General features: G+C 54.4%; 47 protein-coding genes, 3 tRNA genes and 1 pseudogene (1 of these 51 running past the window's edge). 26 read left to right on the top strand and 25 right to left on the bottom strand.

Annotated features, from left to right (window positions below):
• Positions 1-176 carry the 5' end (the start) of an ankyrin repeat domain-containing protein gene (locus HY913_16010; protein MBI4964781.1) on the bottom strand. 2,026 nt of this gene lie to the left of the window's left edge, so only the first 176 of its 2,202 coding nucleotides appear in the window; its start codon is at positions 174-176; its stop codon lies beyond the left edge, outside the window.
• Between the two features lie 752 nt (positions 177-928).
• Here HY913_16010 and HY913_16005 point away from each other — a divergent pair.
• A tRNA-Pro gene (locus tag HY913_16005) sits at positions 929-1,006 on the top strand.
• Between the two features lie 127 nt (positions 1,007-1,133).
• On the top strand, positions 1,134-2,663 hold the full coding sequence (locus HY913_16000) for a 5'-nucleotidase C-terminal domain-containing protein (protein ID MBI4964780.1): 1,530 nt from the start codon (positions 1,134-1,136) through the stop codon (positions 2,661-2,663).
• 270 nt (positions 2,664-2,933) lie between these two features.
• Here the strand turns inward: HY913_16000 and HY913_15995 are convergent, their stop codons facing one another.
• Entirely contained in the window at positions 2,934-3,281 is a 348-nt protein-coding gene (locus HY913_15995) for a hypothetical protein (GenBank protein ID MBI4964779.1), read from the bottom strand.
• A gap of 723 nt (positions 3,282-4,004) precedes the next feature.
• Here HY913_15995 and HY913_15990 point away from each other — a divergent pair.
• Entirely contained in the window at positions 4,005-5,225 is a 1,221-nt protein-coding gene (locus HY913_15990) for an amidase (GenBank protein MBI4964778.1), read from the top strand.
• 74 nt (positions 5,226-5,299) lie between these two features.
• Here the strand turns inward: HY913_15990 and HY913_15985 are convergent, their stop codons facing one another.
• From HY913_15985 to HY913_15975, 3 genes are all read right to left on the bottom strand, one after another.
• Positions 5,300-5,719 (bottom strand): CoA-binding protein, encoded by a 420-nt coding sequence (locus HY913_15985; protein ID MBI4964777.1) that lies wholly within the window; start codon positions 5,717-5,719, stop codon positions 5,300-5,302.
• Between the two features lie 117 nt (positions 5,720-5,836).
• Positions 5,837-6,304 (bottom strand): thermonuclease family protein, encoded by a 468-nt coding sequence (locus HY913_15980; GenBank protein ID MBI4964776.1) that lies wholly within the window; start codon positions 6,302-6,304, stop codon positions 5,837-5,839.
• Between the two features lie 77 nt (positions 6,305-6,381).
• A complete protein-coding gene (locus HY913_15975; GenBank protein ID MBI4964775.1) occupies positions 6,382-7,278 on the bottom strand; it encodes a LysR family transcriptional regulator in 897 nt (298 codons plus the stop codon).
• Positions 7,279-7,401: 123 nt separating this feature from the next.
• Between HY913_15975 and HY913_15970 the strand changes: the two genes are divergently transcribed.
• Both HY913_15970 and HY913_15965 read left to right on the top strand, forming a co-directional pair.
• Entirely contained in the window at positions 7,402-7,836 is a 435-nt protein-coding gene (locus HY913_15970) for a C_GCAxxG_C_C family protein (protein MBI4964774.1), read from the top strand.
• 28 nt (positions 7,837-7,864) lie between these two features.
• Positions 7,865-8,827, top strand: a complete 963-nt coding sequence (locus tag HY913_15965; protein MBI4964773.1) for an arsenic resistance protein — start codon at positions 7,865-7,867, stop codon at positions 8,825-8,827.
• 128 nt (positions 8,828-8,955) lie between these two features.
• On the opposite strand, the gene HY913_15960 is transcribed toward HY913_15965, so the two are convergent.
• Complete coding sequence (locus tag HY913_15960) at positions 8,956-9,093, bottom strand: hypothetical protein (protein MBI4964772.1); 138 nt, start codon at positions 9,091-9,093, stop codon at positions 8,956-8,958.
• A 210-nt stretch (positions 9,094-9,303) separates the two neighbouring features.
• The gene (locus HY913_15955) at positions 9,304-10,986 is read right to left on the bottom strand and encodes a radical SAM protein (GenBank protein ID MBI4964771.1); all 1,683 of its coding nucleotides are present in this window, start codon (positions 10,984-10,986) and stop codon (positions 9,304-9,306) included.
• Between the two features lie 314 nt (positions 10,987-11,300).
• Here HY913_15955 and HY913_15950 point away from each other — a divergent pair, with 314 nt between their 5' ends.
• The 4 genes from HY913_15950 to HY913_15935 are packed head-to-tail and all read left to right on the top strand — an operon-like array spanning position 11,301 to position 15,536.
• The gene (locus tag HY913_15950; GenBank protein MBI4964770.1) at positions 11,301-12,380 is read left to right on the top strand and encodes an efflux RND transporter periplasmic adaptor subunit; all 1,080 of its coding nucleotides are present in this window, start codon (positions 11,301-11,303) and stop codon (positions 12,378-12,380) included.
• Positions 12,381-12,398: 18 nt separating this feature from the next.
• Positions 12,399-13,097 carry an ABC transporter ATP-binding protein gene (locus tag HY913_15945; GenBank protein MBI4964769.1) on the top strand — a complete coding sequence of 233 codons (699 nt, stop codon included), beginning with the start codon at positions 12,399-12,401 and terminating at the stop codon, positions 13,095-13,097.
• Positions 13,094-14,302 carry an ABC transporter permease gene (locus HY913_15940; GenBank protein ID MBI4964768.1) on the top strand — a complete coding sequence of 403 codons (1,209 nt, stop codon included), beginning with the start codon at positions 13,094-13,096 and terminating at the stop codon, positions 14,300-14,302. Before HY913_15945 ends, HY913_15940 begins: the two co-directional genes overlap by 4 nt.
• 7 nt (positions 14,303-14,309) lie before the next feature.
• Positions 14,310-15,536: an ABC transporter permease gene (locus HY913_15935; protein ID MBI4964767.1), complete on the top strand. Its 1,227-nt coding sequence runs from the start codon at positions 14,310-14,312 to the stop codon at positions 15,534-15,536.
• Here the strand turns inward: HY913_15935 and HY913_15930 are convergent.
• From HY913_15930 to rsmH, 15 genes and pseudogenes are all read right to left on the bottom strand, one after another.
• Positions 15,519-16,265 (bottom strand): phage Gp37/Gp68 family protein, encoded by a 747-nt coding sequence (locus tag HY913_15930; protein MBI4964766.1) that lies wholly within the window; start codon positions 16,263-16,265, stop codon positions 15,519-15,521. The genes HY913_15935 and HY913_15930 overlap by 18 nt on opposite strands.
• 3 nt (positions 16,266-16,268) lie before the next feature.
• Positions 16,269-17,144, bottom strand: a pseudogene (tcmP, locus tag HY913_15925) (three-Cys-motif partner protein TcmP).
• A 322-nt stretch (positions 17,145-17,466) separates the two neighbouring features.
• A complete protein-coding gene (ftsZ, locus tag HY913_15920) occupies positions 17,467-18,684 on the bottom strand; it encodes a cell division protein FtsZ (protein ID MBI4964765.1) in 1,218 nt (405 codons plus the stop codon).
• 298 nt (positions 18,685-18,982) lie between these two features.
• Positions 18,983-20,215, bottom strand: coding sequence for a cell division protein FtsA (gene ftsA / locus HY913_15915; protein MBI4964764.1), 1,233 nt, complete (start codon positions 20,213-20,215; stop codon positions 18,983-18,985).
• Between the two features lie 4 nt (positions 20,216-20,219).
• Positions 20,220-21,059, bottom strand: a complete 840-nt coding sequence (locus HY913_15910) for an FtsQ-type POTRA domain-containing protein (protein ID MBI4964763.1) — start codon at positions 21,057-21,059, stop codon at positions 20,220-20,222.
• Positions 21,052-21,987, bottom strand: a complete 936-nt coding sequence (murB, locus tag HY913_15905; GenBank protein ID MBI4964762.1) for a UDP-N-acetylmuramate dehydrogenase — start codon at positions 21,985-21,987, stop codon at positions 21,052-21,054. Before murB ends, HY913_15910 begins: the two co-directional genes overlap by 8 nt.
• A complete protein-coding gene (locus HY913_15900; GenBank protein MBI4964761.1) occupies positions 21,984-23,384 on the bottom strand; it encodes a UDP-N-acetylmuramate--L-alanine ligase in 1,401 nt (466 codons plus the stop codon). Before HY913_15900 ends, murB begins: the two co-directional genes overlap by 4 nt.
• Positions 23,381-24,463, bottom strand: a complete 1,083-nt coding sequence (gene murG / locus HY913_15895; protein ID MBI4964760.1) for an undecaprenyldiphospho-muramoylpentapeptide beta-N-acetylglucosaminyltransferase — start codon at positions 24,461-24,463, stop codon at positions 23,381-23,383. The genes HY913_15900 and murG overlap by 4 nt, the downstream gene beginning before the upstream one ends.
• Entirely contained in the window at positions 24,460-25,626 is a 1,167-nt protein-coding gene (gene ftsW, locus HY913_15890; protein MBI4964759.1) for a putative lipid II flippase FtsW, read from the bottom strand. The genes murG and ftsW overlap by 4 nt, the downstream gene beginning before the upstream one ends.
• A 351-nt stretch (positions 25,627-25,977) precedes the next feature.
• Positions 25,978-27,054, bottom strand: coding sequence for a phospho-N-acetylmuramoyl-pentapeptide-transferase (locus tag HY913_15885; GenBank protein ID MBI4964758.1), 1,077 nt, complete (start codon positions 27,052-27,054; stop codon positions 25,978-25,980).
• A 3-nt stretch (positions 27,055-27,057) separates the two neighbouring features.
• Entirely contained in the window at positions 27,058-28,458 is a 1,401-nt protein-coding gene (gene murF / locus HY913_15880; GenBank protein ID MBI4964757.1) for a UDP-N-acetylmuramoyl-tripeptide--D-alanyl-D-alanine ligase, read from the bottom strand.
• Positions 28,455-30,065: a UDP-N-acetylmuramoyl-L-alanyl-D-glutamate--2,6-diaminopimelate ligase gene (locus HY913_15875; GenBank protein MBI4964756.1), complete on the bottom strand. Its 1,611-nt coding sequence runs from the start codon at positions 30,063-30,065 to the stop codon at positions 28,455-28,457. Before HY913_15875 ends, murF begins: the two co-directional genes overlap by 4 nt.
• Positions 30,062-32,032 (bottom strand): penicillin-binding protein, encoded by a 1,971-nt coding sequence (locus HY913_15870; protein ID MBI4964755.1) that lies wholly within the window; start codon positions 32,030-32,032, stop codon positions 30,062-30,064. Before HY913_15870 ends, HY913_15875 begins: the two co-directional genes overlap by 4 nt.
• Positions 32,022-32,267: a septum formation initiator family protein gene (locus HY913_15865; protein MBI4964754.1), complete on the bottom strand. Its 246-nt coding sequence runs from the start codon at positions 32,265-32,267 to the stop codon at positions 32,022-32,024. Before HY913_15865 ends, HY913_15870 begins: the two co-directional genes overlap by 11 nt.
• 95 nt (positions 32,268-32,362) lie before the next feature.
• Complete coding sequence (rsmH, locus tag HY913_15860; protein MBI4964753.1) at positions 32,363-33,307, bottom strand: 16S rRNA (cytosine(1402)-N(4))-methyltransferase RsmH; 945 nt, start codon at positions 33,305-33,307, stop codon at positions 32,363-32,365.
• A gap of 502 nt (positions 33,308-33,809) precedes the next feature.
• On the opposite strand from rsmH, the gene HY913_15855 reads away from it, so the two are divergent.
• The 7 genes from HY913_15855 to HY913_15825 all read left to right on the top strand — a co-directional run bounded on the left by HY913_15855 (position 33,810) and on the right by HY913_15825 (position 39,900).
• Positions 33,810-33,897: transfer RNA gene (locus tag HY913_15855), tRNA-Leu, on the top strand.
• A gap of 114 nt (positions 33,898-34,011) precedes the next feature.
• A complete protein-coding gene (gene xth, locus HY913_15850; protein ID MBI4964752.1) occupies positions 34,012-34,791 on the top strand; it encodes an exodeoxyribonuclease III in 780 nt (259 codons plus the stop codon).
• 377 nt (positions 34,792-35,168) lie between these two features.
• Positions 35,169-36,089: a helix-turn-helix transcriptional regulator gene (locus HY913_15845; GenBank protein ID MBI4964751.1), complete on the top strand. Its 921-nt coding sequence runs from the start codon at positions 35,169-35,171 to the stop codon at positions 36,087-36,089.
• Positions 36,090-36,195: 106 nt separating this feature from the next.
• A complete protein-coding gene (locus tag HY913_15840) occupies positions 36,196-37,038 on the top strand; it encodes a substrate-binding domain-containing protein (protein ID MBI4964750.1) in 843 nt (280 codons plus the stop codon).
• Positions 37,039-37,188: 150 nt separating this feature from the next.
• On the top strand, positions 37,189-38,004 hold the full coding sequence (locus HY913_15835; GenBank protein ID MBI4964749.1) for an extracellular solute-binding protein: 816 nt from the start codon (positions 37,189-37,191) through the stop codon (positions 38,002-38,004).
• A gap of 217 nt (positions 38,005-38,221) precedes the next feature.
• On the top strand, positions 38,222-38,914 hold the full coding sequence (locus HY913_15830) for an ABC transporter permease (protein ID MBI4964748.1): 693 nt from the start codon (positions 38,222-38,224) through the stop codon (positions 38,912-38,914).
• Complete coding sequence (locus HY913_15825; protein ID MBI4964747.1) at positions 38,911-39,900, top strand: ABC transporter ATP-binding protein; 990 nt, start codon at positions 38,911-38,913, stop codon at positions 39,898-39,900. The genes HY913_15830 and HY913_15825 overlap by 4 nt, the downstream gene beginning before the upstream one ends.
• 46 nt (positions 39,901-39,946) lie before the next feature.
• Here the strand turns inward: HY913_15825 and trmFO are convergent, their stop codons facing one another.
• Both trmFO and HY913_15815 read right to left on the bottom strand, forming a co-directional pair.
• Entirely contained in the window at positions 39,947-41,290 is a 1,344-nt protein-coding gene (gene trmFO, locus HY913_15820) for a methylenetetrahydrofolate--tRNA-(uracil(54)-C(5))-methyltransferase (FADH(2)-oxidizing) TrmFO (GenBank protein MBI4964746.1), read from the bottom strand.
• A gap of 312 nt (positions 41,291-41,602) precedes the next feature.
• Complete coding sequence (locus tag HY913_15815; protein ID MBI4964745.1) at positions 41,603-42,178, bottom strand: septal ring lytic transglycosylase RlpA family protein; 576 nt, start codon at positions 42,176-42,178, stop codon at positions 41,603-41,605.
• Between the two features lie 296 nt (positions 42,179-42,474).
• On the opposite strand from HY913_15815, the gene HY913_15810 reads away from it, so the two are divergent.
• The 10 genes from HY913_15810 (at position 42,475) to HY913_15765 (ending at position 57,319) form a co-directional block, all read left to right on the top strand.
• Complete coding sequence (locus tag HY913_15810; GenBank protein MBI4964744.1) at positions 42,475-44,178, top strand: hypothetical protein; 1,704 nt, start codon at positions 42,475-42,477, stop codon at positions 44,176-44,178.
• A 207-nt stretch (positions 44,179-44,385) separates the two neighbouring features.
• Complete coding sequence (locus HY913_15805) at positions 44,386-44,994, top strand: hypothetical protein (protein MBI4964743.1); 609 nt, start codon at positions 44,386-44,388, stop codon at positions 44,992-44,994.
• A gap of 26 nt (positions 44,995-45,020) precedes the next feature.
• Positions 45,021-45,893: a radical SAM protein gene (locus tag HY913_15800; protein ID MBI4964742.1), complete on the top strand. Its 873-nt coding sequence runs from the start codon at positions 45,021-45,023 to the stop codon at positions 45,891-45,893.
• A gap of 70 nt (positions 45,894-45,963) precedes the next feature.
• Entirely contained in the window at positions 45,964-50,283 is a 4,320-nt protein-coding gene (locus tag HY913_15795) for a hypothetical protein (GenBank protein ID MBI4964741.1), read from the top strand.
• A gap of 587 nt (positions 50,284-50,870) precedes the next feature.
• Positions 50,871-51,119, top strand: coding sequence for a (2Fe-2S) ferredoxin domain-containing protein (locus tag HY913_15790; protein ID MBI4964740.1), 249 nt, complete (start codon positions 50,871-50,873; stop codon positions 51,117-51,119).
• A 13-nt stretch (positions 51,120-51,132) separates the two neighbouring features.
• A complete protein-coding gene (locus HY913_15785) occupies positions 51,133-53,445 on the top strand; it encodes a response regulator (protein ID MBI4964739.1) in 2,313 nt (770 codons plus the stop codon).
• Positions 53,442-54,599: a SpoIIE family protein phosphatase gene (locus tag HY913_15780; protein ID MBI4964738.1), complete on the top strand. Its 1,158-nt coding sequence runs from the start codon at positions 53,442-53,444 to the stop codon at positions 54,597-54,599. Before HY913_15785 ends, HY913_15780 begins: the two co-directional genes overlap by 4 nt.
• Positions 54,600-54,894: 295 nt before the next feature.
• Positions 54,895-55,761, top strand: coding sequence for a hypothetical protein (locus tag HY913_15775; GenBank protein MBI4964737.1), 867 nt, complete (start codon positions 54,895-54,897; stop codon positions 55,759-55,761).
• A gap of 221 nt (positions 55,762-55,982) precedes the next feature.
• Positions 55,983-56,058 (top strand) — tRNA-Glu (locus tag HY913_15770).
• Between the two features lie 400 nt (positions 56,059-56,458).
• Positions 56,459-57,319, top strand: coding sequence for a hypothetical protein (locus tag HY913_15765; GenBank protein ID MBI4964736.1), 861 nt, complete (start codon positions 56,459-56,461; stop codon positions 57,317-57,319).
• A gap of 215 nt (positions 57,320-57,534) precedes the next feature.
• Here HY913_15765 and HY913_15760 read toward each other — a convergent pair.
• Positions 57,535-57,671 (bottom strand): transposase (locus HY913_15760; GenBank protein MBI4964735.1); only part of this gene is annotated, 137 nt, incomplete at its 5' end.

Here is a 57,671-nt window from a genome sequence, read left to right as displayed (position 1 = left end):
GCGGGGAACAGAGACTTCGCATCCATGGGAGACCGCGTGAATTGCTCCTCTTCGACCGTCCGATGGTTGACGACCGGCCCCGTCGGCAAGGGGTGACTGCCGTCAAACTGGGATGGCTGATCAGCCGCGAGGGACAAAGCCCCAGCCAAGAACAAGGCAAGCGCAAAGGAAAACATGAATGTCCTCAAGGCAGCATTCGACCGGGTCGGCTCAGAGATAAATCCTCTGTTACACAACGGAATCCTCCTCTCTTTGCGCCGGCGTATTGACAACAAATTCAGATTTTCTACATATAAACCATAAAGCTCCGGCTTGTTGCCTTGGATTTTCATGATCTTGACCCACCGTGCCATGGAGGGTCTGGAAAACCACCTCGCCTCCCCAACAATGAGTAGATCGATCCGTGTCAGATGCGGAGTCTTGGTTGTCTGCCCGCATAACACGCCATTCGAGTGATTGCCAGAGAAACTCTAAAACCTCTGTACATGGATTAGGTTCCCAGTGCATTGGCTGTCCCCCTGGGCCCAGAATGACATCGGTTCGTGCAATCGTGATGACGACGATGAGGAGAATTCGTGGAGATTTTGTGCAAAGTTGGTGCAAAAACGCTAGAACTTCGTGGCAGAAACTCCCGGATCAAAGTTCGGGGCAGGCTCCGAGTTCGCAGAGAAGGGTCGGGGCGCACAGTCAAGGCTGTCTCAAAACTGAAAAATCCCGGCGACCGTGTCATGTGTTGTAGGGGCGGTTCGTGAACCGCCCGAAATCATGTCGCTTCTCGAAGCGCCCCTACCGGGGAATGGATGCCTTCAGGATTTTGAGACAGCCTCAGTCGTGCGGCCCGACTCTCAGCGGTCTCAGCGATCTCTGCGGTGAGAGATCTCTTTCTTTGCTTGCGATTTCGTGTCCCTCGTTTTATAAGAAAAGGTTACGGGGTGTAGCGCAGCCTGGTTAGCGCGCGTGCCTTGGGAGCACGAGGCCGCCGGTTCAAATCCGGCCACCCCGACCACGAGTAGAGAAATTTGCGGGGGAAGCTTCGTACGTTGAATAGCTTCCCCCGATTACCTTACCAGCTCGCACCGTCGGGGCAATTCCCACCCGGAAATCCCGCTAATTCTCCAAAGGATTTAAAGCCCATGAGATCTGTCCGTCACAGATTCCCCGCTTTATTGAAAATTCTCATTGTCCTGGCTTTTGCGGCTTCCACCTGCGCCTGGACCGGAACGGAAGCGGGCGCGCAGCCCCTTAAACTTACGATTCTTCACATGAATGACGCGCATGCTCACTATCTTCCATATGAAGAAAAAGGATCGGAAGGCCTGATTGGGGGATTCGCCAAGGCCAGGACGGTGATTGCCCGGGAGCAAGCCAAAGCCGCGGCTGACGGCCGCAAAACGTTGATTTTCTATGGGGGCGACCTCCTCATGGGCACCCCATTTTCCACCGCGTTCAAGGGTGAACTCGGCGTGAAGTTGATGAACATGATGGGATTCAACGCCATGGTGGTGGGCAATCATGAATTCGACTACGGACAGGAAAATATTCTATCCAGGCTGAAGCCCACCATGGGCTTTCCCCTTCTCAGCGCCAATACAAAGACTAAAGCAGGGCAGGGCCTCTTCGACCGGATGGTGGTCAAAGAGATCCCGGAGGCCAAGGCCAAGGTGGTGGTTTTTGGCCTGACAACAGTACAGACGCCGGAGACAACACACCCGCGCAATGTGAAAGGCCTCCTGTTCGAGGACCCTGTAGCGACCGCCAAGAAATTCGTCAGCGGGCGGAGCAACGACGGGTTGATAATTGCTTTGACGCATCTGGGAGTAGAAGAGGATAAACGGTTGGCGGGAGAAGTGCCGCAGATAGGCCTGATCATCGGGGGCCATTCCCATACCGCTTTGTTCAAGCCCCTGAAGGTTGGAAACACTCTTATCTGCCAGGCCGGGGCTTATGCCAAATATGTAGGTAAGCTGGACGCGGACGTAGTAGACGGGAAGATAGTGAAATACCACGGCGAACTGATTCCTTTGACAGCCGCAATCAAAGAAGATCCCGAGGTGTCCGGAGTAATAACCGAATACAAAGCGAAACTGGACAACAGTCTGAAAACGGTAATAGGTAAGACAGAGGTCTATCTGGAGGGCGGCCGAAGCGCGGTAAGGTCCGACCGGGAAACTAACCTGGGCAAGCTCATTACTTATAACATGGCGGTGAATGCGGCGTCGGACGCTGCGGTTGTAAATGGCGGGTCCATACGTTCAAGCCTAAACGTGGGAGATATTACCCTAAACGACGTGTACACGGTCTTGCCGTTTCCCGCCACCGTGGTGAGAATGGCGCTCCAAGGTGAGGACCTCGCTGCTGTGCTTCAAAGAAGCGCGGACCTCGGGGAAGGGAGTGGGGGGAAGCTTCAAACATTTGGCATTACCTACCAGATCGATCAGGGCAAAGTAAGAATTCAAAAGATCCGCGGCCACCAGTTTGAACCGACTGAAACATACTCAGTAGCCATAAATGATTTCCTGGCAGCGGGCGGAGACGGATACACGCTCTTCAAAGAAAAAGGTACAAACGTGTACGAGTCCGGTATATTGGTAAGTGACATCTTGATTGACTACATAAAGAATGCGAAAGCGATAACTCAAAGCACAATCGATGAACTCAGGTAGGCCGCTTGTGCCTGAATGAACCGCCCGCCGGAGGAGAAGAGCATGCCCAAAATTGGAATCTTGGCTGTTCCCGCACCACGCAAGAAATGAACTGCGTCATGGTAGGAGCTTTGGTAATTTGCGCGGCAGGCAGGGGCCTGCTCGGACCACGGTCCTGATGAATCCATCGATCTACAGAGATTCTCAATAGTCTTCGCGGAATGAAATCGCACTGCTGGACAAGCCAGCAGTGGCACCCACAATTCAATCCGTGATTACTTTCGGGAACCGCTATAAACTTTTGTCTGGTTCCTCGCCTTGCTTTGTCCATTCCAGGACTCGTCTCAAGAGCTTCTTATAGTCATCGGAGAGTTTGGCTTCCCGGATCGTAAGCGCTTTATCGGATTTTTCGAGGGCTTCTCTCAGCACTAATAGTCCTGATGCAAACCTCTTGCCGGGGGGATCGAATGAGTCCAGGCAGCGTTCACAAAACTTTCGATGTTCCCACGGAAAAGGCTCCAGTGCGATATAGGAAGAATATATCCACCCGTACAGGACTGTCATGTCGTGAGAGTCCAGGGTCTCGCCTCGGCGGATGAGAGAAGCCAAGAGTTCCTTGGCGTCGGCCGGAGTTACCATTTTGGGCCTCAAGCTCGATCAAGGTACCGATTAACTGGGAACCTGAGTGAATATTCGGCCACAGAGTTCGCGCGCCGGCACACGAGGAGATTTATTTCAGGCGTAGTCGCCTTACGCTTCTGTGCAGGCTGAGTTTGACGGCTATTTGGACAATTGGGTGAATTGTTGCCCTCGGATTTTCAGGAAAGACAGGTGCCATTGGTACACTTCACACGACTCGCAGTCTTGGCCGCAGCAGGCATCTGTCTCGTCGTAAAAAATCGAGTGCAACTTTGCCTTTATCAGCCAGCACGAACGCCCAAAATGAGGGAATACCTTGCACCCGTCTCTGCCTTCGCACTTCTTGATTTGCCAGCACTTGTCAAATCGGTCCACCTTGAGTTGCTCCCCTCTGATGTTTACTCCCCTGGTTCGCGGGACTAGGGTGCGGTAAAAGTCAAAGTTGCAATTAGCGTACCGCGACAGGAGGATGTTTTCTCGGCGGTCCGGGAGCCAAAAAGCCGGGTCCCTCCTCCAAAAGTCCCTGTCGATTTTTTTTACACACTGTCAAAAAAAGTTCGAATACACGGCCAGATTTCTTAATATATCCGTCACGGTAAGGCCCTCTTAGCCTTTGGCGTCTCACCACTCAAGCAAGCTTTGAACCGCATAGCGATGCTTGTATTGTGCAAGCGGCTCTCAGCTTGATTACCTCAGGGGAAGGAATTCGATATGACCGAAGCGTTGAAGCGTCCCGACCTGGAACCGTCCGGTGCCTTCGTTGAGACAGTAACGGTAGAACCGAAGGGCTCGGGGATTTTGACCGACCTTAGATTTGCCGCTAAAGACCTTATCGACCTAGAGGGATACAAGACTTCCTGCGGCAACCCCACCTGGCGCGACACCCATCCAGTAGCGGCTACCAACGCTGTATGCGTCGATCAGCTTCTCTTTGCCGGCGCCACATGTATTGGGAAGACCATCACGGACGAACTGGCCTTCGGGCTGGACGGGGAGAACTCCTTCTATGGCACGCCATTGAATCCCAAAGCGCCGAACCGCGTTCCAGGCGGATCATCCAGCGGATCTGCATCTGCTGTGGCATGCGGAATGGCCGATTTTGCACTTGGAACGGATACAGGCGGATCAATAAGGGTCCCCGCAAGCAATTGCGGGATTTTCGGAATGCGCCCCAGCCACGGCAGGATTTCAGTAGCAGGGGTCAATCCTCTCGCTCCTACCTTTGATACTGTGGGTGTCTTGGCCTGCAATTGCGAGGTGCTGGCAAAAGCCGCGTCTGTGCTGTTGGCATGCGACATCCCCCCCGGTGTTGAAGTAGGCGCCGTGCATTTGCTCGAAGAAGCCTTTGCCGCCTGCGATCCCGAGGTCAAAGACGCTGTTGCGAGGCCGGTAGAAATGATAAAGGCCTTGTTTCCGGGAAAAGTAAGGAAAACTTCTCTCCAAGAAATTGGTGAGGAAGCGTCCGAGACGGGGTTAAGAGGTTGGTATCACACTTATTGTCACATTCAGTGGGCGGAAATCTGGAGTTGTCTGGGGGGCTGGGTGCAAGACGCCAAACCCGAATTCGGCGCGCGGACCCGAGTGAACTTTGAGCTTGTCAAAAACATGGATCGGCAGACCATCGTGAAGGCCCTGCGCAGCCGGGAGATCTGTTTTTCGCTCCTTAAAGAGTTTCTCGGGCCCAACGATCTGTTGTGCATGCCAACCACACCGACCCTCGCTCCAAATAAGGGCTCTCTGGGAATCGACCGCACCACAGACAGATACTTCCCCAGGACCCTGTCTATGACAGCCATTGCAGGAATCGGACGGCTGCCCCAGGTCACGCTTCCCGTGGCCGATGCCTCTGGCGTTCCCGTTGGTCTGTCATTGCTTGCAGGGCAGGGGAGGGACGCCTTTCTGGTGGCAGCCGCACAAATGGTGGCCTCAGAGCTATTCAAGTAATGCCGAAATGGCCAGCCACATGCCGCGAGCGGCTCGTTCTGGGCAATGCGACGGAATGATATTACCAACGGAGGTCATTTCCCGATCAGCCGCGAGTGCTCTTTCAGCATACAAGCATCTTGTATTACCGTCAGGCCTCCGTCTTTCGCCTTTTTGGCAGCATCTTCGTTCGTGATACCCTCCTGCATCCAAAGCACTTTGGCGCCTACCGCTACGGCTTCTTCTGCTATCGGAGGCAAGAATTCAGGTCGTCTGAACACGTCCACCACGTCTATAGGCTCAGGGATGGATTTTAGGTCAGGATAGCTTTTCTCACCCAGTACTTCCTGGGCCGCGGGATTTACAGGGATTATGCGGTACCCGTGATTTTTCAAATATAAGGCGACCCTGTTGCTCGGCTTGGACGGGTCCGTTGAAATGCCCACCACCGCGATGGATCTAGCACCCTCGAGCAATTTCTTCAGGTCCGCGTCGGAAATATTCGGTAATGCCATTATCTTTCACCCCCAGATTTTGATCGTAATATACTTCACGAGTGGTTTGCGGGGGAGACTTTTTTGTTCAAAAGGGTGTCCCGGACAATTACTTTCAATTGAATATCGGTCCTGATTTCACTTAGTACGCCGGAATAGCCAGGGTGGGACTGGATTCGGTTTCGACCACAAACCCAGTTTGTTCTTGAGCGCCTCGGATTCAAGGTCCCTCAGTTCAAGATTATCCTCCGCATAACGGCGGTACCACCATGCAAGCCCTGCCCTGACAAGCTCTTTGTTCAAGGATTTTCCTTCCACACTGACCCATGCCACAGTGCGGCCGTACTCGTCGCGGTCTGCGGGCAATACTTGAGCTATCTTGCCAAAGGCAAAATCGGCGGTGAACTGACTGGCTCTCGTTCCGAAGTCTTGATCGTGTTCCGGACAATCGACCCCGAACAACCGAATCCTTTCGGCCCTTCCAAAATGCATCACCGAGATGGTGTCACCGTCGTGAACCTCGACCACTTTCCCGGACCAGGCAAAAGTGAAAGCCGGGAAGACTAGAAGTATTGCCGAAGCTAAGCAGATTGCCGTCCTTTTCAATCCTGCCGCCTTCCGAGTTCTTGCTGTGTGAAAGCTTTCCTGAAGCCGGATTTTCCAAACATGAGGTCCTGTTTCTTTCAGTTCGAATTTCCTTTCAATTCCTTCCTAGCGACTTCCGTGAAAGCCTTCAGAGTCGGAGAGAGCCATCTGCCTTTAGACCAGATCATAAGGGTGGCTACTTCGAGCTTACCCTCTTCCCATGCCAACGGAACCAGCCGTCCTCTCTTTATATCTTCAGAGACCGATACCTGGGGCAGAATCGTGATCCCGGTACCCTCCATCACGCACCTTTTGAGAGTCTCGACGCTGTGGAAGGTGCCGCCGAGTTTCAGAAAAACGCCCGCCTCTTCCAAAATCCGCTCAAATAGCCTCCTGTAGCTGCAGTCAACCTTGCTCAAGAGCAAGGTATCACCTGCGAGATCGCGAGTGCGGACCAGTCTTTCCTTGGCAAGGCGATGACCAGGACTTGCCACCAACACCAGGGACTCAAAACCCACTGCTTCGGCCTCAAGATCCGCAGCCTGGAAGGATTCCGCAAGCAGGAATGCCAGGTCCGTTATACCTTTGGAAAGGTCCTTTTGGAGGCCTTCATGGGCACATGTCGTCAGATTAAGCTGAACCTGAGGGAAACGAGCACTGAACTCACGGATGACAGGGGGCAGGCGATATATACCAAAAGATTCAGGGATCCTGATGTTCAGAGATCCTTCGGGCTCTCTGTCACCCCCTATCTCGGCCCGCGTTTCATCGGCCAGATCGATGATTCTTTCGGCATATGGTATCAAACGCTCTCCCGCCTCTGTAAGCAAGATACGCCGACCCAGCCGATCAAACAGTTGCACACCAAGCTCTGTTTCAAGTGCCTGGATCTGAGCGGAGATGCTCGATTGGGCATAATTGAGTCTTTCCGCGGCCTTGTTAAAGCTTAGAAGTTTGGCCACGGTCAGAAAGGTTCTGAAGTGCCGGATTTCCATCGGCCATCCATTGACCAAAATTTTCGATCCAGTGCATCGAAACAAATCGTTTGAAACGATACTTAGTTCTTAATAATCTACTACACAGATAAGTACCCTGTGTCAAGACGAGGAGGTTTAGTGATGAATAATCCGGAAAAAACCGTGGAACTTTTTGCCAATGGACTGAACTGCTCGCAGGCGATACTCACCGTTTTCGGAGAACCATACGGACTGAATTCCGATATGGCCAGGAAGTTGGGCCGAACGCTTGGTGGCGGAATGGGACGTATGGCCCGGACCTGTGGAGCGGTAACCGCCGCTGTGCTAGTTTTGGGACTTGCAAGAGACGATCAGGACGAAGGTGAGGCAAGGAAAGCCTCTTTTTCACGTGTACAGGAACTCTTCAAGCGCTTTGAAACACGCCACAAGACAAGCGAGTGTAAGAATTTGCTAGGTGCTGACATGAGCACAGAGGAGGGGACCAAAAAAATCCAGGACCAACAACTGGTCAGGAATCTATGCCCGGCATTTGTGAGAGATGCTGCCATGATGCTGGAAGAGCTGTTAAAACCATAGTCGTTAGGCGCGGCTCCAGGAGACCAAAATGATTGTGGGGAGGGGCAAAAGAAACATCAGGATATCACTGGCATGGTGCGTTTTGGGGGCCACGCTCTTGGGCTTGTCGGTAGGGCGACATTTCAGACCGCAATGGATTCAGTCGATCGCATACGTTGCACTGTTCCTAATGCTTTACCCTGCAATGCTCGACGTGGATTTTGCAGGTATCAAGAAAGCGTTCGCGGAGCCCTGGCTGGTCACCGCGGCCCTCCTCTTAAATTTCCTGGTGTCGCCTCTCCTTATCTATGGTCTGCTGCATCTGTTCGTCCGGGGCAGTGAACCTGAACTCGTGGCCGGCATAGCACTTTACGGCATGGTGCCGGGTGGAGGAATGGCCCCGGCCTTCACGGGGATGCTGAAGGGCAATGTCAGCCTGACGGTCGCGATTTCCGGCATCGGCGGCATTCTCAGCCTCGGAATTACACCCTTGTGGGCAAAGTGGTTAATCGGGCCCCAGATGGAATTCCCCGCCCTGCTCATCCTCCAACACCTCTGTCTTATTATTATGATTCCTTGGACTGTCGCGATGCTTACTCGCCGAATTGTCTCGGCAACAAGGGGAGACCTCGCTTTTCGCCGGACCACGGAACGGATCAAACCCCTTTCCGGTCTTGGGCTCTGTTTATTCCTGTTCACCATGTCAGTTCTTCATGGCGATCGGGTTCTGGACGAACCTTTCTTGATCCTGAAGATCGCAGGGCCTGTCTCTGCCTTTCTGATGATCTTATTTCTTCTTTCCAATCTCCTTGGAAGGATGCTTCGTTCCAGTCGTGAAGATGCCGTGGCCCTCACCTTCAGTACTGCTGCCAAGAATAACGCCATTGCCTTGGCACTAAGCCTGTCAACGTTCGGCCCTGATGCGGGCCTGGTCAACGCAATTGCCGGGCCGTTGGTCCAGTTGCCGATACTGCTGGGCATAGTTGCGCTTAAGACAGGGAAGACGACGTGATTGGGGACGAGGGTTCGGTCAGAAGCGCAAAACAAGGCTTGAACGAAATAACTAGCGGAGGCGGGCAGAAGGAGCATCTTGTGGGTTATGCGAGCGACGGCAGATGCTACAGATGAAGGGAGACCGGATCACTCTTCGATGAAGACCAGGAGCTTCTCCAATTCCGCCATCTTGGACAGAAATTGCTCCGTGGCTTCTTCCAATTCCTTGGACAACAGGTGCAGTCTATGCTCGGAGGTTGCCGTCTGTTGTTCTTTATCGCTCATGGTTCTGCTGTACAATATCTCTAATAATCCTCTGGAAATTTATATCACAACCCGCTGTTTTTGGCAACTTTTATGAAAACGTAAGTGATAGGAGATCTTGGGGCGGAGTACGAGGCAACATGGGGGACCTAAGGATGGAGCCTTGAAGCACTGTTGTGAGAAAGTCTCTCCGAGCCTGCCCCCAAATGGCCGCACTTCGGCTGTTTCCGATCACTCTTCAAAGAACCGCCCCATCGCTTTCTGATATATGGTACGAAGAACATCCCGAGCGACACCATGATCTGTTACTTCCCAGGGGAACATCTCGTCCGAGTTGCGCTCGCGGAGGACGTAAAATTCCGGGTCAATTCCCCCCTTTTTGAACACCCCTGGCCAGCGAGCGACTTGCTTTGCGACTTGTAGCACTGTGGCGGCTATCCGCCGGTCTCCTCTGGATAGAAACGCTTGATCAAATGCCTGCCTGACCGATTCAACGCGGACCACCAGATTAGGTATTCCCTTGAGGCCATCCCTAATTATCCGCACGCGCCGCTCCAGCATCTTGGGTTGCTCCATGGCCGCCCACTGAAAGGGGGTCCACGGCTTGGGAACAAAAGGGTTCACCTGGATCGATATGTGACCTATCTTTTTCAACTTCCGAGAAGCTTCCACAAACACGTTCCGGCTCTTGACCACAAAATCCACAATTGCCGAGCAGTCTTCGTCGGTTTCACCGGGTAGGCCGACCATAAAATAAAAACGAATATTTGGAATACCTGCGATGACGAGTTTTTCCACCAACTCGTAGAAACGTTCAGAAGGGATGTTTTTCCCTATGACGGACTTCATGCGCGGGGAAGCCACTTCAGGGGCCAAGGTTGCGGTCTTCTGCCCGGTTGCGGCCAGAAGCTCGATCACTCGCGGCGTAAGCCCTTCCGGCCGGATCGACGACAGCGAGAATCGGCCTCCGTTGGCCACTATGTAAGCGAGGATGTCCTCCAGCTCAGGATGGCCGGCAAGGTCCGATCCAATCAGACCGACTGTTCTGCCGGCTTCGAGGGCTTTATCCACCTCTTGCCGGAATCCGGCGAACTGAGCGTGGCGCACCGGGAAATGTATCCAACCTGCGGCGCAGAAGCGGCAACCCCTGCCGCACCCGCGATTTGTTTCCACGAGCAGGCTCTCCCCGAACTCGGCTTCACTGGTGAACAGCACTGACACAGGCACCGGTGATTCTCTCGATCGTCGCTTTACAGCGGGAACACGCGCAGGAAAACCCGCGTCAGGGACAATCGCTGTTATCACGCCATCTTCCGCATATTCAAAGGTATAGGCCGAGGGGATATAAGCTCCCGGCAGGCTGCGGAACTGTTTGAGAAACTCCTTCCTGTCCGCCAGAGCATTTCTCGATTGCTGCAATGCTTCGAACAGGGTGGAAAAGAAGGTTGCATCCGGGGAGTCGGGATCATCGACCTCGCCGATGAACGCCATGTCCAGAAAGAGCGCCAGAGGCTCAGGATTCATGGAAACCGAGACGCCTCCCGCGATGATCACAGGATCTGATGGTCCTCTTTCCTGTTGCAGCGGGGGAATTCCCGCGGCAAGGAGGGCTCCCGGCACGGCCGGGTAATCGCTTTCAAAAGGGACGCTAAAGGCGATTACAGAGAAGTTCCTGAGCGGTCGGCCCGATTCCTCGGACAACGGCCCGCGCCCGCGTCCGTCCTTGGCCGCGGCCGCATCAGGCCAGAAGAAGCGTTCTGCCGAAAAATCGGTCTGCGAGTTCAGGTACCTGTAAAGGAACTGGAACCCCAGGTTTCCCATACCCACCCTATAGACATTGGGGTAAACCAAAGCCACCGACAGCCCCGGCCCGCGAGGCCTGATGATGGCTCCTTTTTCGCCGCGTCTGGTCATGGTCGCGATTGTACCACGGGAAGGGCCTCCGCGACGACACCTCATGTCCTATTTTGGACGGGAACCTCGGTTTTGCCGTCAAGGCATTCGTGGCCAGGGCCAACCGCAACTTTGGGAAACTTCTATCTTTATGAATTTTTTCTCGCGGCACCGCATGTTTTTTCTATCCAGCCTGTATTTATGATTAAGAGACAGACCGCAAAATGTCGAAAACAGCAGACACAAAGCTCAGGACTCGATAATGGGAAAACGCGCGGCACAGTGGGGATGTAAAAAATATGCCCGAGCGGATGGACCTTGCGGAGATCAGAACAATGGCGCCAAAAAAATCGCGATTTAAATTCATCGGAATCCTCGTGTTGATTGCCGCAGGCCTCCTGACTGCGGGGGTCTATTTGGTCAACGGGAGTGTGTCCGTCAAACCCAAACAGGATTACAAGACGGCGAAGGTCCTGAAGCGTGATCTTGGGGCAACCGTCCAGGCAACCGGCATCGTGAAGCCTATGGTGGGGGCCGACGTGAAAGTTGGGGCAAGGACTCCGGGGAAGGTTGTGGAGTTGCCCATCAACGTCGGCGATAAGGTGGCTGCGCGGCAGGTCATAGCCAAAATTGAGCAGGACGATCTGATTGCAAAGGTCAAGTTGCAGGAAGCGATCCTTGCCGAAGCCAAGGCCGAGGAAATGCGCTTAGCAAAGGACTATGACCGGGACAAACAACTGCATGCCGCTGACTCGATCGCAGCCCAGAAATTCGATCTGACGGAAGCGTCGTACGAAATGGCCAAAGCACGGGTCCTCAAAGCACAAGCCGAACTTGATTTTTCAAAGACCCTGCTCTCGTACGCAACCATTACTGCTCCGATTAAAGGGACCGTGGCATCGGTAAACACGATTCAGGGGGAGACCGTTACAACGGGACTCAATGCCCCCACCTTCATCCGAATCATTGATCTCGATCGCCTGGAAGTGTTGGCCTATGTGGACGAGAACGACATCGGTAAGGTCAGGGTCGATCAGGAAGCGATTTTTACCGTCGCAGCCCACCCGGCCATCGAGTTCAAGGGCAAGGTCACGTCCATATATCCTTCTGCCACCATCCAGGACAACGTCGTCTACTACATCACTTCGATAAGCGTGGACAATAGGGAAGGCAAGCTTATGCCGGACATGACCTCCAACGTGCTGATCTTCCTCGACCAGCGCAAAGGGGTCATCACGGTGCCGAATAAAGCCGTGCAGCGCGAAGGGCAAAGGAAATTTGTGCTTGTAATGGATAAGGGCCTGCCGGATAGGCGATACGTGGACGTTGGATGGAAAGACCAGTCTTATACGGAAATACTCGACGGGCTGCGGGAAGGCGACCTGGTGATTGTAGGCGACCTGCCCCGCAAGTAACCCTCATGGAGGTAGACGATGATAGAGGTGACCAATCTCTCAAAAACATTTCAAAAAGACAGCATGGAAGTGCGCGTTCTGAAAGATGTTACCCTCACCATTCACGAAGGCGAGTTTGTTTCAATAATGGCCCCATCAGGAATGGGAAAGAGCACTCTACTGAACATTCTTGGCTGCCTGGATAAATCGACGGAAGGGACTTATGTCCTGGACGGTGTCCCGGTACATGACATGGACGACGACGAACTCTCAAGAATACGGAATGAGAAGATCGGCTTTGTCTTCCAGTCTTTTCATCTTCTTCCCAGGATGACCGCGTGGGAAAATGTAATTCTGCCTCTCATCTACAGCGACGCCGATTCAAATATGAAGGAACGGGCACTTACCGTCCTGACCTCCGTGGGCCTTGCAGATCGCGTGGATCACTTGCCGCGGGAGTTGTCGGGCGGGCAGCAGCAGCGAGTGGCAATCGCGCGGGCCCTCATCAATGACCCTCGCATAATCCTCGCTGACGAGCCCACGGGAAACCTGGACTCATCCTCCGGTGAGGAAGTTATCAAGATATTCCGGGAACTGCATGCCCGCGGAGTCACCCTGGTAGTCGTGACTCACGACATGGAAGTGGCGCTTCAAGCCGACCGAGTAATCCAGATGAAGGACGGCAGAATTTCCAGCGACCGCCCCACCGCGAGTCCATTGGCGGAGGTGGCCCAATGAGAACACTTCGTCTGAGTGTACAAGCCCTAAGCGCCATGGCGGAAAACAAGACAAGGACTTTCCTCATGATGCTGGGCGTCATAATCGGCGTGGCAACACTCACCATCATCGCGTCTTCGGTGCTCGGGGCAAGAGCCGAGGTCATGGGCAAGGTTGAAAAGTGGGGTCTGGATCAAATCATGGTCATGGCCGGCTCCGGCAGGAAACCCGGCGTTCCGCAAGCGGTCCCCACAACGTTGAGGGTGGAGGACAGCCAGGCCATGATGTCCGAGATTGCGAACGTCAGGGATGTTAGCCCGCAGATTAACCGGAGAGATTTTCCTGTGAAATACGGCAACAAGAGTTCCTACGGAGTGCTCATCGCAGCGAATACCAACTGGTCGTCCGTTTGGAACACACCGCCCGAGGTCGGCAGGTTTCTTTCCGAAGAAGACGCCGGAAGATTGGCCCGAGTGGCGGTGATAGGCAAGACCATTCAGAAGGACCTCTTTGAAGATGAGGATCCGGTCGGGAAGCAGATCCTGCTTGGAAATAATCCTTTCGAGATCATTGGTGTCCTTGAGGCGAGAGGAGCCTCGGCTGTAGGTGTCGATATGGACAGCCGTGTGGTTATACCTCTGTCCACCGGCCAAAAAAGGGTCTTTAATCAGGATTACCTGTTCATGATAAAGATTGCATTGCACGATCCCTCCAGGATGTCTCAAACCGTCAACGATGTTCGAGCGCTTCTTCGGGAGCGCCACAATCTTCCGACAGGCGTAGAAGATGACTTCACGATCGTGACGCCAACCCAGGTCATGGTCATTGCATCGAAGCTTTCCACGACTTTCAGCCTCTTTCTCGTATTGGTGACAGGCATCTCGCTTATAGTGGGCGCGATAGTCATCGCGAATATCATGTTCATCGCAGTAAACGAACGCAGGGGGGAGATTGGCATTCGTAGAGCAGTGGGTGCCCGAAAAAGAGATATTCTTGTCCAGTTCCTGATGGAAGCGGTCAGTGTTGCCGCCATAGGAGGGGTTCTAGGCATCATATTGGGGTTGATCGGGCTCAAGGCTCTGTCAGGTTTCATAAAACTGCCGACAGCCCTGATGTGGGAACCTATCGCACTGGCTTTGGTGAGCGCAATCATCGTTGGACTTATTGCGGGGATTCAGCCGGCAAAGAGAGCTGCAAACCTCAACCCCATCGACGCCCTCAGGTGAGATCGTTATGCGACCCAGGCCGTTCCGCGGATTCCGGATTGCCATAAAGTCTCTGACAAGCCACCCTTTGAGAGTGGCTCTCGCAGTGCTGGCGATCATGATTGGAGTGGCTTCGGTCATCGTAATGGTAGGAATCGGCAGAGGAGCTGAAGACGAAGTTCGCAGAAAAATCGAAGGCATGGGCACAAATCTGATTGTGGTCAGCGCGGGGCAATCAAGATCGGTGAAGGGACAGGTGGGGCAACTCGGAATTATGACCACGTTGACCCTTAAGGATGCCTCGGCGATTGCCGAGGAATGTCCATCAGTGAAACGCGTAGCCCCGGCTTATTCCAAGAAACTGTCGGTCAAGTTCGAGAATGTGAGCTACAGCACCAGAATAGTGGGCACTATGCCGCTGGTTCAGGCGGTCAGAAATATATCCGTCGAATCCGGTGCGTTCTTCGATGAGGATGAAAACAGGCTCATGGCTCCGGTGGCGATTGTGGGGCCTACCGTGGTGCAGACCCTTTTTTCGGGCAGAAATCCGGTGGGTGAATCAATCAGGATCGGAAAGGTCCTGTTCAAAGTGATCGGAGTGACCGTCCCCAAAGGCGCAGTTTCGGGCGAAGACGAAGACGACCAGATTCTCGTGCCGTTGAGGACGGCCATGAACAAACTCATGAACGTCACCTATTTGAGCAACATATTCGTCGAGGCCGCGGGATTCGATAGCATTCACAAAGCAGAGGCTGAAATCCGGTCACTCCTGAGAGATCGCCACCGATTGCGGGCGAGCACGGTGGATGACTTCACCATTCAGAATCAAGCTGATGTAATAGAGGCCCAAAGCTCGGTGGCAAGGACTTTCAGCCTTCTGGTTGCGAGCATTGCAGTGATTTCCTTGATTATCGGAGGCGTCGGGATACTGGGAGTCATGCTGCTTTCCATCAGGGAACGAGTGAGCGAGATTGGGATTCGTCGCGCTGTAGGTGCGAAACGAACGGACATACTGGTTCAATTTCTTGTTGAATCGTCATTTCTGGGAGTAGTGGGTGGATTTGCAGGTCTGATCGTGGGTATCGGAGGAGCGGCCGGAGTCAGACAATTCTCCGGAATGCCCGTTACATTGGCTCCTGATTACATCGTGCTGTCGCTGGTTTTCTCTGTCGTCACCGGGCTCATCTTTGGCATTTACCCGTCATGGAAGGCCGCTAGGCTGGATCCCATCGAAGCCTTAAACACTAAGGCCTAGCAGCCCCTGGTTGCTCCTCGCTGCTCTTGGCATTGCATCCCACGTGCACCCGTCCAACAGCCTGCCTGCCTTCTTCTTGTTTGTTCCTCCCCACTGCTTGAAAAAGAAAGGAACAGAGGCCCTAGAGCATTGTTCCCTGATCTCACGGACCCAGGGGGCCTTGATGGGTCTGGCTTTTGGTCCTGATTCCCCGCCAACGATAACCCAATCAATGTCGCGTAGGTCAAGGCCGGGGAGGGGGCCGAGCAACGGCTCCAAAGACAAAAACTTGGTCTTTGCATCCGTTCGCCTTAGATGCTCGATCCGGAAAGAGTACGCCGCATTTTCAACAGTAACTCCCATCCAGACGTTTTCAGGCCATGGCAACCGCGGGCTCAGCTCCATGACACGTTCGGAGCGCTTGGTAAGGATCTGGAAGGTGTGCCAATGAGCCTGCCGCATGATGTTGAAAACCTTTACAATGAATTCGACAGGTACATCTTCGTGGAAAAGATCACTCATAGAGTTGACAAACACTGTCTGTGGCCTTCTCCACTGAAGAGGCGCGGCAAGAACATGGTCGTGGAGTGTGAGTGCGAATCCATTCGAGTAGTTAGGTTGCCCCATGGCCTTCAGACGACGCGCCATGCGTTCCGCGTAGCAGTGGCGGCACCCTTCGCTGAGTTTAGTGCACCCGGTAATGGGATTCCAAGTCGATTCGGTCCACTCGATGGCCGAGTTTGCTGCCATATTTCAATTGCCTAGGATGTATTGCGCTATTTTAACTGCGGTTTTACCCCCTTTTGGGTTACCAGCGGCGAAGAACAGGGCGTAAAGAGGGTTGTTTTTCGAGTTGTAAAGCGGCAACGGATTTTGCGCAACGTGATAAAAGATGGTTTTCAACCGATTAACGTAGTAGGTCATGATTACGGCAAAATCAGCCGTTTTCTGCATTTTCGTTGCTGCACTAAACAGTGGGGTTTGCTAGTCTGCCTCATAAAAAGTGTCGTACCAATCTCTGCGTCCGAAGATTTCATCCAGTTTGCTCTTCCATTTCTCGTCAATTTGGCCGTCTTTAGTAAGCATCCGATTAACCGCTACGCCGAGCGGGAAAAGAATCCACAAATCAATAGCTTGAGTTTTTGCGATGGCTTCAAGGGTAGGCCAGGCGACCTGCATTCCGAATGGATCAAGAAATAATACCGCGCGGTGCAGTCGCCAATCTCTTTCGCACAAGTGCTGAATTACAGTATTTGCATCGCCACGAATGAACATGATGTGTTTCGCTTTTTCTGGGAACTCTCTGGAGAGGCTATTTTGAAGTTCCGCGAGTTTTCCCTTCGTCTTCTCGATGAAGATATAGCTGTGAAAGGACGGAGTGCACTCCAATGCAATGCGAGCCGACCCCTGCAAAAAACTTTGCGGTTCAATATCGGCCAACTCAGACAATAAATTTGGCTGGATGCCGGTACCTTTTAATTCCCGATAGCCGGTTCCAGCAAACGCATCAATATAGGCATACCTGAACGGTTGCTTGCTGAGTATTGTCGTGTAGGCAGACAGATATTTCCGCAATCTATCGAGTTTCTCCGTAGTCCAGCTTCCGCCAAATTGTTGTTTACTTACCACTTAAACAACCCCGTAGCCGGGCTTCAGCTTATCACCGCGCGCGCTTTAGTCAATAATGTGCTACTGTCTCGCCATTTTGTGCTATTTCAAACTGGCCCACTACCCGACTGGGAAGTCTCGGTAGGCCAGGAGCCACGGCGTGAAGGCTGCGAAGCGACGGGAATGTCCTATTTGGACGCCTTCTGGCTCAGGCTACCGATCTGATTACCACGCGTGTGGCCGTCAACAAACTCTAACTTTGAGGAAGCTGGGGTGCCACGGACCTGGGCTCCGCCAGGTCCGTGCTTCTTGCTAATTCGGACAAAAGGTTCCGGCGTTTCCCCTACTCCGCCTGCTTTCTCAAGAAGGTGGGGATGTCGAGATCTTCCTCGGTCTCTGTTTCGTAGTCATCGACCACGCCTAGGTGGCGGCTGTTCTTTTCCCTCTGGCTGCGCCGAATAAACGAAGGGACGCGGGAGTCTTGAGGTTCTGAAGGAATCACCGTGCGTGCAACCGGCTTATCGGACCTGGGCTTCTCATCCAGTTGAACGAGAATGGGACGGCCGACGGTCGATTGTTCGCCTCTGGTGTGAGGAAGGGATTCAGCGCGCCCGAAGCCGGTAGCAATCACCGTAACGTTCACCGCGTCGCCCATCTCTTCGTCAATTACCGCTCCGAAGATGATGTTGGCTTCGTCATGAGCCTCGTTTTGAATTACGGAGACAGCGTCGCTGATTTCCGACAGGCTCATGGAAGACGAACCGGTGATGTTGATCAGGACGCCTCTTGCTCCGGACATGGAAACGTCTTCCAGCAACGGGCTGTTGATCGCCATTCGGGTGGCTTCCTCGACGCGGCCTTCACCGATCGCGGAACCTGTCCCGAGCAGAGCCACACCCTTTTCTTGCATGATGGTTTTCACATCAGCGAAATCGAGGTTTATCAGTCCGTTGACCGTGACCAGGTCGGAGATGCCTCGCACGCCCTGGAGAAGAACATCATCCGCTTTGCGGAAGGCGTCGAGAAAAGAGATATCCTTTTTCAATGAGAGCAGGCGCTGATTGGGAATGATTATGAGCGTGTCCACCTCGCGGCGGAGCATGTCGATACCTTCTTCGGCCTGGCGCATTCTCTTTTTGCCTTCAAAAAGAAAAGGCTTGGTGACCACGGCCACTGTAAGGCAACCGATCTCCTGCCGCGCGATTCGCGCCAGTATCGGGGCTGCGCCTGTGCCCGTGCCGCCGCCAAGGCCCGCGGTGATAAAGACCATGTCCGAGCCTTCCAGGGTGTCACGAAGGCTATCGTAGTCTTCGTTCGCTGCCAAACGCCCGACCTCGGGGTCGGCTCCGGCTCCCAGACCTCTGGTATGCTGGCGGCCCAACTGAATTTTGGTCTCTGCCAGGTTGTGCTGAAGAGACTGAGCATCGGTGTTTGCAGCGATGAATTCAACTCCGCTGAGACCGGCCCTTATCATGTTGTTTACGGCGTTGCCACCGCCGCCTCCCACGCCAATAACCCTTATTAAAGCGTTGCGATCGGAATCCATTTCAAAGTCCAGCATAGCCGGTACCTCCTGGAATCAAAATCTCATACCATTTCGCGTTCAAAGACTTAACGTAGGCGAGGAAGAAAGCGTTGCCAGCTCTCAAAATCCCCCCTGACCCCCCTTTAAGAAAGGGGGGGACGTCCACTCCACTACCCCCCTTTGCTAAAGGGGGGGCAGGGGGGATTTTATAGGGCAGCGCTCCATGCTCGTGACCCTTGACGTCAACTCCATGACCGCACATCGGTATCAGCCCCTCCAAACCTAGTTGACAACCTTCTCTCGAATTCCCAAGACTCCACCGATGGAGCCCAAATCAGAAAGCTTCAGCAAACCACTGCTTCATCCGTCCGACCACTCGGTTCAAAGCATTACCGGGATAATAGGACACTCCGAGGTCCACGCTCTTGTTCCGAGCGCCCCATAGCACCAGACCAACTCCGGTCGCATAGACCGGGGAATTGACCACGTCCACCAGGCCGCTTATTGCGATGGGGTAACCGAGCCTGACGGGCATGTCGAAGATCTGTTCAGCTAGTTCGCAGACCCCGTCGATGGCTACGGACCCGCCCGTGAGCACCATGCCGGACGCCACTGATTGCAGCAGATTGTGCCTCTCCAGTTCCCTGCGGACGAGTCCGAAGATCTCTTCCAGCCGTGGTTCGGTTATGTCCGCAAGCACGGACCGGGAGAGTATGCGCGGCTGGCGGCCTCCCACACCCGGAACGGTGACCGTTTCATCCTTGTCGACCATAGATCCCAGGGCACAGCCGTATCGTTTTTTAATCCTCTCTGCTTCGATCATGGGAGTCCTGAGGCCGACCGCTATGTCGTTGGTCAACTGCTCTCCGCCCACGGATATGACGGATGTGTGCTGTATTGCGCCTTCACCAAAGATCGCAATGTCCGTGGTTCCGCCTCCGACGTCAACCAGGGCGACGCCCAACTCTTTCTCGTCAGGGGACAGGACCGCCTCCGATGCGGCCATTTGCTGCAGGACCATATCCTGGACCTTCAGCCCGCTTCTGTGGGCGCAGCGAACAATGTTCTGAGCCGCGGAGACCGCACCGGTGATAATGTGAACTTTTGCTTCCAGGCGCACACCTGCCATACCAATGGGCTCTTTGATGCCTTCCTGGTCGTCCACCATGAATTCCTGGGGCAAGATGTGTATCACCTCGCGATCCAGCGGAATAGCAACCGCGCGCGCCGCGTCAATCACGCGGGCCACATCCACTTCGGTCACTTCTCGATTCTTGATCGCTATGACGCCGTGGGAATTGATCCCTTTGATATGGCCCCCTGAAATGCCCGCATAGACGCTATCCACCTGACAGCCGGCCATTAGTTCGGCATCTTCCACAGCCTTCCTGATGCTGGAAACCGTGTGGTCGATATTGACAACGACCCCCCGTCGCAAGCCTCTCGAAGGCGCACTTCCAACCCCTATGATGTCCACCATACCTTCAGCGTTGACTTCGCCGATTATGGCGCACACCTTTGTGGTCCCTACATCAAGACCCGCGACAATGCTCTCGCTTCGTGTCATATTTCTACCCCTGGAGGCGCGCTTTATCCCACCGGACCACAGCACGATCCTCGAAGTCGAGATTGATGATCCGCGCGCTTGTCCATTCCCCTCTTTGAGACAAGAACTTCTTCAGGCGCCCGTATCGTTGTATTTTTCCTTCAAGATCCTTTTTGCCCAGGACAACCAGGCGGCCGTCTCTAGTGCACAAGCTCAAACCTTCGTCGAGATCCAATCGGATTTCCGCTACGGCGTTTGGGTTCATCTCTGAGCCGGTACGTTCCATGAGTTCCAGAAGGTTCAGGCCGGTTCTAATCATTTCCCGGATTTCCGATCCGTTTGATTGAAGCTCCTCGGGCTTCACCCCCGTGAAAAGAGGGAGGTCCACCCGGTCGCCCGGAAGGAGCCGCGTAAAGAATTCGGCTTGCTGGTCCACGTAATGAAGCTTGTCCGCGGCCAATATCGCCCGCGGTGTCCGCTCTTCGACTTCAATGATCAGCTGGCCCGGAAATCGCCGGTATACCGCCGCGGAACCGATCCACGGATGTCTCTTCAGGTTTGTTGTAATGGCCCTGAGATCCACGGTCAGCAGGTTGGTTCCCTGCTCCACCTCAGCGGCCTCGACAATCTCGGAACGTGACAGATGGCGGTTTCCGATCACATCCACGTGGTGCAGATTGAGGTAGGGCAGGTGGAGAAAGAACAAATAACCCAGCGCCAGTGCAAGACCGGAATCAATTATCAAAACGGTCAGGAGAGCGTAACGGAGTATCACCCGATTCCTCTTGCGATTCTCCGAGCGCTTCGCAGGGGGAGCCGGCGGTTCCTCTCTGGTAAGTATCAGGCGCGGTTTCCTCTTAAGCATCTGCGGTCTCTCCTATAACGCAGATTTCCATTTCCAACTCAATGCGTTCCTCCTGCCAAACCCTTTCTCGGATTTTTTCGACGAGTGCCATGACATCAATCGACTTTGCTTGTCCCCGATTAATAATGAAATTCGCGTGACGCTGTGAAACTTGAGCATCTCCAATTGTGGTGCCTTTGAAGCCGAGCCGATCTATTATTGCGCCCGCGGGATTGTCCGGCGCAGGATTCTTGAAAACACACCCCGCACTATGGAGCCCCCTTGGCTGTGTGGTGCGGCGCAGGGTTTTTGCCTTAGCCAATTTCTCTTCGATCGAAGCTGGATCGTCACCATTGAGCTTCAGAGTTCCGCTCAGTACTACAGATCCTTGGGGTAGGTCCAACGTGCGATAGCTGTGACGGATCTCCTCCTTTTCCAGAGAGATCCGTTCTCCCGCCTGGGTCAACAAGTCAACTCCAGCCAAGATTTCTCCAATGCAGACACCGCCGGCTCCTGCGTTGGTAGCAACGGCCCCTCCAAAAGAACCGGGAATCCCCCAGAGAGCTTCCATGCCAGTCCAACCCAGCTTGCGCGCCTTGACGATGACCTTCTGGAGCGCGGCTCCTGCTGCAACAGTTATGCGGCCTTGTCCCGAGCCGTTTGTTCTGAAGTCCCATTTTCGCAGGCCCGTCATTCGTACAACGACTCCTCGGAAACCGGCATCCTGGAAGAGCACATTGGTACCTGCTCCGAGAAAGAACCGGGGAATCTTGCTGTGTTTCAGGTAATTGACGAGATCGGCCAGTTGTTCAGCGTTTGCAGGTACAGCCACCAGGTCCGCAGGTCCTCCGATCCTGAAAGAGGTAAGCCATCGCAAGGGGAAGTTCGCTAGGGCGCCCCCCTGCAAGAGATCGCGGATCTCCTTAATGTGGCTCTTGGTCAGTGTCACGCTGTACCGTGCTCCTTTTTTCTCAACGCTTCGAGTATCTCGGGGCCCAACTTGGTCACGTCTCCCGCTCCGAGGGTTATGATCATGTCTCCGGGACCCAGCTCAGAGACAATTTGCTCGGCAATGGTTTTCCTGTCGGGCGTGAACCGAACCGTTTTATGCCCGCGACTCCGTATCCCTTCCGACAAGGCTTTGCCGGTAACGCCTTCGATAGGCTGTTCACTCGCAGGATAAATTTCCATCACGTACAGTAGGTCCGCGTCGAGGAAAGCCGTCAGGAACTCTTCGAACAGGGCCTTGGTCCTCGTGTAGCGGTGCGGCTGAAAAAGGACCGCTATGCGCCGGGGCGCCATCTGTTTGGCTGCTTGCAGCACTGCACGGATCTCCGCAGGGTGATGGCCGTAGTCGTCTATAACGCTGACGCCGGCGGCTTTTCCCCTGAGAGTGAACCGCCTTTGTACTCCGGGGAAGGCATCCAGAGCCTCTTTGGTCTTTTCAAAAGGCACTTCAAAGATGTCCGCTACTGCCACCGCGGCCAGTGCATTGACCACATTGTGGGCTCCCGGCATTGGCAGGCAGATTTCGCCGAGGAGTCGGTCTTCTTTGTAAACCGTGAAGCGGGAAATCCCGCCTTCAAGGCAAGGGGGGCGTCCGCGAATGACCGCCTGAGAGGAAAGCCCGTAGGTAACGAAACGCTTCTCGATCAACGGAATAATCTTTTGCACCTCGGGATTGTCCAGGCACACGACCGCGTGTCCGTAAAAAGGAATTCGGTTGATAAACTCCAGAAAGGCCACCCGAATTTCCTCCATGGACGAATAGCAGTCGAGATGCTCCATATCCATGTTCGTGATCAGGGCTATGGTCGGGTACAGCTTAAGAAAAGACCGATCCGATTCATCCGCCTCAGCCACCAAAAGGTCACTCTGTCCAAGTCTCGCCCCGCCACCGAGATGGTCGAGCTTTCCGCCAATGACCACGGTGGGGTCCAGGCCCGCTGCCAACAGGACGGACGCTACCATGGATGTGGTCGTAGTCTTACCGTGCATGCCTGCTACGGCAACGGAGGTCTGCATTCGCATCAGTTCCGCCAGCATCTCTGCCCTGGGAATGACCGGTATTCGTCGGTCACGGGCTTCCAGGATCTCGGGATTGTCCGCCGAGACGGCCGATGAAAAGACGACAACATCGGCCTTGTCCAGATGTTCGCTGCCGTGGCCGATCCAAACGCGCGCACCGAGTTCTTCAAGCCTGCGGGTAGTTCCGGAGCTTCGCACGTCGGATCCGCTGACCTGGAAACCCAGGCTCAGAAGTATCTCCGCGATGCCGCTCATACCTACGCCGCCGATTCCGACGAAGTGGACATCTTTCACCCTTTTGAAAAGGGTCCCTATCACAGCCTGCCCCTTTCAGCCTTCAGGATTTCGAGGGCTATGGTTCTGGCCGCGTCGGGCCGTCCGAACTTGCGTGAATTCTCGGCCATGCCGCTCAGTAGGCCGGGATTTTCAGCCATTGCCCGGATCTCCTTCACCAGGGAGCCGTTGCTGAGTTCCTGATCGCTTATGACTCGCACAGCGCCACCGGATTCGAGCACGCGGGCGTTCCGTGTCTGGTGGTCTCTTATGGCGTACGGGTAGGGAATCACGATTGCCGGTTTGCCGATGGCTGTAAGCTCCGCGAGAGTGCTCGCGCCGCTGCGGCTGACCACCATATCGGCCCAGTCGTAGGCTGGTCCCATCTCATGGATGAATTCCCGAACGTCGGCCTCGATGCCCGCGGCATCATAAGCCGCCCTTATGTCTTCGGTCGCGCCTTCCCCGGTCTGGTGCAGGACACTGATCCGATCGGCCAAGGGGGCCAGAAGATCGAGGTTTCCCGCGATGGCCAGGTTAAGGCTTCGAGCGCCTCTGGAGCCGCCGAAGACAAGGATGTTGAATCTTTCGTGCTCACTGTCCGATCCTGATCCCGGGAGCAAATCCTCCCTGATCGGATTGCCCGCGAGAATCGTTTTCTCCGGTGAAGAGGGCGGATCGGTTTGTTCCCAGGAGATGAAAATCTTGTCCACAAACCGCGAGAGTATGCGGTTGGTTGTGCCCATCACGGAATTCTGTTCCTGTATCGCGTTGGGTATCCTCATAAGTACGGCCGCGGCAACGATAGGACCGGAAGCGTATCCACCCACGCCGATTACAAAGCCGGGCTTGAAATCACGGATGACGGCAACGGACTGAATCATCGCGACAGGAAGCTCGAGCAGGCCGCGGAGGTTGTTGATCAGCCCTGTCTTTCTCATCCCTCTTGCGGTTATGTATCGAATTTCGTATTCCGTGCGGGGAATAATCTTCTTCTCGATGCCGTGACGCGTGCCCACGAAGAGGATTTTCGCGTCCGGAGCTTCGTCCCTGACCGCTTTCGCTATAGCCAGTGCGGGAAATAAGTGGCCGCCGGTTCCTCCACCTGCAATGAGAAGTCTCATGACCCCACCTCCCGCGAGGCGCCTTGAGAAGCCCTGGTTATAGCCATCAAGATCCCGAGCCCGGCCAAATTCATAATCATTGACGTGCCCCCCAGGGAGACGAACGGGAGCGGAAGGCCTTTGGTTGGCAGAAGCCCCATAGCGACGGCCATATTGACCATAGCCTGCAAACCAATGAGACACGTGATTCCAAAAGCGAGGAACTTGTGGAACTTGTCGGTGCTTCTTATTGCAGCCACAAGCCCACGACAGATCAGGACATAAAATAAAATGACGAGCAGCAATACTCCGAGCAGGCCCAATTCTTCTCCGACAACGGCAAAGACAAAATCACTGTGCGGTTGAGGCAGGTAGAATAGCTTTTGAATGCCTTTTCCTATCCCGGCCCCCCAAAATCCCCCGCATCCGAAAGCCACCAGGCTCTGTATTATCTGGAAACCTGAATTCAAAGGATCGGCCCAGGGGTCGAGAAAGGACATGATCCGCAGCTTCCGGTAGGGCGCGTTTACGGCGAAGTAATATACGAACGGCAGGCAAAGAATGAGGCTCCCGAGCAAATGCTGAAGCCGCACTCCGGCCACGAAAAGCATGAGAAAGCCTACGCCGGTGATGATGACAGCGTTTCCGAAATCAGGCTGGTACAGAATCAAGGAAACCACCACACCCATGATCAGCACGTGCGGGACAAATCCAACGGCAAAGTCTCTTATGCTGTCACCCTTTTTCGCCAGAGACTTGGCCAGAAAAATTATCAGCGCATATTTGACGAACTCCGACGGCTGAAAATAAAAGCCTAGCGGCAGACGGATCCACCTGCTGGACCCTCCCATTTCCACACCCACTCCGGGGACGAAGACCAGCGCCAGAAGCACAACGCCCACTCCCAGAAGCAGAGCGCCCGTGCGCTTCCAGAAAGAAGGGTCGATCAGTGAAAATAGATACATAGCAGCCAAGCCGATGGCCATGGCCAGGCCCTGCTTCTTGGTGTAGTAAAACTCATCACCGAATTTCCCTGAAGCAATTATGTAGCTCGCGGAAGTCACCATCACGATCCCGGCTGCGAGGATTACAAGGACCACAGCCAACAGAACTGGATCAGGTCCAAAAATCCTCCCTGCCGAAGAATCGCCTGGTGTCTTATGCGCCTGTGCGGCTTCAGTCATTGAATTTCCTGCTGTCTGCCCGTTCTAGCCTCGGTTTGCTGCCCGCTGCAAGCGCCCCTGGAGGACCGTCGCCCGGGATTGGTCTAGCGTCGATTTCGAACGTCGAGAATATATTTCAGCCCCGGGAAAGCGTCCCGGCAGTTTGGCTGCGCCACTTGAGCCTTCGCGGGAACCCATCGCGTCGTGGCAAGAAAAGGGACCGCTCCCCGCTCTACTCGCGGCAGGTGCATGGTACGCCGTGCGTCTACGATCAGAGTCGCGTCCTGAAGGATTGCAGCGAACAGCCGATTGAGGCTTGTCGACCGCTAGGTTTTTAGGTTGATTTCCGCCTGAGGCCATCACATTGTCCCTTTATCGAAGTTTCAAGGTGCTCACCGCCATGAGAGCGAAAAAGATGGAGATGATCCAGAACCTCACAATCACTTTGGGCTCGGGCCATCCCTTCAGCTCGAAGTGATGGTGTATGGGAGCCATGTTAAAAATCCGCTTCCCTGTGGTCTTAAAAGAGGCCACCTGTAGAATTACTGAAACAGCTTCGATCACGAAGACACCGCCGGCGATGGCCAGCAAAATCTCGTTCTTGGTGACCACGGCCACAGCGCCCAATAGACCTCCGAGCGATAAGGAACCCACATCTCCCATAAAGACTTCCGCAGGATAGGTGTTGTACCAGAGGAATCCCATTCCTGCGCCGAGCATCGCGCCGCACACCACGGCAAGCTCCCCGGCACCCGCCACGTACGTTACCTGAAGGTACTCAGCCAGCTTGAGGTGACCTGCTACATAGGCGAAGAGCAGATAAGTGGCCCCGCAAATCATGACAGGTCCTATGGCAAGCCCGTCCAAACCGTCGGTCAGATTGACCGCGTTGGACGCGCCCGCTATAACCAGCGCGGCAAATGGTATGTACCAGATGCCTAGATCGGGATGAACGTTTTTGAAAAAAGGCACAGCCAGCGTGGTCTTGAACACCGGGTCCATCCAGAGCACCAACCCGACCAATGCTCCTATGAGAAGCTGAAGCCCCAGCTTGCGCTTGCCGCTCAACCCTCTGTGGCTGCGACGAGTAATTTTCAGGTAATCATCGAGAAATCCGATCGCGCCGTAAGACAGTGTGACAGCCATCACAATCCAGAAATAAATGTTGTCCAGACGCGTCCACAAAAGACATGAGAAAGTGAAGGCAAACAGGATCAGTATGCCGCCCATTGTGGGGGTGCCGCTTTTCTCAAGATGAGTCTGCGGGCCGTCATCTCTTATCATCTGTCCGATCTGGAATGCCTTCAAATAATCAACCAGAGGCCGTCCGAGCAGGAAGCTGATCATAAGCGCTGTCAATGTTGCCATGACCGTCCTGAAGGAGATGTATTTGAAAACATTAAACAGGATCAGACTCGAGCCCAACGGATATAGCAGGTGATAGAGCATCGATCAGTTCTCCTCCAATATCCGGTCGGCAATCAGTTCCATTTTCATAACCCGCGACCCCTTCACCAAAATCGTCCTGAATCTCTTGATATCATCACATATTGTGTCCCAGGCGGCTTGCCTGTCAGGGACCGGCGTGACGGACCTCTCGTCTCCTCCACCCGCAATAAAGCCTCGCGAGAAGGATCGTCCATGACGGCCCACAAATATCAGCCGGCTTATGCCCAATCCCGCAGCCTCGCGGCCCACCGACCGGTGAAGCTCCTCAGCCTGCTCGCCCAGTTCGGCCATGTCGCCCAGGATGGCCAGTGTCGCGGCGCCTGGAGATTTCTGCGCCAGCACTTCCAAGGCCGCCTTCACCGATTGCGGATTCGCATTGTAGCAGTCACGAATCAGCGTCCTATCGCCGGCAAGGGGCAGTATCTCCATCCGCCACTCGGGAGGGGCCAGTTCACTCAAACCCTCTGCGACATCCGCGAGGCTCATTCCGACGGCTGTGGCCGCGGCTGCCGCCGCGAGAGCGTCGGCCACGCTGTGGCGTCCCGGTATCTTGAGCCTTATGGCCTGCTTCCCTGCCGGAGCGATCATTTCGAAGAGGGTTTCATTGCCCAGTTCTATGCTCGCAGCGTGGAAATCACCTTTTTCCACGCCGAATGTGACGATCCGGCCGGAAAAGTCGCTCAAGAGCGGGGCGAGGTACGGGTCGTCAGCGGGCAGGACCGCCAGGCCCCCGGATCGCAGGCCCTTAACCAGTTTGAATTTTTCACGCGCGACGTTTTCGATGGAACCCAAACCTTCCAAGTGAACCGGGCCCACTGTGGTTATTACCGCGACATCCGGGGCCGCGGCTCGCGCCAGGTGATCCATTTCCCCGGGTTGGTTTATCCCGGCTTCGACCACCGCAACCGTGTGCTCGGGTCCCAGGCTGAGCACAGTCATCGGTAGTCCTATCATGTTGTTGAAGTTGGCTTGGGAGACCAAGGGATGGTGCGACCGTCCGAGGACGGCCGCTATCATCTCCTTGACGGTGGTTTTGCCCGAAGATCCTGTGACCGCGATCAGGGGGGTAGGATGCGATATACGGTGGGCTGATGCAAGGTCAGACAAAGCTAGGAGGGTATCCTGAACCTGGATCAGGATATAATTGGAAAGGTTCTGGGAGATTTCCCTGGTGATATCGCGGTCGATCAGGGCGCCTCGGGCTCCGGCTTCCAGGGCCGGAAACAGAAAATCGTGGCCGTCAAAGCTCGTACCCCTGAGGGGTAAGAACAGATCATTCTCTCTAATGTCTCTCGAATCGGTGGAGATGCCGTCGAAAGACGCGTCAGGTCTGCCGTGAAGCAGGATGCCTTTGCATACACGAGCAATATCGCCCGCCTGATATGGTCCGCTTTGGGCTCTCATAAGCCCCTCCTCGCCGGACCCGGTTGGAGGCTTTCTCTTGTATTGCTCTCACTCGTTCCTTGAACGTGCGCGGCTGCGGTTGCAGCACGTTTCTGAAGCTCTTCCCTTACCACTTCCCTGTCATCGAAAGGATAGCGCACTCCATTGATCTCCTGGTACGTTTCGTGGCCTTTGCCGGCCACCAGGAGGATGTCGCCGGTTTCAAGGTGTTTCACGGCCCACGCAATGGCCTCCCGTCTATCCGGTATGACCTGATAGCATCGAGGTTCGAGCGGCCGGCCATTGAGGTGTTCGACGCAAGGTTTGAGTCCGTAATCCCGGACTCCCGCCACCACCTGAGCTATGATCTCCAGGGGTTCCTCGGTGCGGGGATTGTCAGAGGTAACTACCACGAAATCGCTTCCTGCGGCCGCTTCCGTCCCCATTATCGGGCGCTTGGTTTTGTCTCTGTCGCCGCCGCATCCCATTACCGTGATGATTCGCTCGCTGCGAATTCCCTGAAGCGCCTGTAGCACGTTTTTCAGGGCATCCGGGGTATGAGCGTAATCCACGAAGATCCCGGCCCCAGGGCACGGAACACGTTCCAGTCTGCCCGGAACCACGTCAACGGTCTCAATTCCGCGCTGAATAGCCTTTTCGGGGATTTCCAGTCGCTCGGCCACAGCTATGGCCGCCATTATGTTCAAGAGGTTGAAAGAACCGGCCAGCCGAGAGGTGATTGGCAGCAGTCCGCGGGCAGTCCGCACTGTCCCGCGGATGCCGTCCGCTGTGAAATTAATCTCCTCGGGACATACCGCACACTCGCGCGAAGATCCGAAACCGATTACTGAAACGCCTTCTATTTCCCCGGCTAAACGGGCTCCAAAAGGATCGTCGAGGTTTACGATCGCTGTGGGATTCCGTTTCCCCGAACCCGGAAGCAGCCTGTTAAACAGGATGCGTTTGGCAAGATAGTAGTCCTCGATGTTGCCGTGATAGTCGAGGTGGTCCTGGCTTAAGTTGGTGAAGACCGCCACATCGAAATGACATCCGTCCAGCCTGCCAAGATGAAGCCCATGGGACGACGCCTCGATCACAGCGTGCGTCACCCCGGCTTCGGCCATGTCCCGAAACATGGCCTGAAGGTCCGATGCCTCTGGAGTGGTACGAGCGGCTGTGTGCTCGCTTCCGCCCCATCTGTACGTTATGGTCCCGACAACACCCGGGCATCCTCCGGCCGCCTCGATCATGGCCTCCAACAGAAAAGTGACGGTCGTCTTTCCGTTTGTCCCTGTTATTCCGACGAGTGCCATTTTCGTCGTGGGCTCGCCATAGACCATCGCTGCGATCGGGCCAAGGACCTTTCTGGTGTCTGATACCTTTATCCAGGCAATTTCCTGAAATTCCTGTGGGCGGGGAGTGTGAGCCACAACCGCCACAGCGCCCGCGCGTACGGCCGAACCGATAAACTCGTGCCCGTCACTGCTCTCGCCGGGCACCGCTACAAACATCCAGCCGGGAAGTATTTTTCGGCTGTCGTGGGTAACTCCTGAGACGAGCGCAGACGAGCTTCCATCCAGTGACGGGTTTTCCAGGACCCCAAGAATATCTTTTACTTCTACGCTCACGATGCTTGACCCTCGAAGGAGACCGTCAACGGCGCCCCTTCTTTCAGAACTTGTCCCGGCCTGGGCTGTTGGCGGACAGCGCGGCCCGTTCCCTCAAATGTGGCGTCACACTTCATCTGGCCGCAGGCCTCCACGACCTGCCACATCTCCAATCCCTTAAGATCGGGCACGATCCATTCGCCGGGGTGGGTCCCCTTTCGGACAGGAACGGTCCGGTAGTTAACCTGACCATATTTTCGCGGACCCAAACTCGAAGCGGCTAGTATGGCTTCGGGCAGGCTGGGTTTGCTTCCGCACAAGGCCACGATTCCTTCACCGATGCTCCGGAAGACCGGAACCGCGATTTTGCCGCCGGTTCTATTCTTGCCCGCGGGTTCGTCGATCATCACAAAGATGACGACCCGTGGCTTTGTGCTCATAAGCGCGCCCACAAAGGACGCAACATATTTGTCATTGGAGTACCCGCCGGCCCCATCGGCCTTCTGCGCAGTCCCTGTCTTTCCCACCACGTCAGCCCCTTGTATGGCTGCGCCCTTGCCGGTACCCTTCTGTACCGCCTGGCGCAGTATTTCTACCACACTTTGGGATGTTGGCTCCTTGACGACGCGGCGGACCAGTGTCGGAGGGTTTTCCCTTACGGTTTCTCCAATGGCGTTGGTAATCCGTTGCATCAATCGCGGCCTGTACAGAAGGCCACCATTTATGGCCGCGGCGAACGCGGAGGTCAGTTGCACCGGGGTCACGGCTATTCCTTGGCCGAAAGCAAGGTTGGCTTTGGTCAACACGGACCAGCGGCCCGGAATCGGAAGAGAGCCCGGCCGCTCGCCCGGAAGATCGATTTCGGTCGGAGAGGCGAACCCGAAGCCTTGTAACACTCCGTAGAATTCGCCCTTCTTGAGTTTCTCCGAAATCTTCACCGCTCCTATATTGCTCGAATGAATTATAACCTCTTCGAAGGAAAGCGTCTTGTGTGGAACGATGTCATGTATTTCCGAGCCGTTATATTTGAACACTCCGTTCATACAGTTGAATTTCTCGTTGGGGGTGATTCTTGCCAGGTCAATGGCCGAGGCAGCGAGAAAGACTTTGAATGTGGAGCCGGGTTCAAACGTGTCGGCAACGGCACGGTTCCTTCGAATGTCCGCCGAAGCTTTCTGAAACACGTTGAGATTGTAGGACGGACGAACGGCCAGGGCGAGAATCGCTCCGGAGTCCGCGTCCATAACGATCGCTGTGCCACTCTTCGCATGTTCCTTGAGGACGGCTTCTTCCAGCGCTCTCTCGGTAAGGTGCTGAATATTCGAGTCCAGGGTCAGATGGAGATCCCGTCTTTTGGGATCTCGCCCCAGCGTTGAAAACATTACGGGTCTTCCGAGCGCGTCCCGCTGAGCTGTAACGGGAATGGGATCGGCCTTAAGGTCTTGGTCGTAATACAGCTCGATGCCTTCCAGGCCGATGGAATCCATTCCGGCAAAACCAATGGTGTGCGCGGCGAAGCTTTTCAGCGGGTAAAAGCGCTGGTATTCCGTGACTGTCATTATGTCGGCAAAATCGGCCTTTTTCACTTTTTCCGTCACCAGAGGCGAAACCCGTCGGCGTATCCACACAAAGGTCTTATCTTCATCCATCTTCTGGAGGACTTCCTTTTCGTCCATCTCCAAGATCTCGGCCAGCTTCCTGGCCGTTTCTTTCTTGTCAGGGATCTTCCGCGGTCTGGCGTAAATGGAATCCACTTCCAGGCTCGCTGCAATCTGCTCGCCGGTTCTGTCAAAGATCATGCCTCGTCGAGCTTCGAGATGGATCACGCGCGTCCTTTGTTTTTCGGCTATCTTTTTTAGCCTTTCCGAATCGGCCACCTGCAACCTGTATGCGCGGACCATGAGCAACACCGTGCCTGCCGCGAACAGGATCGCGACAAGGGCGATTCGAACCGACACCCAATTTATCGGCTTTTCGCTACGGTACATGGACCACTCTATCCATGGGCGGAGAAACCAGGCCCTGTTTGGCCGCTTTCTTCTCGAGTTCGCCCGGAGATTGAAGGGAAGAGATTTCCAGTGTCAGCTCCCTGGTCCGTTTCTTAAGGTCACGGTTCTTCTCCTCCAAACTGGAAATCTCGTATCCTATCTGGACGAGCTGCATTCGGTGCCAGACATAAAACATTCCTATGACCAGCACCGCCGCGGCGATTATGATTGCCATCAGGTGACTCGCGCGCACAATTTCCGAATTGAGAACAGTCATTCGAAGAAACTGCGGCGCTAAACGCACCTGTCGCATAGTCATCTTGCCGACACTTACCAACTCGTTTTATTCCTTGTGCGACGTTCTTCTCTTGTCTGGCGATCGCCCGAGCGCTCCAGGACCCGCATGCGCGCGGAACGAGACCGCGGGTTCCTTCTTTGCTCTTCTTCGGAAGGCCGCACCGGCCGAGGCGTCACCACGGTCCACATTTGTGATTCCCTTTTCCTTTCCCTGAAAGAGAGCTTCACCAGACGGTCTTCCAAAGAGTGATACGAGACAACACAGAAACGGCCTCCCGGCTTCAGCAGGGACGGAATCTCTTCCAGCGCGGCGGTCAGATTCTCCAACTCCTTGTTGACGGCAATCCTGAGCGCCTGAAAGGTTCGGGTCGCGGGGTGAATCCGTCCCCTGCGGCCCCCGACGATTCTAGCCACCACCGCGGCCAAGTCCGAGGTGGTGAGCAATTGTCCGCGGTCCCGCGCTTGAATGATGCCGCGGGCTAGTTTTTTGCAATACCTCTCTTCTCCATATGTTGCAAGTATTTCCTCAAGTTCTTTGATAGAAATTGTTTGCAAGTATTCCAGAGCCGTCGGCCCGGAGTCGGTGTCAAACCTCATGTCCAAAGGGCTGGTACGCTGAAAGCTGAAGCCTCTCTCAGCATCTTCCAACTGGTCCAGAGAGAGCCCCAGGTCCAACACGGCCGCGTCCACGTCAGGCACACCGAGCGGCACCAAGACCTCTTTTGCTCTGTGGTACCCTGCGTGAATGGCCTTGAACCTCGGTCCGTATTCTTTCAGCCTGGCCGCGGCACGACGTACGGCCTCGGCGTCCAAGTCCAAGGCAATGACTCGGCCATCCGGTTCAGAGGCCTTAAGGATGGCCTCCGAGTACCCGCCCGCTCCTAGAGTTCCATCCAGATAGATCCCGCCTGGATGGGGCTGGATGGCCTGAAGCATCTCTTGGAGCAAAACGGGAACATGCAAACCTTTATCTCCAATGGATGGGACGCGGGTTGGCGCACCTTTGCACGGCTGCTCAAATTCCGTGTCCCACTGTTTTCCCGAGCGCATTGTCTGGATACCTGAAACATTCGAGCCTCTTCGGACCCGATCTTTTGTCAGGGAGGACTCGGTCTGTTTTTCGGACGGTCTTCGGGTTTATGCGCTCCTTTACGGCATTATCAAGAAATATTTATAAAATCAAGCCGACTAAGGTAAATCTATAATCCATAAGGTCACTTGTCAAGCTCTTTTTGCTTGATATTTTGGAAATTATAGTTTAACATTATTGGATTTTATTTCAACGCTACATGGATTACGGCTTCATCGCAGAGAGCGCAGAGAAGAGGTATGGCGCGCACGGCCGTGCGCGCCATACGCCGCTATCTCCTCGGCCTCTGCGTTGAGATGGTATCTGTAAATCCCCCGCGACAGCGAACGGTTGCGGCCGGTCCTTGTTTGGGCTTGACTAAGGCGCTCGCTGCGTATTACACTATGCCAAGCCGAAGTGGTGGAACTTGGTAGACACACCATCTTGAGGGGGTGGCGGGCGAAAGCTCGTGCCGGTTCGAGTCCGGCCTTCGGCACCATAAAGCACAGCAACGCCCGGCCTCAATGCCGGGTTTTTTTGTCCAAAAAGGTCGCGGAAGGGAACCTATCTGGGCTACGCGAATTACTTGCTTCCGGAATATGGGGGTATCATCATGTCGAAATTGCTAAGAATACTCAGTTGGAACGTTAACGGCATTCGCGCGGTGCAAAAGCGCGGTTTCATGGAATGGCTGGAGTCGGAATCACCGGACATCCTTTGCTTGCAGGAAACCAAGGCCTCCCAGGACCAACTCTCCGATGAACTCATCAATCCTTCGGGTTACCATTCCTATTGGAACTCGGCGCAACGCAAAGGTTACAGTGGGGTGGCTGTTTACAGCAAACAGGAACCCCTGAACCTGACGCTCAGCATGGGAATAAAAACCTTCGATGATGAAGGCCGATTCATACAAATGGACTTCGGTGATTTTATTCTTTTCAACGTCTACTTTCCCAATGGGAAGTCAGGACCGGAGCGACTTCAATTCAAGATGGATTTTTACGACGCATTCCTGGAGCTGATCGAGTCAATGAGAAAGCGCCAAAATCGGCTCATCTTCGTCGGTGACGTGAACACAGCGCATAATGAAATAGATCTGGCCAGGCCGAAGGAGAACTCCAAAATCTCCGGGTTCTTGCCCATAGAAAGGGAATGGATGGACAAAGCAGTGTCACATGGATATGTGGACACTTTTCGTCATCTTTATCCGGATACCGTCAAATATAGCTGGTGGGACCTGAAATCCCGAGCCAGAGAACGGAACGTGGGCTGGAGAATCGACTATGTGTTTGTGACCAAGGAGACGATCGATTCTGTCAAGAGCGCGTTTATACTAAACGAAGTCATGGGGTCCGACCACTGCCCGGTGGGAGTGCAACTGGAATCGAAATGAGCTGTCGGGGAGGCCTGCCGTGGGGATGACCTCGCCTTAAACGCCTCGTGTCGTCACCCTGGCAGGCGCCGACGTGCCTGCCGACCCGCTGGAAGATCGCATCACAACGCGAGACCACACTACCCAACCTTTATATGTCTCACAGCTTTGGGGACCTTACAAAGACGCTGTTGCCGGAGCGGGTAGGAATAGACTGCCCCACGACCCACCAGAAGATTCGGTTCGTGCTACGGGGGTTACACGTTAGAATGAGTTATTATGAGTAATAATAAGTTCATGTAGGTTCCAGAGCTTGACTCCTCTTTACCTCCAATGCTATCAACCTAACATTAACACCTATTGTTCACCCATCACGCAACCTTGAGAGGCAGCCCGCAATGAATACGCTTCTTTCCACCAAGCAGGTGGCGCAGTTACTAGGCGTCAACGAGAAAATGGTCTACAGCCTCATCACGGAAAAAGGCCTTCCAGGAACCAAGGTGACCGGAAAGTGGCTTTTCCCTCAAAAGCTTGTGGAACAGTGGATCGAGGCGCGGACCGTCAATCATCCACTGACCCCGAGTCCTTTGCCTGCTTATCACGGGCTCCTTATAATCGCAGGAAGCAATGACCTGCTCCTGGACAAGGCTATAGCTCTCTTCAATCGGCTCTACCGGGAACATATTGCGGTCTTTGGCAACCTCGGGAGCCTCGGTGGGTTGCGCGCGCTGAGGCGCAATTTATGCCATGTGGCTTCAAGCCATTTGCTCCAAGACGATTCAGAAGAGTACAACTTCCGGTTCGCGATCGAGGAACTCGGCGAGTTGCCCGCTGTGGTCAACTTTTGCCGGCGCCAGCAAGGGCTCCTCGTGGCAAAGGGGAACCCTCAAGGCATCAGTGGGATCGCGGACTTAGGCAGACCGGGTATCAGGATTGTGAATCGCCAGCCGGGAACGGGGACCCGTTTGCTGCTGGATCGAGAACTCAAGAAAGAGGGGATAGAAGCAAGCACTATAGATGGCTACCAAAATGAGGTTCAGCGCCATCTTGACGTGGGGCTGGAAGTGCTTTCCGGCAGGGTCGATGCGGGGCTGGCCATAAAGCCGGTGGCGGAAGTGCTCGGTTTGGATTTCATTCCTTTACGTTGGGAACGCTTCGACCTTCTCATCTCAAAGGACAAGTTCTTCGAGCAAGGTATTCAGCTCTTTCTGGGCTTACTCCATGAGCCGACCTTCATGGATCTCGCAAAAGGGGAAGATGGCTACGATCTCAGCATGAGCGGCAAGATGGTCTTCCCTCAGGAAGCCAAGTCCGCCTAATCGAACCGACGGAATTTGAGCGGCGCTCTGCGAGCATTCCGGAAACTCGCGACGCACGGCGCCTTTGCATTCCGATTTTTTGGAGGTACCGGTGAAAAGATTCTTTGTGATCTTGTTTTGTACGTTTCTTGTACACGCATCAATCAGCTTGTCTCTTGCCGAAGAGAAATGTACCGGCCTTTATGGTAGTGGACCGGAGAAATTCTCTCTTGCTACGGGCAGTCCCGGGGAGCTTGGCCTGCTGAAGGTATGGGGAGATGCATTCAGTTCGAAAGGCAATGCTACATTGTGCTGGGTAAAAGCCGGCTCCGGCGATTCCTTGAAGCTGCTCAAGGAGAAAAAGGTAGACATGATAATGGTCCACGCTCCTGCCGCGGAGAAGAAGGCCGTGGAGGAAGGCTGGGCAACCAAAAGCACTCTAATAGGCTCGAACGAGTTCTACATCGTGGGACCTGCCAACGATCCGGCCAAGATATCCGAGGCCAAGACAGCCGCTGAAGCCTATTCACGGATTGCCGATACAAAATCGAAATTCTTTTCCAGGGGCGACAACTCGGGCACCCACAAGAAAGAGCTGGCCGTCTGGAAGCAGGCTGGCATTTCCCCGGAGGGCGATTGGTATATCGTAACCAAGAGTTTCATGACCGCTACCCTGAAACGGGCCAATGCTGAGAAAGGATATTTCATGACCGACAGCAGCACATGGGTCGCGGAGAAGAACAATGTTCCGGACCTGAAGATACTGTTTCGAGGCGACAAATTCCTGATCAATACGTATCACGCTCTGTGCCAGCCTGAGGGAGCCACGCCGGGGGCGAAGACGGCTGCGAACTTCATTGATTTTGTGGCTTCCCAAGAAGGCCAGCAGCTTCTTCAGGACTATGGAAAGGAAAAGTACGGAGAAGGGTTGTACAACGACGCTGCTTATGCAAAAAAGTATGATGAATGAGAAATGGTAACCGTTCACCGGGACGGTCTCAAGGCCTTAGAATCACGATGGGGGAGGCTTGGAGGGGGAGATGGTCTCCCCCTCCATCCCCACCGGGCGCAGAGCCGCCTCAAGCCCGGTGAACGATTACGAGAAATGAGAGGTATGGAGATGAGAAAAGTCCTTGTATTAGTTGCCGTGTTCGCATTGCTTGCCTTCATGACGTGTTCGGTAGGCGCTGAAACGCGTCTGCGTATGAGCACCACCACCAGCACCGAGGATTCCGGCCTGCTGACAGTGTTGCTCCCGCCTTTTGAAAAGGCGGCCGGCGTCAAAGTGGACGTCATTTCCGTGGGCACGGGCAAGGCGCTGAAGCTCGGCGAAAACGGCGACGTGGATGTGGTATTGGTCCATGCTCGAGCCGCTGAAGACAAGTTCGTCGCAGAGGGCTACGGCGTTGACCGCCGGGACGTCATGTACAATGACTTTGTGGTTGTAGGCCCCAAGGACGACCCCGCAGGCGTGAAGAAGGCGAAGACCGCTGTCGAAGCTTTCAAGATGTTGGCTGAAGGCAAGGCGCCCTTTATCTCAAGGGGTGACGATTCCGGCACGCACAAGATGGAGCAGAGCCTATGGAAAAAGGCAGGGGTCGTCCCAAAGGGAAGCTGGTATGTGGAAGCCGGTCAGGGCATGGGCGCGGTGCTTCAGATGGCCTTTGACAAAAAGGGTTATACCCTGGCGGACCGCGGCAGCTTTATTGCCCAGGAAGGAAAGCTGGATCTGGCAATTGTCTTTGAGGGAGACAAAGACATCTTCAACCCGTACGGCATTATTGCGGTCAACCCGAAGAAACATCCGAAAACACAATATGACCTGGCAATGAAATTCATAGACTACGTGACAGGGCCTGAAGGACAAAAAGTTATCGCGGATTTCAAGCTCAACGGAAAGCAACTCTTCTTCCCATCCGCTGCCAAGAAGCCGTAGCGGCGACTGAAAATCATCAGATCCTTCGGGAGAGTAGCCGGGGAGGACGTTTTTGCAAAAACGCCCTCCCCGGACCCCTCCCCAAAAACTCCCATAATTTTCAGGCTTACCGCCGCGTGCACCTGGATTTTCAGCGCAATCTTTCTCGGTATGGCCCTGTGAACCGACAATCTATCGTGAGCCGGTTCGGCATGTAACAGAAGTTGTTGGAGAGCAAGTGGATTTTCTGATCAAGGCCTTTTATAGCGCTTGGAGCCTCATATTCGGATTTGATCCAGAGGTCTATTTCATTGTCTGGACATCGGTCAAAGTGGCTACTTCAGCCACTTTTTTGGCCTCAGTCGTAGGTGTGCCCGTTGGGCTCGTGTTGGCCCTGCGGGACTTCCGAGGCAAGCCACTGGTCATGGTCATTTTGAACACCTTGATGGCCCTGCCCACAGTGGCTGTCGGGCTGCTCCTATATGCCTTCCTGAGCCGTCGAGGCCCCCTGGGCGAGCTGGGGCTTCTTTTCACGCCTGCGGGAATCGCTGCGGGTCTGTTTGTTCTTGCCCTTCCCACAGTAATCAATCTGACCCTGACCGCGATCCGCAGCGCGGATCCCAGGCTATTTGTAACATGCAAGCTGCTCGGCGCAACTCCGGTTCAACAGGCGTGGAAAATTCTGAGAGAGACCCGGTTCGCGGTCACAGCGGCCATTGTAGTTGCATTAGGAAGAGTGATCTCTGAGGTCGGGATTGCCATGATGCTGGGTGGCAACATCAAGGGCTTCACTCGGACCATGACCACTGCGATAGCGCTCGAGACAGGCAAAGGTGAGTTCGAGTTGGGACTGGCGCTGGGAATGATTCTGCTGATGGTCGCTTTCGGGATCAATGCCGTCCTCTCTCTGCTGCAAAGGGGTGAAGGATGACCCCGGCTTACAGCGTCGAAGGACTTGAGTTCGGTTACGGGACATGCCCGGTGCTTTCCTTGGACAAGCTGGAGGTTTCCGCGGGCGAAATCGTGGCTTTGGTGGGTCCTAACGGCGCGGGCAAAACCACGTTGCTTCATCTGTTGGCTTTCATAGAACCGCCCCAACAGGGTCGGATTTCTTTTTTTGGCGAGAAGTCCACCCGAAAGAATCTTCTTCCTTTTCGCCGCAGAGTAGGACTGCTACTGCAAAAACCTTATTTGTTTCACACCACCGTGATCGCCAATATCCTTTGGGGACTGAATTTGAGAGGCATATCAGGCGCCGGGGCGAAGCAATCCGCTCTGGCCGCGCTCGATCGCGTGGGGCTAATGGGTTTTGAGAATCGCCGAGCGAGCGCGCTCTCCGGAGGTGAGGCTCAGCGAGTGGCTCTTGCCCGTGCTCTGGTTCTGGAGCCGGAGGTCCTCCTCCTGGATGAGCCGTTTACCCACATGGATCAGCAGAACGTTCAGCGAACCGAAGAGATAGTTGTTCATCTTAACAGGGATCGAGGCGCCACTGTTGTTTTCACCACGCATAATCCTTCGAGCGTGCAGCACCTGGCTCATCGCATACTACATCTGTTCCGAGGCAGACTCGCAGCGGGATCTCCTGATAACCTGTTCAAGGGGGAGTTGATTGAAAACGGGACGGTCTTCGACACCGGCCGGATCAAGGTCCGTCTGCTCGGGCCGGTGAAGCAAGGGAATTGTCTTTCGATTGACGCTTCACAGATTGTCCTGTCCGTCAATTCGTCGCAAACCGACGGGCCGAACGTATTCCAGGGCCGAATCGTGGCTCTCACCCAGGAAAACGACCATATTCGAGTGGAAGTCCTAGCGGGAGAACGCTTCCAGGTAGTTGTTAGAGCAGATCAGGCCGAAGCCTATCGTATCGGGCAAAGTGTCGCACTCTCTCTCGATGCCGAGGCTACCTGCATCTTCTGATTCCGATTCTTTCTTAGGCAGTGAATTTTCGGGAGAAGCTTGCCGGCTAAGAAAAGGTTCTCCCCGCTATTTCCGCTTCCCGCGGCTCGACAGTGACCTTCCACAATTTGATGGCCTCCAAAGCGCGGTGGGCCAGGAATTCCTTTTTCTGTTTCTTGCCTATGCCTGAAGGAGGCGGGTCCATGATCCCGAAGTTCACGTTCATGGGCTCGTAATTCTTCGCGGGCTCATCGCGGGTATGCTTCATGAGCGCACCGAGCGCGGTGGTCGCGGGCGGCAGTTCGGGAGTTATGCCTTGTGCAAGCATGGCTGCCATGATTCCAACCGTCAGCCCCGAAGCAGTGGACTCCACATAGCCTTCCACACCCGTGATCTGGCCTGCAAAGAAAACATGAGGCTGTGATCGGGACCGGGAAAACTCGTCGAGCAGCCTTGGCGCGTCGAGGTATGTATTTCTGTGGACAGAGCCGAGCCGCTCGAAATTAGCGTTTTCCAGGCCCGGTATCATTCTGAAAACCCGTTCCTGCTCTGGATGAGTCATTTTCGTCTGGAAGCCCACCAGGTTGAATAAGGTCCTTTCCCTGTTCTCCGCTCGGAGCTGAACCACGGCGAAAGGACGTTTGCCCGTTGTAGGATCTACCAACCCAACCGGTTTCATAGGACCGAACGCCAGAGTTTCAGGCCCGCGGCGGGCCAGTTCCTCTACAGGGAGGCAACCCTCGAAATGAGGAATATTCTCAAAGGGGTACGGATCGACCTTGTCCGCGTTCAGAATCGCCTGAACGAATTTGCGATAGGCCGCCTCGTCCATGGCCGCGTTTAGATAATCCCCTTCGCCGTCGCTGTAGCGCGACCCATAAAAAAGCTTGTTCATGTCCAGAGAGTCGGCTGTGACGATAGGCGCTATCGCGTCATAGAAATAAAGGCCGCCCGCGGCCAAAACCTGGTTTATGTCCTCGGCCAGGGCAGCGGACGTAAGCGGACCCGTCGCGATAATTACCGGCCCTTCCTCCGCAGGCGGGATTCGTGTGACTTCGGCTCTCTCGAGTGCAATCAGAGGATTTTGGCCTATTCTGTCGGTGATAAACCGCGCAAAGTGCTCCCGATCCACTGCAAGGGCCTTTCCCGCCGGAACCGCGGTAGCGTCCGCTGCTTCCATGATCAGAGAGCCTATTATACGCAGCTCTTCTTTGAGCAGGCCGACAGCAGACTGCAAGGAAGCGGATCGCAGCGAATTGGAACAGACCAGTTCAGCCAGGTCCGGAGAGGCGTGCGCAGGTGAATAAGTAACAGGCTTCATTTCCCATAAGCGCACGTTGACGCCTCTTTTCGTAAGCTGCCACGCAGCCTCACACCCCGCAAGTCCTGCGCCTATGATTGTGATTCTCATGTTATTTCCGGGTCCGTTAAGCAGCGGAAATTAAGGGCAAAACCCTTTGCAGAACGACTTCCTCGTGAGTGTTTTGCTGAACGCAGTATAGAGAGGAGTTACGGGCACCACAAGGGGGGTAGGCCGATGACCGTTCCGGCGTAGTGGTACGGCGAACTAAGCGAGGTTATTGGTTGGGTGCCACTGCTGGCTTGTCCAGCAGTGGCACCCGATGCGGGGAAACTGTCCAATGTCGGCCCATTGCCAGGAAACACGGCGAATGCTGGCTGGACAATCGGACATCATTTTTTGACAAAAGCCATTTGTTGCTGTCTACGTGCCCCAGAGTGATGCGAGCCAACGTCTGCTCTTTGAAAAGAAGGGATTGGCTTGTTGGGTCTCTTTGTTCTTGTCTTTCGGCTCACGCTGCTTGGAGGCAAGCATGGTATCCGCGGGTCCGAGCACGGTCACGCGCACCGGCGTGATGCCTTTCTGCTCCATACCGAGCTTACGAGCCGCGGCAAGGGAGAGGTCTATCACCCTCTCGCCCACAAAAGGGCCTCGATCGTTGATCTTAACCACTATTTCCTTCTGGGTCGCCTCATTTGTGACCTTGACTAAGGTGTTCAGGGGAAGGACACAATGGGCCGCGGTCATGCCGTGCATATCATAGACTTCACCGGAAGAGGTCTTCTTGCCGTGGAATCCGGGGCCGTACCAGGACGCGACCCCGCACTGAGCAAATCCCGGGGAGACCTTGTCCATGGGATAATATTTTTTGCCAAAGACCGTGTATGAGCGCCGGGTGTCTTTCTTTACGAGCGCGGCCTTTTGCGCGCAGGCTGAGCAAAATAACAGTATTAATCCTGATATAATCGTAAGTTGTAATAATTTATTATACTGATGCATCTGTTATCTGTCTAACAGCTCATGATATAATGGTATTTATCATAAAATACTCAAAAAAGTCAACAGGCTCGTGGGCCGCACAAACACAAATCAGTGCATCGAGCCGATCCCATTGAATCGTGAGCTTCAACCGGCGGCGATAGACTCCTTGACGGGACGGGAAAATCCAGTGTAATCTCATGCTGGTGAGCGTTTGGATGCCGTTCGGATGGACGGGGCTGCTCAGACAGGAGATTGGCGGGACCGCTTAAATGTGGACCGGAATACAATACCTTCGGAACCCAGGACTCAATTCAATGCTTCTAAAAGCCGCGAGGTGGATCTGCGTTATCTCGTCCCTTTTGGCGATCGCTGGATGCGATATGGAGACCCTCGTCAGAAATAAGGTCCCTGGACCCTTGAGAGATCTCCTCTCTTCCGGCCAACCTGGCCGTCCGGGGGTCAAAGGTCCAGCGGGAATGGTGCAGCCGCCGAAAGCGGCAATCGTTCAGCCGGCTAACAACAGCGTTTTTCCGATGGGAAAGGAAGTTGTGTTTCGGGGAACCGCGGAAATCCCGGGTCAACCGGGCGCCAAGCCGGACCTGACGTGGACGTTGTTCAAGGAAAAGGGTCAACAGGGAATTCCTCTGGGGAAAGCCTTGTCTGCAAAGAAAGTCCTTGAGGCCGGAAACTATCGCGCGGAATTCGCCATGACGTATGAGGGACAGCGGGTTGCCAAGAGCGTTCGATTCCGGGTAGTCCACAGTGTGGCAGGCCGGGTGCTCACGTCGGATGGCAAAGGCTTGGCCGGAACCGAGATCATCTTGTCCGACCTCGACCAAAAAGCCGAGGTTTCCCGTACGACTTCGGGGAAAGACGGGAGCTTCTCCGTTGAGATTCCACCGGAAGGCTATTTCCTCTTGGAGCCGCGACAGAAAGGTTTCAGTTTCAATCCTTTCCAGACTGTTGTCCGGTATCAGAAGGACGCTGCGGAGGCCGAGTTTGCCGCTGTCAAAGCTGAAATAAAGGATATCCGCGTTACCTCGTCGCCGGACAGTGACGAAGTCCTCACCCGTCTATGCCCGGATCAGGAAGCATGCATCAAGTTCGGGCTCGAGTCGCAGGAAAAAACGGAACGCGTGGACGCGTTCCTCGTCAGAATTATTTCTCACAGCGAAACCCTGACTCAATTGGATCGAGTGAAGGGAGCGACCTCTGATACAAACTTGGCCGAGCCCGGCCCCCAGGCATTAAGGGTCAAAGTGCCGATTGATTTGCACATCGGGGTGAAGGAGGTCTCTTACCGCGTGGCCCTTAAGTTTAGAGACGACAAGGGCCTCATATTCGCCAAACAGGGGTCGGAGTCCGTCAAACTGGATCTTCCAAAATGCATGGCGGGATTTTTGGCGGAAGCGGTAGCAATGCATCAAAAAGAGGACTTCCAAGGAGCGATGAGAATTTACGGCCTGATTGCAGACATCAACAAGAAGCTTGAAGATCAGGCCCCCTTCGTCCCGTATGTGGAAAAGACGCATTTTAACAGGGCCCTTGCCTACGCAGGCATGGCGCTTGCTTTACCCGAGGGAGACGCCAAACGCCGCGAGTATCTTGCAAAAGCCCTGTCCGACCTCAGCTCCGTGCTGAAGGTGCGCAAAAAGGATGTTCAGGCCCTCTTGCTGAGAGGCACCATAAAACAAATTATGGGAGACGATGAATCCTCCTTGGAAGATTTCTCCGCGGTGCTGAACGTCGATCCTAAATCCGCGGTGGCACTGGAAAACAGGGCCGGGGCACTGATTAGAACCAAGAAGAAAACGAACCTGTCGCAGGCTGTGGACGATCTCACTGAGGCTATTGCTCTGGAACCGACGGCAAAGGGCCTCAGGAAAACACGAAGCGAAACCCTGAGGCTTCTCGCCAAATCCCAGGATGAAGGGGAGGCGGCGAAGATCAGCGCGTCGGAAGTGCAGCTTAGACCCATTGACAAAAACCTGGCATTGGAGAAGTACCTCCGGAAGTAATTCAAGCCCATACTGGCATAGACGCCGTAACTTAAGACCCGTGGTCCGAATAGGGTATCACTGTCAGCCGCCGGTTTTGGTAGAAACATTGGCGAAAAGCTATGAGAGATACACGTTACGGAGATAGGCCGGTGGGGCCCTCCAGCGAACAAAGGCCAGCCCGTGGACCGCTATCCGCGATGCGCGTCAGCACAATCTGAAAGCCCCATGTTCACGCACTCCAAAAGGTTCGTCTCAGTTTGGAAATTGCTTGGGCTGCTTATCGCGACCGGGATTATTGCCGGATGCTTTGCCGCGGGAGGGATCTCAGAGATCCGCTCTTTTCCTTATCCTCTTGTTTACCAGGACGAAGGCCTGGAGAGATTCTCGGATGCGGAAAGTGACACATTTATCGAGGTGCGCAAGGCCAAGATTTCTCGGCCCATAGATAACCTGGCTATTCATTATCAAGCACTTTTTCCGGGGGGCGAGATCATCAGGCCCGGCGACCACGAAGAATACTTGAGCATAAATGGGAAAAATGCGTACAAAGTGGTGTTCCGAACCAAATACATACGAAAAAGGAAGCGTGTGCCTGATCAAACAGCCGACGCTGAACCGCCGCCCGGCTGGACTCGCAAGACAATCGAGGACCCTGTGAGCGGCAAGCCGATTCCGGTGCTTTACGGGCCGGTCATACCGCAGGAACGGATACTCTATCTTGTGGAAGGGTCTACTTATCTATATTATATTTTGATGAGCGCAGACGGTGATGCCATTGAATCGGCGCGAAAAAAATTCGAGAAGTTTGTTCGGGAAGACGTGAAATATCTCTAAACAATTGCGCGAGTGGGAGAAAACAGTTGAGATACATAGGTTCAGTTTACAGGCCTCCAAGTGAGGCCCACAGCTTGATAATACAGGTCGCACTAGGTTGCAGCCACAATAAGTGTACCTTTTGTGGAAGCTATAGGGACAAGAAATTCGTTATCCGGAGCATGCAGGAGATTCGAGAGGATCTGGAAGACGCCCGGTACATGGGGCCGGTGGAACGAGTGTTTCTTGCAGACGGGGACGCTCTGTGCATTCCCCAGAAGCGGCTGGTGGAGGTCTTCCAGGCTGTTAACGAGATCATTCCGTCCGTTCAAAGAATAGGGATCTACGCTAATGCCCGGGATATACTCAGGAAGTCGGTGGAGGATTTGCAGGAACTGAGGTCTCTCAAGCTCGGAATTCTGTACTTGGGAGTGGAAACCGGCGATTCACAATTGCTGGAAAAGATTCGCAAAGGAGCCACATACGACAAACTGGTTGAGGCGGCCCGAAGGGTCAAACAAGCCGGGATAGCATTGTCGGTGACGGTCCTCCTTGGAATAGGGGGAGTCGAAGCCGGCGAGCGCCATGCCCGCGAAACGGCTCGGATACTGACCGATATGGACCCGGATTATGTCGGCGCGTTGAGTATCATGTTGGTGCCGGGGACGCCGCTCCACCAGGAATATGTCGAGGGGCGATTTCGGATACCCGATCCGTTCGATCTGATCAATGAGTTGAGAATCATGATCGCGGAATCGTCCTTCACCAACTGCGTATTCAGGTCCAATCACGCGTCCAACTATTTACCCGTGAAGGCAACACTGCCAAGAGACAAGAAGGAGATTCTTGCAGCGATTGATCACGTACTTGGCTCCCGCGATCAGAGGACCCTGCGACCCGAATTCTTGAGGGCCTTGTAAATACATCCACGTACAATTCTATTTTTGCAGTGATTTATTACTACTGACAATTGAGCCGAAGGGGGTGCAAATGGACCGGTGGCTGGGAATTGATTGCGGATCGGTGAGTCTCAATTTGGTGCTGCTCACCGATGAAACGCCTGACCCCATTTCGATTTATCGCCGCACCAGCGGAAGGCCTCTAGTGACCCTCATTCAGGCCGTGGATGAGTTGATCCGTCTCCTGGGCGAAAACGTTTCCCTTAAATCGGCCCTGGTGACGGGCAGCGGCCGTGAGCTTCTTTCGGAAAGCCTTGGTATCCCCGCGATAAATGAAATCAGCGCACACGCCACTGGTGTTCACCGGGTCAATCCTGACGTAAGAACCATCATAGAAATAGGAGGCCAGGACAGCAAATTCATTAGGATAGAACCACCGGTCTCGGGCCATATCCCAAGGGTGCCTGTGTTTCGCATGAATGAAATATGTGCGGCGGGAACGGGCGCTTTCTTGGATGAGCAGGCCGAAAGGCTCCAAATAGGAGTCGAGTCCTTCGGGCCCCTTGCATTGCAGAGCAGCAACCCGTCGCCAATTGCGGGACGCTGCGCAGTTTTCGCCAAGACCGATATGATTCATCAAGCCCAGGAAGGGACCCCCATACCGGACATCTTGCTAGGTCTGGCTTTTGCTCTGGCCCGCAATTTTGTGGCCACGCTGATCCGGGGTGAGCCCCTTGTTCCGCTGGTGTCCCTTCAGGGCGGAGTCATGGCCAATGCGGCTGTGGTTCATGCTTTCCGCCGGATCTTCGACCTGGACACCGAGGAAATCACTATTCCTCCTCATTTTAACGTTCTTGGAGCCGTCGGCTGCGCAGTACTGGCTTCCCAGGAAAATCCGCGCGAAGGATTTTCTCTGGAAACGATCAAGCGCATGGCTGAAAAGGCGCTCAAAGCGCCGGCTCGCCGCTCCTTCTTTCCTGCCCTTAATCCGGGCCTCAATAGCGAACCGCCGCAACTCATGCCTTGTCCCGATGCCAAAGCTTGTGAAGGTCCTCTGGTAATGGGTATTGACGTGGGATCGGTATCCGTCAAGGGGGTGATCATAGACAGGGTAGGGCGCATCCTTCGCGATGACTATCGCCTATCGAGGTCGCGGCCGCTTGAAGCGCTGGAGCAGGTCATTAACGCCCTTACCGGGGACGGCCTTGTTCCGTCGGCCGTAGCGGTCACCGGCAGCGGGCGGCATCTTGCGGGAAGGCTTTTGGACGCGGATCTCATAGTCAACGAGATCACGGCCCAGGCCACGGCTGCTATCAGCCACGATCCGGAGGTCCAAGCCGTAGTCGAAATAGGGGGACAGGACTCCAAGTGGATCTCGTTGCAAGCGGGCAATGTGCACGACTTTGAGATGAATCGAGTCTGCGCCGCGGGAACTGGGAGCTTTCTTATGGCTCAAGCGCAGCGCCTGGATTTGCCCATGGGCCGAGCTTTCTCGGATGCCGCGTTCTCCTCCAAGATGCCCGCGGACCTGGGAAACCGATGCACTGTCTTCATGGAATCCGACCTGATCCATCATCAGAACAATGGGGCTTCCTCAGAAGACCTCGCCGCGGGCGTGTGCGTAAGTATCGTCCACAACTACCTGGAGAGGGTCGCGAACAACAAGCCGTTGGGACAAAAGGTATTATTCTTGGGCGGCGTGGCTGCTACGCCCGCGGTGAAGGCCGCGTTCGAGCAATGCACCAAACGTTCGTACGTCGTTCCTCCTTTCTTTAGGGTATCCGGGGCCCTGGGAGCGGGGCTGAAGGCACTGGAAAAACTCGATGGCAGGGAAATGACCCCGAAAGTGCGAACCGGAATCAGCCTCCATCACGGAGAAATCCGGGGCCAAGAATTTACTTGCAAAGGATGCACGAACAGGTGTCGGGTACACCGCTACCGTTACCGCGACAGGTTGTTCTTTCACGGCGGCTTGTGCGACCGATGGGAAACGGAGGACGGATCTTCCGACGGCAGGAGGGACAACGATCTGTTCTCGATTCGCTCTCAACTACTGGACAGGTGGGCCGCGAGCAATGGACAGGCGGCTCAATCCTGGGGCATGGTGAGGTCTCCTCAGTTCTATGAGTGGTTCCCCTTTTGGAAAGGATTCTGTGAAGAACTAGACATTTCCCTGGTTGTAGCTCCCGTGGCCCACAGAAAGCAATTTGAACGCGGGCACCGCTATCTCAGGGTCGAGACATGCCTTCCCATGAAGGCGATGGCCGGTCAGATAGAAGCCCTGGTTAATTCCGGGATAAAGGTTTTGTTTCACCCCTCGATCTTAAGTGAAGCGCCGCAGACGCCGGACGGCAAGCCCCGAGACCATTGCCCTTATATTCAGGCCTCTTCCCAGTTTTTTCGAGGCGCGTTCGATGTGGAATGGCAGGAGCCGGTTACAAGCTTTGAACTCGATCCGGACTCCTTTCGACGAGACCACATCCGATTTGCGCGCAATCTCGGCTTTTCGCGAAAGCAGGCCGCAGCAGCTTTGGACCGAGGGCTCGAGGATCTGGAAAAGTTTCAGGCCGAGTTGCGACTGGCAGGCGAGCGCTTTCTCAGTTCACTGGGCATCGGGGAGCAGGCCCTGGTAGTCTTGGGCAAACCATATCATCTCTCCGACGCGTTCCTTAACATGAACCTCGGCAGTCTTTTTCAAAGGTTGCGAGTTAAGGCCATTCCCGCGGACCTGTATCCCGCTGGTCCGACCAAGTTCAAGCCCGAGGTTTCGTGGAAGTACCAAGGCGACTTGATTCGGACAGCCCACGAGATAGCAGATAATCCCTCACTATTCCCCATATTGATCACATTTTTTGGTTGCGGGCCCGACCCGTTTACCCTTCGGCATGTTCACGAGGCCCTCGCCGGGAAGCCCCTGCTGGTTCTCGAAATGGATGAGCATTCTTCGCGAGCAGGATTGATCACTCGAATCGAGGCCTTTCTGGACCGCATAAAATCACCGCGTCGTATGGCCGGCGGGCGCTCGCCGCGGCAAGCATCATTCGAGCCATCCGTGGGGCCGCTCTACCGCATGCGTTGGCTCAAAGGGCCTGCCGGGACCCAGGGGACAGAGCGAGCGGAACCCTCCGATGCACCGAGACATCTTCAGTCAGGTGGGCCCTCCTTTGCTCGTAGCGGACGGCCAAGGCCCGAAGTGCTGTACATGCCGTACATGGGGGAACATGCTTACGCTTTCGCTGCTGCTGCAAGGTCCGTGGGCATCGATGCTCGCGTGCTTCCGCCGCCTGACGACGAATCCGAGCGCCTGGGGCGACCCCAATTGGTGGGCGGCGAGTGTCATCCGTACGCTTTGATTTTGGGTGACTATCTTAAACTGTCGGGGAACCTGTCTCCCAATGAGGCCGACAAATCCCTGTTTTATATAATTGGCCCTGACGCGTGCCGGTTGAGCCAATTCCCGATTTATATAGACAAGACCAGGAGGCGTTTGGGCCTTTCAATTGGCGTCATATCGGAAATTGACCAAGTGCTTGCCGCGTTTGGTGTTTCGCATCGGAACAGGCATCAGGTGCTGCTAAAGGGCTGGGAAGGTCTAAACGCCTATGACGTGCTGGTTCGCCTGTTCTTACAGATTCGCCCTGTGGCGGAAGACCAAACGGCCCTGGAATCTACCTATGCCTGGTGTCGAAACCGGTTGTTCGAGGCGATCTCAAAGGATCGTGTCCGAGAAGGAATGGAAGAAGTTCTTCACGATCTCGGTCAGGTTCGTGTGAGAGACGGCGATCCGCGGCCTGTTGTTGCTGTTACCGGCGATTATTACACTCGCGTGGTGCCCTATGCCAACAATGACGTGTACCGGGAGATCGAATCTCTCGGCGGATTGCTCTCGTCCCCGCCCACATTCTCGGACTGCCTGAAGATGTCGACTCTAAGGGACCTGACGTGGAGCGTTTGGAGCCTTCGGTCACAGGAGGCCCTTCGCAGCGGCATGCTTTACGCTTTCATGGCTGTCTCCGAATTCAAGGTGAAAGGCTCTCAAGCGGTAAGGCAGGCATGGAGCACTCCGCTGGATCTCTCCGGCTGGAGTATGTGGAAGTCCGCTTCGCATCACGCTCATACCCGCCTGCCGTCCGGGATTACCGCGCCGATTGTCACAGCTTTGCAGCAGGTTGATGACGGCGCGAACGGTATATTGAATCTCATGACCCTAAATTGCTCGTACGGGACGGTTGTGACCGCGGCCCTCTCCAGAGCGCTCAAGCAAAAGCCGACGCTGCCCATGTTGACCCTGGTCTACGATGGGCTCAAAAAGACCAATGAAAAAACGCGGCTCGAAGCCTTCATGACTCAGGTCCACGATCATTTTCGGAACGTACGGGAGACTAATCGTAAAACAGCCGCTTGGTTTTGACCGACAGACCAGCAAACGATCTATCACCGCAGAGGCCGCGGAGATCTCGGAGTGTACGGCGCTCACGGCCGTGCGCGCTGTACCCCTCTCTGCGCTCAGGGTTCACTGCGGTGAAATGATTTTCTCCGACCTCCGCGTGCAACTGAACGGACACGTTGATACAATCTCCCCCGTAGACAGCGTACAAGAAACAAGATATACTTTAGCCCGCGAAAGCGTTTCAAAGAGGGATCTTCTTCACCGGTAGCGGGGAAATAACGGTGTTTCCAGCCGGACTACGGGCATGGAAAACCGGGCCGCAGAGGAGTTCTCTCCCTGTGCACCGGAAATTCAAATCGGTTCACAGAAATACTTCCCAACTAATCTCGGAGATAGTCTTGCGCAGCCTGACGCAAGTGACTGCGGGTACACTTGGGGAAGCGTAAAGTTTAATAGGGCGAGGTCGTTGCGGCACAAGCGAACACCCAACCTGGAAACACAAGAAAAGGTCCGCGAATTTTCGACCCGTAGCAGACCTGACTTCTAACTCCTCATGCCTCCACAGGCCTCAAGTATCTCGGTCCCGACCATGAAAGGAGTCTCACTGTATGCGAGTGATCACCGTGTGCGTGGGCAGCGCGTGCCATCTCAAGGGGTCCCATGAAATAATCAACTATTTCAAGGAAGCTATAAAAGAGGCAGGACTGGAAAGTCAAATAGAGCTGAAGGGCACTTTCTGCATGGATCAATGTACGGACGGCGCAAACATGCTCATTGACGACCAGATATTTCACATAGGTTCTATTGAAGACGCTCGAAGGATATTCGAAACTGAGATACTCCAAAAGCGCAAATAGAAGGTGAACCAACATGAGCCCGGGTAAGGTCAAGCGAGTGCCGTGGAGAAGTTGGGGCGATTTTACGGGTTGGGCCCAGGACTTCTCTCTAATGAAGAAGGTGTTGGGAGGGTTCCTGGGAGTCGTGGTCCTGGTGGGGCTGGTAACCAGTTTTATCGGGACCCGGTTGGCTCGGGACACGATTATCGACAGTGCCAGGATGCGATTGTTGAGCGACCTGGCCACCGCCAGCTACATTCTTAAGAATTCCCAGGAAAATCTTGAACTCAAAATGCGCTTGACCGCGGGCTCGGAAAAGATCAGAGAGTACCTGGAAAAAGGCGACTCCGAGGCCATCCGCAATCGTCTCGCATTGATTTCAGTCGAGAACGACCTGGATTATCTGTCGATCACCGATGACAAGGGCCGCGTAGTTGCCAGGGCATTTGTCCCCAAGGGACGAGGCGAGGACGTTTCCGCCGATCCCCTTATTTCTGCGGCTTTGGCAGGGAAGCATTCGTCAGGCTTCACCCTTGCGTCGGATGAACGGCTCGTGGCGGAAAACCCTGGCCTTTCCAATCGCCTGAAGGATTCTCAGGACCGTAGAGGAATGGTTTTGGAGGCGGCCCGACCGCTTATGATCGGGAACAAAGTCGCCGCGGTCCTTTACGGAGGCATTCTACTCAACAACAACAACCTTATTGCAGAGCGCATTTCCAACCGACTCTTCAGAGGGGAAACGTACGGAACAAGAGAAGTCGGGTTCGTCACCATATATCAGGGGGATCGGGCAATCAGCAGCACCCTCAAGGGTGACGGAGGCCTGCCGCTGATCGGTTTCAAAGCAGGCGACCAGATCCGTGACGGCGTGATCGAGAAGGGAAAGGCTGACGTAACATGGGAATCTCAGCTCGGTGAGAAATATCTCTCTGCAGCGGAGCCCATCCGTTCAGCCGACGGCAAAATCATAGGGGCCATGCAAGTGGCCACCTTAGAACAACCCATCACATCGGTTATTGACCGTCTCGTAGCTACTTTCATCGTTGTGGCTTTGCTCGGCGCTCTCCTTATGGGGGCCATCTCCTATGTCCTGGTCAAGTGGATTAACAGGCCCCTGGAACAAATGCTGCATGCCGCCAGAAGGGCCGCCGAAGGCGACCTCAGCCACGAGGTTCCCGTCATAGCACGGGATGAAGTGGGAGAACTAGCCGCGACTTTCAACCTCATGATACGCAACCTGGCTGCATCTCAAAACAGGCTCGAAGAATGGGGCAGGGAACTTGCATCCAAAGTCGCCGCGCAGACCGGAGAACTGAACCAGGCCAGGGAACAAGTAGCCAGAGTCAAGAAGCTAGCTTCGCTTGAAAAGATGGCGGATGGAATGGCGCACATCATGGCCCACATTTCAGACCCCCGAGTCGGAATGGCCGGGCCGGAGGACGCTGGCGGCACTACGAGCCGCATACTTATCCTCGACGCGGACGAAAAGGTCTTGGACATATGCCAAAGGATACTGGAGGGCGAAGGGTTTGACGTGACGCTCACCAAGTCGGTCAGCGAGGCGCTCCATGAACTGGAGAACGAATTTTTCGATGTAGTGGTCGCTGACGTGGACATGCCGGAGATGGGTGGGCAAGAACTGCTTAAAGAGATGAAGTACAGGCAACCCGAAGTCCTGGTTATCATGACCGCTCCGTTCAAAGCAACTGAAGAAGCCGTGGAAACGGTCAAGATGGGTGCGTTTGACTACATCCCGAAACCGTTTGGTCCGCACCAGATACTGCTTATGGTTTACACCGCCCTCCAGACCAGACAGATGGTGGAAAAGGCTCGGCTTCAACACGCTGAACAGCGAGCTGAAACGATTTTCCAAAGGCTCCCCGTTGCCATAGCCCTTGCCGACGAGGCCCATAGAGTGGTCTATCACAACAGGGCCTTCATTGAGCTTGCCTCCAAGGACGGCAATCAAGAATCCGTCCAGGGGAAAACTTTCTTCGAACTCTTTGGAATTGATCCGCTGGACAAAACCAGAGGGGATGACGAAACAGGCGGGTCACGGTGGTTGCAGTTGGGCACGGTGGGCCGCACGGCCAAGCTCTACAATTTTGAGTTGCCCGAAGAAGACCTGAGGGTCCTTATACTTCTGGACATCACCGAAACGGTAATCAAAGATCAGCAAGCCGATGTGTTTAAGACTGAAACCATCACCAGAGCCCAGCAGGTAATTCATCAGCAGATGCGGGTGGCGCAGGAGATAGCCGGATTGCTAGGCGAGACCACCGCAGAAACGAAGGTGGCCCTTTTTGAGTTGATCAAACTTGCCGGTGAACAAGGGGAGTCGAAATGACCGAGCCGTTGTTCATCGAATCCGGCGGGGCCAACATTTCAAAGCACGGCGAAATCTTGTGTGGGGACTCTTTGTCCGTCACCCCCATAGCAGGCGGAAAACTGATGGTTCTCTCCGATGGGTTGGGAAGCGGCGTCAAAGCCAACATCCTGGCCACCTTGACCACGCGTATTGCAACCAGGCTCATGGAGCGAGGCCTGCCGCTGGAGGAAGTGGTTGACACGCTTAGCGATACTCTTCCAGAGTGTAAGGTGAGGAAGATCGCGTACAGCACATTCACATTGCTGAAAGTCCAGGATGACGGCAGAGTGTACTTGGCTGAATTCGATAATCCGCCCACTTTCTTTCTCAAGAGGGGCTACGTAAGTAAATTGAATTACAAAGACAGGGTCTGCGGAACCCGGAAGATCCGGGAGGCCCATGTCCACGTTGATGCAGGTGACTGGCTCGTAGCCGTCAGCGACGGTGAGATTCACGCCGGGATAGGCGGCCTCCTGAACCTCGGATGGGACTGGGAGAAGATTGCAAAGTTCTTGGAAACGCAAGTATACGAGGACATTTCAGCACAAAAAATTGCGCAGATTCTGGTAGACCAGGCCCGGCAATTGTATCAGGACAAACCGGGCGATGACACGACAGTGGGAGTTCTGAAGATCCGGCCGAAGCGGTTCGCTACTTTTATGATAGGTCCGCCGGTCAAGCGGGAAGACGACGATAACGTTGTTAGACTCTTCTTGGACAGCCCGGGACGTAAGATTGTGAGCGGCGGCACGACTGCCGGAATTGTCGGCAAAATGCTTGGAAAGGACGTGGTGGTGGACCTTACGACCATGACGAGCAAAATCCCACCCACTGGAAAGCTCGATGGGATTCATCTGGTCACAGAGGGGGTCCACACGGTGAACCATGCCCTGGAAATACTCCAGAAGGTGTCGGACACCGACGAACTAGTCGGGGAGAGGGACGGCGCCAGTCGGTTGGCCTGGGAGTTCCTGTATGCAGATAGCATCAACATCTTGCTGGGCCAGGCGATAAACCCTGCCCACCTCAACCCGAACCTTCCCCAGGAGATGGGCTTTAAGAGCCGTAGTGTGCAGGCCGTCGCCAACCTGTTGAGGGAGAAGGGCAAAGAGGTAACGCTGGAAATTCGCTGATGGGTGCCTGATACCAGTTCGCAATAAATAACCTGACTTTGGGTGGACAGGTGGCATGTCTCTGGAGCGAAGTCAGGTCCGCCGTTCGCAGCGGAAGAGCCATGCCGCCTGTCTCATAAGGAAAATGGCTAGCCGGTATGAGAACCCATGCGCGGCAAGCGCACGCGGATCTTGATAATTCGGAAAATTTTAGTATAATTCCAGCGTTCGGGCAGGACTCGGTACCTTGATCCGGGATCCTAGTCCGAATTAATTTTTTGGTCTTTATATTAGAAATTAAAGGAACGAACCGCAAATGAACCTTGACTGTCCAATTTGTGCGACTGAAAGCCGAAATGTTGACGGTTTTGATCTTATTGCCGTGCTGGGACTGATGAAGGAGTACAATTGGCAGGAGATATGGAAACGCTACCGGCCCGAGGATTCCTCCAACGACAGCATAAGCATGTATGTGAAGGCAGATCGCTACTTTGTCGAACTGCATATCCAACAAATGCAGAGGATCATATTATCCGAGAAATTCAACACCAACCCGTTTTTTATGCAGCAGATCATTCAGCGGATGACCGCGTCTCACGACCACGATCTGATCATGAGCAAGATCCGGCAGCAGGGCCTTGACACCGGAGATTCTCCGATCTCGTTATCCTGCTCCATGGGAAACACCATTATCGACCTGATTGCGCACAGGAATGAGCCTTTTTTTGAAATTGCCGAACGCACGCACGGCGCCACTCACATCGAGGTCGTTGAGCAGCGTCCTTTGGACGTACATGATCTCTCTTCGATCCTTTATTTGTGCCAACAAAACCTTACAGAGGCCATATTCCGCCGTTACTACGACTCACAAGCAGGGCGGGATAACGATTCCGGCCAAGGCGCCGTGAAAATGCGGGTCAAAGTGGGACATTATGAGGTGAACCTTAGCTTCCGGTTCATGCCGACTAATAGGGAAATAGGCATTCGGCCGCCCGGAAATGCTTCGGTCTTCACCATTCATCAGGTCATCCAGAGGATGAATTTCAGGCATGCCCCGGAACTGATTTTGAAAGAAATGCAGGACGTGGGCCTCAGCGTCACTTTGGAGCAGGTGCAGCGGGAATTTTCTTTGTCCCGCTTCATCAACAACACGGCCCTGACATTCAATTTCAACAAGGCGTAGAGGTTGGCCGCGTACGAAGCAATATGCAAGAGCCTTCACCGCCGAGAGCGCCGAGATCGCTGAGAGTATGGAGCGCACGGCCATGCGTTCCATACTCTTCTCTGCGCCCTCCGCGTGCTCGGCGGTGAAAAAATATTCTACCACCTGCCCGCTTAGCTCAAAGGACCTATCAAGACTCATTTCTTGACAAGCGAGGCTTGCCTTGCTACGAATATACTTACGGTCCCATCGTCTAGAGGCCTAGGACACCGCCCTCTCACGGCGGAGACAGGGGTTCGAAACCCCTTGGGACTACCAACATAACCAACTGAAATTAAGCGTTAAACTAAACACGGCATAGCTAAAGCAATTTGGCAAGGTTTTGATTTCGGGCCCTTTTAGGGCCCTTTGCAGAATGGAATGTGCTTATAGGGGGTATTCAATGGATCTAATCTTTCCCACCTTTTAATTGGAACTGTATTCCACGCCGTGAGGCTCATCCGCAACAGGGGAACGGCCCTCCATCGATTCTGGAAACTGCATTGCCTGCATTTGTACTTGGCGCTTCCTTGGATGTTGTTGCGGAGTGCGCGAAGACTGACCGCGCAAATGAGAAACACGGGATAACGCCAATGGCCTCACAAAGTTGGATATACCAGGGCTGCCCAAGATTCGGGTTGCCCTAATTACACAATCTCATTAAAAAGGGAGGTGCGGAATGCCCCGTACGGATGTCACAGCTGGGTACGGTGAATATGTTAGAATCTTGTGCGAAGCCTATGTGTTTCCTCAAGAGCTAAGTTATCAAGGCGTGGGAATTCATCGAGACAATGTGGTGGTAGAACGAGTAGAACGAGACGGACAAAGCTGGTGGATAACCTGTCGCGCCCGGTACTCGGGGACGATTATGGGCATTGGAGTGGCTGATCGTGCCAGAGTTCATTATGATAACGGAGGTATCCGAGTGGATTTGGGCGGGTTGCACGGTGTTATCGACACTGGGGCAGCATTGAGTTGGTTTAATGATCTGATCGCTCAAATGAATGATGGAAGAAAGCGCAGCATAGCTCCCACATCGGGGAGAAATTACATAGAGGTCTATTTGGAAAACCAGGCTGGCCCCAGCGGAAATTCCGCCCAGCGTTGGATTATGGTCTCCACAGATTTGCCTGATGTAGTTCTCTTCCAGAATTATAAGCTCAGGAATGAAGGGCACGACAGCGTGTTGGATTATCGGCATGGTCCAAATGGCAGAGAGGTTCTATCCCTTGAGGGACGGGATGGTCAAAACGGTAATTCTGGACAGAGATGGATACTTCGACCAACTGACGAAAACGGAATATTCCTGATGCAAAATTACCGATTAACCCGACACGAGAACAGAGACTTTGTAATAGATTACTGCGACGGAGATGATGGCAAGTTTATATGTCATATGGAACAGCGGCAAGGCACGTATGGCAACTCCGCACAACGTTGGTATGTAACCAAGATTGAAGAACCTGCCCTATACTTGATCAAGAGTTTCCGACGCAAGCGAGACAACAATGAAGACCTTGTCCTTGATTGGAGAAGGTAATAGAGAGTCACATTACCAGCCTCGCCGAACCGCCGCTGGAGTGCTTTCGACCGCGTGAAAGGGTATTGCTGAGTCTTCATAAAAGTTGGAGCGTCCCGATAAGGGTGGGCGTTACTGAATAGATTGTAGGGGCAACAGAAAAAGGGGGATCTCCCTTTTTCTGTTGAGAGTTCATCCACAATAGGAGGATGCTCGGCATGGCAAAATTCCTTGGCTCATCCGACAAGTGCGTACTTTGTCAGATGTAGTGCATAGATTTTGAGGACGAAGAATTCACGGTCACGGAATCCATAAGCTTGTCTTTGCAGTGTTTTGATTTTGTTGTTGGTTGCCTCCAATGGGCCTGTGGATA

It is taken from the genome of Desulfomonile tiedjei (genome assembly GCA_016212925.1).
In the GTDB taxonomy this organism is placed as follows: Bacteria; Desulfobacterota; Desulfomonilia; order Desulfomonilales; family Desulfomonilaceae; genus JACRDF01.
Note: the sequence above shows the minus strand (reverse complement) of the source record. Positions and strands in the feature narration are given on the sequence as shown.

Excerpts from the sequence above, each read along its gene's own strand:
- HY913_15960 (MBI4964772.1), bottom strand. The coding sequence starts at position 9,093 with ATGAGCGATAAAGAACAACAGACGGCAACCTCCGAGCATAGACTGCAC.
- HY913_15805 (MBI4964743.1), top strand. The coding sequence starts at position 44,386 with ATGTTCACGCACTCCAAAAGGTTCGTCTCAGTTTGGAAATTGCTTGGG.
- HY913_15950 (MBI4964770.1), top strand. The coding sequence starts at position 11,301 with ATGGCGCCAAAAAAATCGCGATTTAAATTCATCGGAATCCTCGTGTTG.
- HY913_15945 (MBI4964769.1), top strand. The coding sequence starts at position 12,399 with ATGATAGAGGTGACCAATCTCTCAAAAACATTTCAAAAAGACAGCATG.
- HY913_15995 (MBI4964779.1), bottom strand. The coding sequence starts at position 3,281 with ATGGTAACTCCGGCCGACGCCAAGGAACTCTTGGCTTCTCTCATCCGC.
- HY913_15810 (MBI4964744.1), top strand. The coding sequence starts at position 42,475 with ATGCTTCTAAAAGCCGCGAGGTGGATCTGCGTTATCTCGTCCCTTTTG.
- HY913_15940 (MBI4964768.1), top strand. The coding sequence starts at position 13,094 with ATGAGAACACTTCGTCTGAGTGTACAAGCCCTAAGCGCCATGGCGGAA.
- HY913_15865 (MBI4964754.1), bottom strand. The coding sequence starts at position 32,267 with ATGGCAATCATAATCGCCGCGGCGGTGCTGGTCATAGGAATGTTTTAT.
- HY913_15870 (MBI4964755.1), bottom strand. The coding sequence starts at position 32,032 with ATGTACCGTAGCGAAAAGCCGATAAATTGGGTGTCGGTTCGAATCGCC.
- HY913_15970 (MBI4964774.1), top strand. The coding sequence starts at position 7,402 with ATGAATAATCCGGAAAAAACCGTGGAACTTTTTGCCAATGGACTGAAC.
- ftsA (MBI4964764.1), bottom strand. The coding sequence starts at position 20,215 with ATGACACGAAGCGAGAGCATTGTCGCGGGTCTTGATGTAGGGACCACA.
- HY913_15935 (MBI4964767.1), top strand. The coding sequence starts at position 14,310 with ATGCGACCCAGGCCGTTCCGCGGATTCCGGATTGCCATAAAGTCTCTG.
- HY913_15815 (MBI4964745.1), bottom strand. The coding sequence starts at position 42,178 with ATGCATCAGTATAATAAATTATTACAACTTACGATTATATCAGGATTA.
- HY913_15910 (MBI4964763.1), bottom strand. The coding sequence starts at position 21,059 with ATGCTTAAGAGGAAACCGCGCCTGATACTTACCAGAGAGGAACCGCCG.
- HY913_15765 (MBI4964736.1), top strand. The coding sequence starts at position 56,459 with ATGCCCCGTACGGATGTCACAGCTGGGTACGGTGAATATGTTAGAATC.
- HY913_15930 (MBI4964766.1), bottom strand. The coding sequence starts at position 16,265 with ATGGCAGCAAACTCGGCCATCGAGTGGACCGAATCGACTTGGAATCCC.
- HY913_15845 (MBI4964751.1), top strand. The coding sequence starts at position 35,169 with ATGAATACGCTTCTTTCCACCAAGCAGGTGGCGCAGTTACTAGGCGTC.
- HY913_15775 (MBI4964737.1), top strand. The coding sequence starts at position 54,895 with ATGAACCTTGACTGTCCAATTTGTGCGACTGAAAGCCGAAATGTTGAC.
- HY913_15975 (MBI4964775.1), bottom strand. The coding sequence starts at position 7,278 with ATGGAAATCCGGCACTTCAGAACCTTTCTGACCGTGGCCAAACTTCTA.
- HY913_15885 (MBI4964758.1), bottom strand. The coding sequence starts at position 27,054 with ATGCTCTATCACCTGCTATATCCGTTGGGCTCGAGTCTGATCCTGTTT.
- trmFO (MBI4964746.1), bottom strand. The coding sequence starts at position 41,290 with ATGAGAATCACAATCATAGGCGCAGGACTTGCGGGGTGTGAGGCTGCG.
- HY913_15985 (MBI4964777.1), bottom strand. The coding sequence starts at position 5,719 with ATGGCATTACCGAATATTTCCGACGCGGACCTGAAGAAATTGCTCGAG.
- HY913_15965 (MBI4964773.1), top strand. The coding sequence starts at position 7,865 with ATGATTGTGGGGAGGGGCAAAAGAAACATCAGGATATCACTGGCATGG.
- HY913_15785 (MBI4964739.1), top strand. The coding sequence starts at position 51,133 with ATGAGCCCGGGTAAGGTCAAGCGAGTGCCGTGGAGAAGTTGGGGCGAT.
- HY913_15795 (MBI4964741.1), top strand. The coding sequence starts at position 45,964 with ATGGACCGGTGGCTGGGAATTGATTGCGGATCGGTGAGTCTCAATTTG.
- HY913_15790 (MBI4964740.1), top strand. The coding sequence starts at position 50,871 with ATGCGAGTGATCACCGTGTGCGTGGGCAGCGCGTGCCATCTCAAGGGG.
- HY913_15825 (MBI4964747.1), top strand. The coding sequence starts at position 38,911 with ATGACCCCGGCTTACAGCGTCGAAGGACTTGAGTTCGGTTACGGGACA.
- HY913_16000 (MBI4964780.1), top strand. The coding sequence starts at position 1,134 with ATGAGATCTGTCCGTCACAGATTCCCCGCTTTATTGAAAATTCTCATT.
- ftsW (MBI4964759.1), bottom strand. The coding sequence starts at position 25,626 with ATGACTGAAGCCGCACAGGCGCATAAGACACCAGGCGATTCTTCGGCA.
- xth (MBI4964752.1), top strand. The coding sequence starts at position 34,012 with ATGTCGAAATTGCTAAGAATACTCAGTTGGAACGTTAACGGCATTCGC.
- murF (MBI4964757.1), bottom strand. The coding sequence starts at position 28,458 with ATGAGAGCCCAAAGCGGACCATATCAGGCGGGCGATATTGCTCGTGTA.
- ftsZ (MBI4964765.1), bottom strand. The coding sequence starts at position 18,684 with ATGCTGGACTTTGAAATGGATTCCGATCGCAACGCTTTAATAAGGGTT.
- HY913_15780 (MBI4964738.1), top strand. The coding sequence starts at position 53,442 with ATGACCGAGCCGTTGTTCATCGAATCCGGCGGGGCCAACATTTCAAAG.
- murG (MBI4964760.1), bottom strand. The coding sequence starts at position 24,463 with ATGAGACTTCTCATTGCAGGTGGAGGAACCGGCGGCCACTTATTTCCC.
- HY913_15955 (MBI4964771.1), bottom strand. The coding sequence starts at position 10,986 with ATGACCAGACGCGGCGAAAAAGGAGCCATCATCAGGCCTCGCGGGCCG.
- HY913_15835 (MBI4964749.1), top strand. The coding sequence starts at position 37,189 with ATGAGAAAAGTCCTTGTATTAGTTGCCGTGTTCGCATTGCTTGCCTTC.